Source organism: Blastococcus sp. SYSU DS0828 (assembly GCF_054050975.1).
Window position 1 is genome coordinate 1 of the sequence record NZ_JBJHAK010000028.1, and the last position, 43,453, is coordinate 43,453.

Annotated in this window: 42 protein-coding genes; 13 read left to right on the forward strand and 29 right to left on the reverse strand. The window is 76.5% G+C overall.

Going from position 1 to position 43,453, the window contains the following annotated elements:
- From ACI79Q_RS18135 to ACI79Q_RS18145, 3 genes are all read left to right on the forward strand, one after another.
- A partial coding sequence (locus ACI79Q_RS18135) for an ATP-binding cassette domain-containing protein (protein WP_456615135.1) occupies window positions 1-962 on the forward strand: 962 nt, incomplete at its 5' end.
- A complete protein-coding gene (locus ACI79Q_RS18140) occupies window positions 959-1,729 on the forward strand; it encodes an energy-coupling factor transporter transmembrane component T family protein (RefSeq protein ID WP_456589832.1) in 771 nt (256 codons plus the stop codon). The genes ACI79Q_RS18135 and ACI79Q_RS18140, both read left to right, overlap by 4 nt.
- Window positions 1,730-1,836: 107 nt before the next feature.
- The gene (locus tag ACI79Q_RS18145; RefSeq protein ID WP_456589833.1) at window positions 1,837-2,259 is read left to right on the forward strand and encodes an ATP-binding protein; all 423 of its coding nucleotides are present in this window, start codon (window positions 1,837-1,839) and stop codon (window positions 2,257-2,259) included.
- A gap of 7 nt (window positions 2,260-2,266) precedes the next feature.
- Here ACI79Q_RS18145 and ACI79Q_RS18150 read toward each other — a convergent pair whose 3' ends face one another.
- Window positions 2,267-4,816 carry a SpoIIE family protein phosphatase gene (locus ACI79Q_RS18150; protein WP_456613856.1) on the reverse strand — a complete coding sequence of 850 codons (2,550 nt, stop codon included), beginning with the start codon at window positions 4,814-4,816 and terminating at the stop codon, window positions 2,267-2,269.
- A gap of 2,313 nt (window positions 4,817-7,129) precedes the next feature.
- Between ACI79Q_RS18150 and ACI79Q_RS18155 the strand changes: the two genes are divergently transcribed.
- On the forward strand, window positions 7,130-8,074 hold the full coding sequence (locus ACI79Q_RS18155; RefSeq protein WP_456600515.1) for a nucleoside hydrolase: 945 nt from the start codon (window positions 7,130-7,132) through the stop codon (window positions 8,072-8,074).
- Here the strand turns inward: ACI79Q_RS18155 and ACI79Q_RS18160 are convergent, their stop codons facing one another.
- A complete protein-coding gene (locus ACI79Q_RS18160; protein ID WP_456589836.1) occupies window positions 8,075-8,764 on the reverse strand; it encodes an ANTAR domain-containing protein in 690 nt (229 codons plus the stop codon). It abuts the gene before it with no gap.
- Between the two features lie 126 nt (window positions 8,765-8,890).
- On the opposite strand from ACI79Q_RS18160, the gene ACI79Q_RS18165 reads away from it, so the two are divergent.
- A complete protein-coding gene (locus tag ACI79Q_RS18165) occupies window positions 8,891-9,400 on the forward strand; it encodes an ATP-binding protein (protein WP_456589837.1) in 510 nt (169 codons plus the stop codon).
- Between the two features lie 172 nt (window positions 9,401-9,572).
- On the opposite strand, the gene ACI79Q_RS18170 is transcribed toward ACI79Q_RS18165, so the two are convergent.
- The 8 genes from ACI79Q_RS18170 to ACI79Q_RS18205 form a co-directional block, all read right to left on the reverse strand.
- Window positions 9,573-11,189, reverse strand: a complete 1,617-nt coding sequence (locus tag ACI79Q_RS18170) for a GTPase (RefSeq protein WP_456600516.1) — start codon at window positions 11,187-11,189, stop codon at window positions 9,573-9,575.
- On the reverse strand, window positions 11,186-12,883 hold the full coding sequence (locus ACI79Q_RS18175) for an ABC transporter (RefSeq protein ID WP_456615136.1): 1,698 nt from the start codon (window positions 12,881-12,883) through the stop codon (window positions 11,186-11,188). Before ACI79Q_RS18175 ends, ACI79Q_RS18170 begins: the two co-directional genes overlap by 4 nt.
- Window positions 12,884-12,936: 53 nt before the next feature.
- A complete protein-coding gene (locus ACI79Q_RS18180) occupies window positions 12,937-13,575 on the reverse strand; it encodes a PilZ domain-containing protein (protein WP_456589840.1) in 639 nt (212 codons plus the stop codon).
- Between the two features lie 129 nt (window positions 13,576-13,704).
- Entirely contained in the window at window positions 13,705-14,970 is a 1,266-nt protein-coding gene (locus ACI79Q_RS18185; protein WP_456613534.1) for a diguanylate cyclase, read from the reverse strand.
- Between the two features lie 97 nt (window positions 14,971-15,067).
- Window positions 15,068-15,766, reverse strand: a complete 699-nt coding sequence (locus ACI79Q_RS18190; RefSeq protein ID WP_456589842.1) for an NYN domain-containing protein — start codon at window positions 15,764-15,766, stop codon at window positions 15,068-15,070.
- Window positions 15,767-15,882: 116 nt separating this feature from the next.
- Window positions 15,883-17,997 (reverse strand): putative bifunctional diguanylate cyclase/phosphodiesterase, encoded by a 2,115-nt coding sequence (locus ACI79Q_RS18195; protein WP_456589843.1) that lies wholly within the window; start codon window positions 17,995-17,997, stop codon window positions 15,883-15,885.
- Between the two features lie 122 nt (window positions 17,998-18,119).
- Window positions 18,120-19,022: an acyl-CoA dehydrogenase family protein gene (locus tag ACI79Q_RS18200; protein ID WP_456615137.1), complete on the reverse strand. Its 903-nt coding sequence runs from the start codon at window positions 19,020-19,022 to the stop codon at window positions 18,120-18,122.
- Window positions 19,023-19,241: 219 nt separating this feature from the next.
- On the reverse strand, window positions 19,242-20,525 hold the full coding sequence (locus tag ACI79Q_RS18205; RefSeq protein WP_456589845.1) for a competence/damage-inducible protein A: 1,284 nt from the start codon (window positions 20,523-20,525) through the stop codon (window positions 19,242-19,244).
- A gap of 144 nt (window positions 20,526-20,669) precedes the next feature.
- Between ACI79Q_RS18205 and ACI79Q_RS18210 the strand changes: the two genes are divergently transcribed.
- Window positions 20,670-21,365: a hypothetical protein gene (locus ACI79Q_RS18210; RefSeq protein ID WP_456615138.1), complete on the forward strand. Its 696-nt coding sequence runs from the start codon at window positions 20,670-20,672 to the stop codon at window positions 21,363-21,365.
- A gap of 4 nt (window positions 21,366-21,369) precedes the next feature.
- Here ACI79Q_RS18210 and ACI79Q_RS18215 read toward each other — a convergent pair whose 3' ends face one another.
- Together ACI79Q_RS18215 and ACI79Q_RS18220 are read right to left on the reverse strand one after the other, a co-directional pair.
- Window positions 21,370-22,893, reverse strand: coding sequence for a protein kinase domain-containing protein (locus ACI79Q_RS18215; protein WP_456615139.1), 1,524 nt, complete (start codon window positions 22,891-22,893; stop codon window positions 21,370-21,372).
- Window positions 22,890-24,500 (reverse strand): protein kinase domain-containing protein, encoded by a 1,611-nt coding sequence (locus ACI79Q_RS18220; protein ID WP_456615140.1) that lies wholly within the window; start codon window positions 24,498-24,500, stop codon window positions 22,890-22,892. Before ACI79Q_RS18220 ends, ACI79Q_RS18215 begins: the two co-directional genes overlap by 4 nt.
- Window positions 24,501-24,829: 329 nt before the next feature.
- Here ACI79Q_RS18220 and ACI79Q_RS18225 point away from each other — a divergent pair, with 329 nt between their 5' ends.
- A complete protein-coding gene (locus ACI79Q_RS18225) occupies window positions 24,830-25,606 on the forward strand; it encodes an enoyl-CoA hydratase-related protein (RefSeq protein WP_456589849.1) in 777 nt (258 codons plus the stop codon).
- A gap of 94 nt (window positions 25,607-25,700) precedes the next feature.
- Here ACI79Q_RS18225 and ACI79Q_RS18230 read toward each other — a convergent pair whose 3' ends face one another.
- Window positions 25,701-25,919, reverse strand: coding sequence for a hypothetical protein (locus ACI79Q_RS18230; protein WP_456589850.1), 219 nt, complete (start codon window positions 25,917-25,919; stop codon window positions 25,701-25,703).
- 83 nt (window positions 25,920-26,002) lie between these two features.
- On the opposite strand from ACI79Q_RS18230, the gene ACI79Q_RS18235 reads away from it, so the two are divergent.
- Entirely contained in the window at window positions 26,003-26,656 is a 654-nt protein-coding gene (locus tag ACI79Q_RS18235; protein WP_456589851.1) for an MBL fold metallo-hydrolase, read from the forward strand.
- Window positions 26,657-26,689: 33 nt separating this feature from the next.
- Here the strand turns inward: ACI79Q_RS18235 and ACI79Q_RS18240 are convergent, their stop codons facing one another.
- From ACI79Q_RS18240 to ACI79Q_RS18250, 3 genes are all read right to left on the reverse strand, one after another.
- Entirely contained in the window at window positions 26,690-26,962 is a 273-nt protein-coding gene (locus ACI79Q_RS18240) for a GlsB/YeaQ/YmgE family stress response membrane protein (RefSeq protein ID WP_347058774.1), read from the reverse strand.
- A 144-nt stretch (window positions 26,963-27,106) separates the two neighbouring features.
- Window positions 27,107-27,577, reverse strand: coding sequence for an SRPBCC family protein (locus tag ACI79Q_RS18245; RefSeq protein ID WP_456615141.1), 471 nt, complete (start codon window positions 27,575-27,577; stop codon window positions 27,107-27,109).
- A gap of 1 nt (window position 27,578) precedes the next feature.
- A complete protein-coding gene (locus ACI79Q_RS18250; RefSeq protein WP_456613527.1) occupies window positions 27,579-28,319 on the reverse strand; it encodes a GntR family transcriptional regulator in 741 nt (246 codons plus the stop codon).
- A 151-nt stretch (window positions 28,320-28,470) separates the two neighbouring features.
- Here ACI79Q_RS18250 and ACI79Q_RS18255 point away from each other — a divergent pair, with 151 nt between their 5' ends.
- Complete coding sequence (locus ACI79Q_RS18255; protein WP_456615142.1) at window positions 28,471-29,043, forward strand: TetR/AcrR family transcriptional regulator; 573 nt, start codon at window positions 28,471-28,473, stop codon at window positions 29,041-29,043.
- A gap of 123 nt (window positions 29,044-29,166) precedes the next feature.
- Here the strand turns inward: ACI79Q_RS18255 and ACI79Q_RS18260 are convergent, their stop codons facing one another.
- Together ACI79Q_RS18260 and ACI79Q_RS18265 are read right to left on the reverse strand one after the other, a co-directional pair.
- The gene (locus ACI79Q_RS18260; protein ID WP_456615143.1) at window positions 29,167-30,471 is read right to left on the reverse strand and encodes a metallophosphoesterase; all 1,305 of its coding nucleotides are present in this window, start codon (window positions 30,469-30,471) and stop codon (window positions 29,167-29,169) included.
- A 150-nt stretch (window positions 30,472-30,621) separates the two neighbouring features.
- The gene (locus ACI79Q_RS18265; protein WP_456589856.1) at window positions 30,622-31,248 is read right to left on the reverse strand and encodes a CYTH domain-containing protein; all 627 of its coding nucleotides are present in this window, start codon (window positions 31,246-31,248) and stop codon (window positions 30,622-30,624) included.
- Between the two features lie 63 nt (window positions 31,249-31,311).
- Between ACI79Q_RS18265 and ACI79Q_RS18270 the strand changes: the two genes are divergently transcribed.
- Together ACI79Q_RS18270 and ACI79Q_RS18275 are read left to right on the forward strand one after the other, a co-directional pair.
- Window positions 31,312-32,277, forward strand: a complete 966-nt coding sequence (locus ACI79Q_RS18270) for an endonuclease/exonuclease/phosphatase family protein (protein ID WP_456589857.1) — start codon at window positions 31,312-31,314, stop codon at window positions 32,275-32,277.
- 93 nt (window positions 32,278-32,370) lie between these two features.
- Window positions 32,371-33,144 (forward strand): DUF2382 domain-containing protein, encoded by a 774-nt coding sequence (locus tag ACI79Q_RS18275; protein ID WP_456615144.1) that lies wholly within the window; start codon window positions 32,371-32,373, stop codon window positions 33,142-33,144.
- A 10-nt stretch (window positions 33,145-33,154) separates the two neighbouring features.
- Here the strand turns inward: ACI79Q_RS18275 and ACI79Q_RS18280 are convergent, their stop codons facing one another.
- The 10 genes from ACI79Q_RS18280 to ACI79Q_RS18325 all read right to left on the reverse strand — a co-directional run bounded on the left by ACI79Q_RS18280 (window position 33,155) and on the right by ACI79Q_RS18325 (window position 40,453).
- Window positions 33,155-33,916, reverse strand: a complete 762-nt coding sequence (locus ACI79Q_RS18280; RefSeq protein ID WP_456615145.1) for a nitrilase-related carbon-nitrogen hydrolase — start codon at window positions 33,914-33,916, stop codon at window positions 33,155-33,157.
- Window positions 33,913-35,094: a pyridoxal phosphate-dependent aminotransferase gene (locus ACI79Q_RS18285; RefSeq protein WP_456615146.1), complete on the reverse strand. Its 1,182-nt coding sequence runs from the start codon at window positions 35,092-35,094 to the stop codon at window positions 33,913-33,915. The genes ACI79Q_RS18280 and ACI79Q_RS18285 overlap by 4 nt, the downstream gene beginning before the upstream one ends.
- Window positions 35,095-35,181: 87 nt before the next feature.
- Window positions 35,182-35,397: an RNA-binding S4 domain-containing protein gene (locus tag ACI79Q_RS18290; RefSeq protein WP_456596040.1), complete on the reverse strand. Its 216-nt coding sequence runs from the start codon at window positions 35,395-35,397 to the stop codon at window positions 35,182-35,184.
- A gap of 5 nt (window positions 35,398-35,402) precedes the next feature.
- Complete coding sequence (locus tag ACI79Q_RS18295; RefSeq protein WP_456615147.1) at window positions 35,403-36,125, reverse strand: MOSC domain-containing protein; 723 nt, start codon at window positions 36,123-36,125, stop codon at window positions 35,403-35,405.
- A gap of 1 nt (window position 36,126) precedes the next feature.
- Window positions 36,127-37,044 carry an aldose 1-epimerase family protein gene (locus tag ACI79Q_RS18300; RefSeq protein WP_456615148.1) on the reverse strand — a complete coding sequence of 306 codons (918 nt, stop codon included), beginning with the start codon at window positions 37,042-37,044 and terminating at the stop codon, window positions 36,127-36,129.
- Between the two features lie 100 nt (window positions 37,045-37,144).
- Window positions 37,145-38,188, reverse strand: a complete 1,044-nt coding sequence (locus ACI79Q_RS18305; RefSeq protein WP_456615149.1) for a hypothetical protein — start codon at window positions 38,186-38,188, stop codon at window positions 37,145-37,147.
- A complete protein-coding gene (locus tag ACI79Q_RS18310) occupies window positions 38,185-38,874 on the reverse strand; it encodes an RNA polymerase sigma factor (RefSeq protein WP_456600532.1) in 690 nt (229 codons plus the stop codon). The genes ACI79Q_RS18305 and ACI79Q_RS18310 overlap by 4 nt, the downstream gene beginning before the upstream one ends.
- 111 nt (window positions 38,875-38,985) lie before the next feature.
- Entirely contained in the window at window positions 38,986-39,339 is a 354-nt protein-coding gene (locus ACI79Q_RS18315; protein ID WP_456600533.1) for a hypothetical protein, read from the reverse strand.
- A 59-nt stretch (window positions 39,340-39,398) separates the two neighbouring features.
- Window positions 39,399-39,875 carry a GNAT family N-acetyltransferase gene (locus ACI79Q_RS18320; RefSeq protein WP_456600534.1) on the reverse strand — a complete coding sequence of 159 codons (477 nt, stop codon included), beginning with the start codon at window positions 39,873-39,875 and terminating at the stop codon, window positions 39,399-39,401.
- Window positions 39,875-40,453: a TetR/AcrR family transcriptional regulator gene (locus ACI79Q_RS18325; RefSeq protein ID WP_456600535.1), complete on the reverse strand. Its 579-nt coding sequence runs from the start codon at window positions 40,451-40,453 to the stop codon at window positions 39,875-39,877. The genes ACI79Q_RS18320 and ACI79Q_RS18325 overlap by 1 nt, the downstream gene beginning before the upstream one ends.
- A gap of 95 nt (window positions 40,454-40,548) precedes the next feature.
- On the opposite strand from ACI79Q_RS18325, the gene ACI79Q_RS18330 reads away from it, so the two are divergent.
- Window positions 40,549-41,712, forward strand: a complete 1,164-nt coding sequence (locus tag ACI79Q_RS18330; RefSeq protein WP_456615150.1) for an acyl-CoA dehydrogenase family protein — start codon at window positions 40,549-40,551, stop codon at window positions 41,710-41,712.
- Window positions 41,713-41,821: 109 nt separating this feature from the next.
- Window positions 41,822-42,265, forward strand: coding sequence for a DUF1707 SHOCT-like domain-containing protein (locus ACI79Q_RS18335; RefSeq protein ID WP_456589870.1), 444 nt, complete (start codon window positions 41,822-41,824; stop codon window positions 42,263-42,265).
- Between the two features lie 154 nt (window positions 42,266-42,419).
- Here the strand turns inward: ACI79Q_RS18335 and ACI79Q_RS18340 are convergent, their stop codons facing one another.
- Window positions 42,420-43,283, reverse strand: a complete 864-nt coding sequence (locus ACI79Q_RS18340; RefSeq protein WP_456600537.1) for a F510_1955 family glycosylhydrolase — start codon at window positions 43,281-43,283, stop codon at window positions 42,420-42,422.
- Window positions 43,284-43,453 lie beyond the last annotated feature (170 nt).

Genomic DNA, 43,453 nt, shown 5'->3' on the forward strand with positions numbered 1-43,453 from the left:
GAGCCAACCCCCCCCCCCCGGGTGTGCTGCTCCTGGACGACCCCACCCCCCAGCTCCACCCGGACGGCGCCGCGGTGGTGCCCCGGGGGGTGGACCGCGCGGTGGCCGACCGGGCGGCCACCCTGGTCGTCGTCGACCACGACCTGGAGGCGTGGCTGCCGCTCGTCGACCGGGTCGTGGAGCTGCTGCCGGGCGGCGGGCTGACCGAGCACGCCGCCGGCTGGACGCCGCCGCCGCTGCGGTTCCCGGCGCGCCGGGCCGACCCACCGGCCGGCGAGGCGCTCGTGCGTGCCGAGGCCGTCAGCTACACCCACCGCGGGTCCGACCGCCCGGCGCTCGCGCCGACCGACGCGGTTCTCCTCGCCGGCCGGACGCTCGCCGTGACGGGACCGAACGGCACCGGCAAGTCCACGCTGGCCCTGCTGCTCGCCGGGCTGCGCGCGCCGACCGGCGGGCAGGTCAGGGTCGGGCCGACCCTGCGCGCCGGGCTGCGCCGACCCGACCGGCCGCCGGCGCGGTGGCGGGCGGCCGAGCTGGTCGAGCGGATCGGCACGGTGTTCCAGCAGCCCGAGCACCAGTTCCTGACCGGACGGGTGCGCGACGAGCTCTCCCTGGGACCGTTGCGGGCCGGGGCCGACCGGACGGCGGCCGGCCGGCGCGCCGACGAGCTGCTCGAGCGGCTGGGGCTGGCCCCGCTCGCCGAGGCCAACCCCTTCACCCTCTCCGGTGGCCAGCAGCGACGGCTGTCGGTGGCGACCGCGCTGGCGACCCGGCCGCCGGTGCTGGTGCTGGACGAGCCGACCTTCGGCCAGGACCGCGACACCTGGGCCGAGCTGACCGCGCTGCTGGCCGAGCAGCAGGGCGAGGGCCGTGCACTGTGCCTGGTCACCCACGACACGGCCGTCGTCGGCGCGCTGGCCGACGACGTGCTCCGCCTCGGCGACCCGGTGCCGGCACCGTGAGCGCCCCCCTCACGCTCGGCCCGGCCCGGGCCGTCCCGCTGTCGGCGATCAATCCCGTCGCCCAGCTCTCGGCGATCGTCGTCCTCACCGTCGTCCTGCTCGTCAGCGGTGACTGGGTGACGCCGTCGGTGGTCCTCGCCGCGGAGCTGGCGCTGCTGCCCGCGGCGGGCCTGACCACGCCGCGGTCCGTCCTGCGCCGCACGTGGCCCCTGCTGCTGAGCGCGGCCGGTGTCGCCTGGGTCAACGTCGCGTTCGGCACACTCGACGGCGCGGCGGCGTGGCTGAGCGGGGCCACCTGGGGGCTGCGGGTGATCGCGTTGGCCCTGCCCGGCGTCCTGCTGGTCTCCTCCACCGACCCCGTGCGGCTGGCCGACGCGCTCACCCTGCACTGGCGCGTCCCCACCCGCTTCGCCTACGGGGCGCTCGCCGCCCTGCGGCTGGTGCCGCTGCTGGCCACCGAGTGGCAGACCATCCGCCTCGCCCGCCGCGCCCGGGGCGTCGACGCCGGTGCCAGCCCGGTCGCCCACGTCCGGCTGTTCGCCGGCACCGCCTTCGCACTGCTCGTCGGCGCGATCCGGCGGGGGAGCCGGCTGGCGACGGCGATGGACGCCCGCGGCTTCGACTCCGGGATCCCCCGCAGCAATGCGCGGGGCTCCACGCTGCACCGGCGCGATGCCTGGTTCGTCGCCGCCGCCGTCGCGGTGTGCGTGCTCGCCGTGGCCGCGAGCGTCCGATCCGGATACTGGTCGCCGGTGTTCGTCGGCTGATGGTGTGATCCGCACGACATCAGGTTTGACGCCCGGGGCCACGACCCATAGGTGATGGTTAGGCCAGCACGCGGCAGCAGCGGGCCTCGACGGAGGAGAGCACAGGCGTGACAGGGCAGGCGGCCGGCACGATCTGGCCCTCGGCGTACCCGCCTGCGGCCGAGCCCGTCCTCGTCTGGGACCTGCACGACGTCGCCGAGCTCCCGGGTGTGCGCGCGCAGGTCCGCCACCGGGTGACCGGCCCGGGGATCGGTGACCTGCTCGACCGGCTCGTGCTCGCCCTGGACGAGATGGCGTCGAACGCGCTGCGCCACGGTGGCGGTGAGGTGCGGGCGGCCCTCCGCACCACCGGCGCCGCCTACCTCGTCGAGGTGACCGACCAGGCGCCGCACCGCCCGCCGGCACCGGCCGTCGGCCGCGACCCGAGCCTGGGGGGACTGGGCCTCTACCTGATCGCCGAACTGGCCGCCGCGCACGGCTGGTACGTCGCCGCGGGGCGCAAGCACGTCTGGGCGATGCTGGGCCGCTGAGCGGCCGTCAGCCGTGGGGGTGCAGCCGGACCGCCACGAGCGCGACGTCGTCCTGCAGCGCCTCGGCGGGGCGCAGCCGGTCGAGGACGGCGTCGCACAGCTCCGGCAGCGGCCGGCCCCCGAGGTCGGCCAGCGCCGCGCGCAGCCGGGCGGTGCCCTCGTCGAGCGAGAGGTCGCGCCCCTCGACCAGGCCGTCGGTGTAGAGCAGCACGGTCGTCCCGCGGGGCACCGTCACCACCGTCTCCGTGCGCCGCGTCTCCGGGTCGACCCCGAGCATCAGCTCGGCCCGTTCCCCCGCCAGCTCCTCGATCCGCCCGTCCGGCCGCAGGACCAGCGGCGGCGGGTGGCCGGCGTTGGACCAGCGCAGCCGGGTCATGCCGGCGGCGCGCTCCTCGGCCGTCTGCTCGACGCGCACGACCGCCGCGGTGGCCAGCGTGCCCACGTGCAGGCCGCGGATGGCGGCGTCGAGGTCGGTGAGCACCTCTGCGGGGCCGATGTCGCGGTAGGCGATGCCGCGCAGCATGCCGCGGAGCTGCCCCATCGCCGCGGCCGCCTCGGTGTCGTGCCCGACGACGTCGCCGATGACCAGCACGGTCGCGTCCGAGGGCTGCTGGAAGGCGTCGTACCAGTCGCCACCGACCTCCGCCACCGCCATCGCCGGCTGGTAGCGCGCCACGATCTCGGCGGAATCGGGCTGCGGCGGTGCGGTGAGCAGGCTGCGCTGCAGACCTTCGGCCAGCCGGCGCTGCTGCTCGTAGAGCCGGGCGTTGTCCAGCGCCAGCGCCACCCGGCCGGCGACGTCGCGCACAGTGGCGACGTCCTCCTCGTCCGGCAGCGGGCGGTCGGCGGACCGGTAGGCGCTGAGCGCCCCGAGCGTCCGGCCCCGGGCGGCCAGCGCCATCGTCACCGCCGACTGCGGCGCCAACCGCCAGAAGGCGTCGCTGACGTCGCCCGGTGGCAGGGTCTGCCCCACGGCCACCCCGACGTCGGGGACGACCAGGACCTGCCCGGAGGCGAGCGCCCGCATGATGGGGGCGTCGGGGGGCAGGGCGGCCAGCCGCAGCGCGGCGTAGCGGCGGACGGCGTCCCGGTACTCCGGGTCGCGGTGCCAGCTGGCGACGTCCCGCATCCGGCCTTCCTCGTCGGCGAGGCTCAGGATCGCCCAGTCGCCGAGCTCGGGCACGAGCAGCTCGGCGACCCGCTGCAGCGCCTCCTCCTCCCGCTGCCGGGTGTTCAGCGACGCCGACACGGCCGTGGTGGCGTGCGCGACCAGCGCGAGCCGGGCGGCGCTGCGCCGGGCCTTCTCCTCGGCCGCCCGGCGCTCGGTCACGTCGAGGAAGGACACCGACAGACCGTCGGGCGTGGGCCAGGCGCGCACCTCGAACCACGCGGCCAGCGGCGGCGGGTAGTAGGCCTCGAACAGCTGCTCCTGCCCGGTCGACACCGCCGTCCGGTAGTGCCGTTCGAAGTCGCTGTCCACGGCCGCCGGGAACCGGTCCCAGACGACCTGCCCGATCAGCTCCTCCCGCGAGGCGCCCAGCACCCGCTCGGCCTCGGCGTTGACGTAGGTGAAGCGCCACTCCCGGTCCAGCGAGAAGAACGAGGCCTTCATCGCCTCCAGCAGGCGGGCGAGGCGGACGTCCTCCTGCCGCTGCGGCGTCGTGTCGTAGGCGGCGCCGAGCAGCCGCACCGCGGTCCCCCTGTCGTCGGAGACCGCCCGGCCCCGGCCCCGCACCCAGCGGGTCAGCCCTGTCGGCAGCACGACCCGGAACTCGGCCTCGTAGTCGCCGCGCCCCTCGATGGCCGTCTGCAGGGCCTCGGTCGTCCGCTCCCGGTCGTCGGGGTGCACCCGGGCGACGAAGGAGTCGATCCTCTCGTCGAACCCCGCTCGCTCGTAGCCGAAGAGGGCCAGCATCCGGTCGTCCCAGAGCAGCCGGCCCGTGACGAGGTTCCAGTCGAAGCTGCCGATGCCGGCGGCGTCGATGGCCAGCTCGAAGCGCAGCCGGTGCGCCTCGTACTCCGCCGTGAGCGCCATGAGCTGGAGCTCGGTGCTGACCGAGTCGGCGAGCTGGCGGAGCAGGGTCACGTCCCGCTCGGTCCAGGCCCGTGCCCGGGGCTCGTACGCGCACAGCGCACCGATCGGGTCCCCACCCGTGGCCCGCAGGGGGATGCCGAGGAAGGCGCCGACCTGCCCGGACCGGACGGGGTCGCGGTCGGCCACCCGCTCGTCGCGGGCTGCGTCCGGCACGACGAGGGGGCCGTCGGCCGTCGCGGCGACGGCGCACAGCGAGGAGGCCAGCGGCAGCCGGGCCCCGATGCCGCCGGGTGGCAGGCCGGTGCCGGCCACCGCGGTCTGCACCTCGCCGACGAGGGAGACGTCGACGGACTCGCAGTCCAGCAGCCGGGTGGCCAGGTCGGTGAGCCGCTGCAGGCTGCGGTTGCCGAGGGCCTCGCCGGCCAGCCGGCGCACCGCCTCGGCGCGGTCGGCGATGCCCGTCGCCGAGCGTTCGGCAGCGCCCAGGGGGGCCGGCCCGTCGGGGAGCTCGGCGGCGGTCACGTGGGTTTCCCTCCACAGACGGTCCGCGGGTGGCCGGCGGCACGGCTGCTCCGTTTGCGCGGCGAGAGGTGCAGAGCCTGTCACACCGGTCGGCCGGGCGCGCGGATCGCGTCTGCAAGGGGACCGTGAGGAGGGCGGGAGAGGGCGGGTGGGGGTTCGGTAGCCGGGGCGGGCGCCCGGGCGGTGACCGGACCGGCGAGCGGTCCGGCCGCCGGGGGGGGGGGGGGGGGGGGGGGGGGGGGGTGGGGGGGGGGGGGGGGGGGGGCGGGGGGGGGGGGGGGGGGGGGGGGGGGGGGGGGGGGGGGGGGGGGGGGGGCGGTGGGGGGTTGTGTGGGGGGGGGGGGGGCCGGGCCGGGGCGGGGACCGGCGAGCGGTCCGGCCGCGGGAGGCGGGCGCCCGCCGACGGCGGGAGGAAGCGGACGGGATGCCCGTCCACCGGCACGTGCCACGAGCTCCGCGACGTCGTCCGACGCCTCGTCCCGGAGCACCGCGCCGGGACGTCGGACCGCGGGCCCGGGCGGCGTCGGGACCCTGCCGGTCGGTGGACCGGTGGCCCCTCCGCCGCAGCCGGCCAGGCGCCGCCGGTCGGAGACCCGGGCGGTCGCGAGGGGGATCGCGCCGCCGGGCACCGGCAGGGGCCTGTCGTCCACCCCGCCGGACGGTTCCGGGTCCGCGTTGCCCGCCGTCCGCGATCCGTGCCTCCCTGGAGGGTCCGCGCGCTGCGTGCTGGGCAGCAGCCGGGCGGGGGGACGAGGCCGGATTCGTGGAGCGGCGAGGTCTGCGGGCGCCCGGAGGGCACCGTCGGGGGTGGGCCAGGTGCGGCCGAGGTCGGCCGAGGGGGACGCGCTCGCGGGACCGAGTCGACGATCCGCGACCACCCGGGGAAGAGGGAGGTCGGGGCCGGCGTGCTCGACGGGAGAGCGGTGGACGGCTGCCGCGGCTGGATGCCGTGGTCGCGCTGCAGGATCAGCCGGGCGCGGGAGGCGCCGGGCGGGGGTGCGCCGAGGGTGCCCGCACGGTGAACGGCGAGGGGAAGGTGCCGTTCGCGGGCCCGGTTCGTCGCGGCGGGGGCGGAGACCCGCGGACCGGGCACCCGGCCGGGTCGCCGCGGGCCCCGGCTCCACCGGATCCCTGCGGGGACCGCGGTGCCGGTACCCGGGGGGTGCGGCCCGCCGGGCCGGGGGTGCGGACCGGGAGGAACGGCGGCGTGGACCGCGCCCCGTACCGACCCGAGGACGGCCAGTCCCCCGGTGGACGCCAGCCGGCCGATGGCCGGCTCCGTACCGAGGGTTCCGTGGAACTCGGGTGGGTGGTGGGGCGGGCGGTCGCGTCAGGTGCGGCCGTACCGGTTCGCGACCCCGGCGACGAGGCCGGTCCCGCGGGAAGGAGCGCCGCGGCGGGGGAAGGCGCCACGGGCTGGACGGAGGGGGTGCTGGGCATCTCGCGCAGCACCACGGGGGGATCGAGGTCGCGCAGCACCGGGGACGCGGGGCGGCCCCAGGCGAGGTGCCGGCCCTGCTCGCCGGCGCCCCACAGCGCCATCCGGCGGGTGAACCCGCGCAGCGCCGCACGGCGCCGACCGGGCACCGGGGCGGGAGGTGCGGCGGTGCGCCACGCCAGGTTCTGACCCTGCTCGCCGGCACCCCACAGCGCCATCCGGCGGGTGAACCCGCGCACTCCGCCCAGGGGCTCGCGGACCCGCTCGGGGACCACGGTCACCCGAGGACTGAACACCGGCGGAGCGGGCACGTGCGGGGCACGGGCCGCGGGCGCCGGCTGGACCGACCGCAGCGGGACGGGTCGGGCCGCCGCCCGGTGCGTGGCCGGCCGGGGGCGCGGGCGGGGACGGACCTCGTCCGCCCGGTCCAGGACGTCGATGAGACCCACCAACGCGCTGGCCGGCTCGCGCGGGGAACGGTCGGCGCGCGCCGCTGAGTCCGCCGGCCTGACGGCCTGCCGGCTGCTGCTCATGTCGCCTCCCGAAGTCGTGTCCGCAGCAGGGGAAGGTGCCGCGGACAAGGAGAAACGTAGGGATCGGCGGGCCCGGCAGCCGGTTCCTCCGGCGCCTCGCCGGAACCGCGTGACCCAACCGTTGCCCAACCCCTGCGCACCGGTCGGTGACCCCTCGCCCGGCGCATGCCCTTGTCGATTCGACGGCCCCCCGCGAGCGTGGACGGGCCGATCCGGGCCGTCGGTCACTTCCGGACGACTCCGGCACGCCCGGCGTGTCGGCCCCGGCCGGAGCGCGGTCGGCCCGTGCGGACCGGCCGGACCGCGGCGGGCCCGTGCGGACCGGCTTGCGAGGATGCGGCGGTGACCGAGCGCATCCCCCTGGTGATCGACACCGACCCCGGCATCGACGACGCCCTCGCCATCCTGCTGGCCCTGGCCAGCCCGGAGGTGGACCTGCGGCTGGTCACCACGGTGCACGGCAACGTGGAGCTGGCGCAGGTCACCGAGAACGCCCTGCGGGTGCTGCACCTGGCCGGGCGCTCCGACGTGCCGGTGGCCGCGGGCGCCCGCGCCTCGCTGGTCCACCCGCAGCCGGAGCGGGCCGGCCACGTGCACGGCGTCGCCGGGCTCGGCGGCGCCGAGCTGCCGCCCTCCCCCGCGGTCGTCGACCCCCGCCCCGCGGTCGTCGCCCTGGCCGAGACGCTGCTGGCCGCGAGCACGCCGGTGACGGTGGCCGCGATCGGCCCGCTCACGAACCTCGCGCTGCTGCTGGCCGTGTACCCGGAGGCCGCGGAGCGCATCGGGCGGCTCGTCGTCATGGGCGGTTCCGCCTCCCGCGGGGGCAACGTCACCGCCGCCGCGGAGTTCAACATCTGGTCCGACCCGGAGGCGGCGCAGGCCGTCCTCTGCTCCTCGGTGCCCGCCGTCCTGGTCGGCCTGGACGTCACGCTGCCCACCGTCCTCACCGAGGAGGGGATCGCCCGCTTCGCCGGTGCGGGCCCGGTCGGCCGCAGCGCGGCGGCGATCCTGCAGCAGTACGTGGACCACGCCCGGGACGCGTACGGCACCGCGGGCGTCGTCGTGCACGACGCCCTGGCGCTCACCGAGGCCATCGCCCCGGGCACCCTCGGCACCGTCCGGCGCGACGTCGTCGTCGACACCACGCTGGGCGCCGGCCGGGGACAGACCCTGGTGGACCGCCGGGCGGTCTCGGGGTCCGCGACGGCGGTCGAGGTGGCCGAGACGGTCGACAGCGCCGCCGCCGTCGAGTTCCTGGTCTCCCGGCTGGCGCGGCTGGACGGCTGACTAGCGGCGCGCCTGCGTGCCCGCGACGATGCCGGCGGCGATGTCGCGCAGCTTGCGGTTGTAGCGCTGCGATGCCTGGCGCAGCACCTCGAAGGCCCGATCGGCGTCGATCCCCTGCTGGGCCATCAGCACGCCCTTGGCCTGCTCGATGACCGCGCGCGACTCCATGGCGATCCGCATGTTGCGGGCCTGCTCGGTCATCTGGGCGTGCGCGTCGGCGTTGGCGACCGCGACCGCGATGCTCTCGGCCACGCCGAGGGCGGCGGCCAGCGACCCGGGGTGGGCGAACGCCGCGGGCCGGGTCGAGTACGCGTTCAGGGCGCCGATGCTCGACCCCTGGTAGGGCAGCGGCACCGACAGCGAGCTGCGGACAGGGGTCGCGCGCACGCGGGCCACGTAGGCGGGCCACCGCTCCTCGGTGCGCACGTCGTCGATCCGCAGGACGACGCCGCCACGGCCGGCGTCCAGGCAGGGACCGCTGTCCTCGGCGTACTGCAGCTCGTCGGCCGCCAGCGCCATCTCGCCGCGGTAGCCGGCCGTGAAGGCCTTGTCGCCGCGGACCAGCGTCGTGGAGACGGCGTCGGCGCCGGGGACGGCCCGGGCCGCGATCGTGGTGATCTCGGTGAGCACCTCGGTCAGCTCCCGGCCGCCCAGGGTCACCCGGGCGAGCTCGCGAAGGACGTCGTCCACCGGCACAGTCTGCCCGGCGGGACCCGCACCGGTCGCCCCCCTTCGCGCGTGGCGTCCCCATCGGTCAGGATGGTGCGATCCGGGCCGGGTCCCGGGGTACCCGCGGAGCAGACGCGAGAGGACGAGATGGCCGACGAGCTGGCCCCCGACGCGTGGCCGACCGCGCCCGTCCCCTCCGTCCCCGGTGACGTCTGGCACTGGCAGCTGGAAGCCATGCACGTGGTGTCCCGCGTGCGCACCGATCTGCGCGCGCGGATCGCCCACCCGTCGGTCTCCGCCGCCTCGACCGAGGACGCCCGGGACGGGCTGCTCCTGGTGTTCGAGGAGCTGGCGTCCAACGCGCTGCGGCACGGCGGGGGCGACGTGCGGGCCCTGGTCGTCGCCGGCCCCGCCGGCTGGCTGCTCGACCTCAGCGACGAGGCACCCGACCGCCCGCCCGTGCCGGCCGTCGACCGGGACCCGGCGCTGGGCGGGATGGGCCTGCACCTCGTCGCGCAGCTCTCCACCGCCTACGGCTGGGAGGAGCGGCCGGGCCGCAAGCACGTCTGGGCGCTGCTGCCCTCGGGGCGGGAGGCCGTCGAGGGGCTGCGCGACCGGCTGCCCGAGCAGCGCTCACCCGGCCTCCACCGGGACTGACGGAGGACCCCCTCCTCCTCACCCCTCGCACGCTCGGGGCGAGCCTCCGGAGGGGGCCGTCCCAGCACCTCACCAGGCGCGGTCGGCCCGGTGCACCGTCCCTGCAGCCGTGCCATGCCGCGGCTCTTCGTCCGGCGGTCCGGCTGGACCCGGGAAGCCCCGCCCCAGCGCATCACCGCGCGGCGCGGGTCACCGCCGCGCAGAACCGGGCGGCATCGGCGTGCACCGCGGCCATCGGTGCCAGCAGCTCCTCCTCCGCCACCGCGCGCACGGCCGCGCGCAACCGGCGGTCGGCCGCTCGCCCCCGTCGTCGCGCCCGCATCGCCACGAACGGGCGGCACACCAGGGCGAACAGCAGGCCGGCGAGCAGCCCACCGCCCAGCAGCAGCGTGGGCAGCGGCAGCCCCTCGACCCGGGGCAGCGGGACGACGCCGTCGAGCTGGAGGAACCCGAGCGCGACCAGGGCCAGCAGCCACAGCGCACCCACCAGGGCGGTGGCCAGGAGGAGCCACTGCAGCCCCGCAGCGGCCCGCTGCCAGAGCGGCACCCGGTCGGGCCCCAGATCGGCCCCGCCGACCGCCCGGTCCAGCGCGTCGGCCAGCCGGTCCTCGGAGACCTCGGCGGTGCGCCGCAGCTCCTCGCGCCACGCCGGCGCCAGCCCTTCTCCGACGGCGTCGCGCGCCTCGCGGACGGCGGTCGCCATGCGGGCCCGTTCCACCGCGCCGGCCGGGGGCAGCGACGTGCGGGCCCGCTCGTCCCCCAGGTGCAGCCGCCCCAGCGGATCGGGGCGCAGGGTGCGCGTCCAGCGCAGCAGGGGCCAGCCGGTGCGCCCGGCGCCCTCCCGCCGGGTCGACCGCTCGACGGCGGCGGTCACGGTGGGCACCCCGGCCGCGCGGGCCAGCGCGTCGGTGAGGCCGTCGGTCGGCTCCCGGGCCGGGTCGTCGGCGGCACCGGCCCGCCCCCACCACCGCGACCCACCGGCCGGGGTGGGCGGGCAGTGCGCCGCGAGCTCCGCGGCGCTGCCGCGGACGTCGGCGAGCAGCCGCTCCCCGGCCGCCCGGCGGGCACCCACCCGTCGGGCCAGCTCACCGCGCAGCTCGGCCAGCCCCGCTCCCGTGCGACCGGACACCGCCAGCAGGGGGGTCGCGGCCAGCCCTTCGCGGTCGAGCAGGCCGCGCAGGTCGGCCAGGCAGGCGCGGGCCGCGGCGTCGTCGAGCCGGTCGACCTGGTTGAGCACGACGAGCAGCACGCCCGCGTGGCCCGCCAGCGGCGCCAGGTACCGCTCGTGCACGGCGGCATCGGCGTACTTCTGCGGGTCGAGCACCCAGACGAGGACGTCGACCAGCTCCACCAGCCGGTCGACCTCCAGCCGGTGCTCCAGCCGCACGCTGTCGTGGTCGGGGAGGTCGAGCAGGACCAGCCCGTCGAGCGCCGGCTCGGGCTCGTGGCGGTGCCGCCGCGGCACCTCGAGCCAGTCGAGCAGCCGGTCGGCGCCGTCCTCGGCCGCGCCCCACACGGTGGCGTGCGCGACGCCGGTCGTGGGACGCCGCACCCCCGGGGTGCTCACCTCGCTGCCGGACAGCGCGTTGAACAGGGTGGACTTGCCGCTGCCCGTCGCCCCGGCCAGCGCGACCACGGTGGCGTCCCCGAGCGCCTCGCGCGCCCCGGCCTTGGCCAGCACCGCCCTGGCCCGCGCCACCTCCGGCACCGCCAGCTGCCCGTCGGCCACCTCGACCGCCTCGCGCAGCGCGGCCAGCCGGTCGGCCAGCGCTCCTCCCGCACCCCTCATGCCCGGCGTGCCTCGACGAGGGCACCGGCGGCCAGCCGCAGGTCGTCGGCGGCCTGCGGCGCCGGCGCCGCCGCGTCCAGGAGGCCGTCGAAGCGGTCCTGCTCGTACCGCAGCAGCGCCTCGGCCCGCTCCTCCAGGTCGGCCCGCGCCCGCTCGGCCAGCGACCGCACCGCGGCGTCGCCGAACACCGCCTCCAGCACGCGCTGGCCGACCGCAGTGGTGCCGCCGGCGACCGCCACCTCCCCGCCGAGGAGCCCACCGGTCTGGGCGAAGACCGCCACCATCACCACCGCGCCGGTCCCGCTGACGCCCCAGGAGAGCAGCCGGGCCCGCGAGCGCTTGTCGGCGCCCTCGTCGCGCACCAGGTCCAGCACCGTGCCCTGCCAGTCGCGCACCTGCGCCGCGGCGGCCTCCGGGAAGTCGGGCGACGCGGCGGCGAGCTCCTGCTCCCGGTCGCCCAGCAGCCCTGGTCCGGCCGGGAGCGCACGCCACGCCGTGACCGTCCGCTCCGCGGCCCGGTCCGCCTCGGCCCGCAGCAGGTGCTCGACGCTGCTCTCCAGCGCGCCCTGCAGGCTCTCGGCCGGGGCCGGGCGCCCGGTCAGCGCCGCGGTGACGCGGTCGCGCACCTGGCCGACGCGATTCTGCAGCGTGCGCATCCACTCCCCGGTGCCGACGAACTCCTGCCAGCGGGCGAGCACCTCGCCGCGCAGCAGGCTGCCGCTGCGGACCCCCTGGTCGATCCCGTCGCGCGCCCCGTCGTACGCGGCCGCGGCCGCTCCGTGCAGCGCCCCGGCCGCGGCCAGCTGCTCCTCCACGGCCAGGGCCACGGTGGCGGTGCGCTCCTGCAGGCTGTCCAGCGCCCCGGCGAGGGTCTGCCGGACGACGGCCGCCCGCTGCTCCTGGTCGGCGGCCAGCCCGTGCAGCCAGCTCCGCAGCGGCGCCACCTGCTCCTCGGGCAGCCGGCCGTCCTGCAGCGGCCGCTCCTCGACCACGAACAGCCGGGCGGCGGCGAGGCCGGCGCCCCGCAGCATCGCCGCGAGGTCGTCGGCGACCTCGGTGGCGGCCTCCGGCGGAACCCGGTCCAGCACGACGGCCAGCGCCGTCCCCCGCTGCTCGGCGGTGCGCAGCAGGTCCCACGGCACGGCGTCGGCGTAGCGGGCCGCGGTGGTCACGAAGACCCAGAGGTCGGCGGCGGCCAGCAGCTGGCCGGCGAGGTCGCGGTTGCTCGCCACCACCGAGTCGACGTCGGGAGCGTCGAGCACGGCCAGCCCCGCTGGCACATCGTCACGGGGGACCAGCTGCAGCGTCCCGGGGCCGCCGCTCCCGCCGGTGACCCGCGCCAGCCCCGGCAGCACCCGGTCACCGGAGAAGCTCCCGGCGTCGGCGCGGGCGCAGACGAGCACCGGGGCGCGGGTGGTGGGGCGCAGCACGCCGGCGGTGGTGACCGGAGCGCCGACCAGGCTGTTGACCAGCGTGGACTTGCCGGCGCCGGTGGAGCCGCCGACGACGACGAGCAGCGGGGCGTCCAGGTCGCGCAACCGGGGCAGCAGGTAGTCGTCGATCTGGTCGGTGATGCCCCGGGCGGTCCGGACGGCCTCGTCGCGGCTCGCCGTCGCCAGGGCCAGCGGTGCGGCGGCCACCCGGTCGCGGAGCACCGTGAGGGCCTCGGTCAGACGCGGCGGCGACGGGATCACGCCTGCTGCTCTGCCCCGGGAGGCGGCCGGCTACCCGCCGGTTTCCCCCCGGGTCACTCCGCCATCCGCGCACGCTCCTCGCGCAGCGCCTGGAACACCCGCCGCCGGACCCGGTCCTGCTCCTTCTCGGCGATGTCGACGAACCGGATGCTCATCACCCAGCGCGCCCCCCGGGCCTGGATGCGGATGATCTCGCCGCGCGACACCAGCGGACCGTCCTCGAGGCGGACGGTCAGCCCCATCGTCGTCCCGGCGTCCGGCACCACGCCGAAGCCCTCGAAGTGGACGCGCATGCCGGCCTCGCTGAGGTCCAGCGTCTCGCCCGTGAGGTCCACCCCGCCGAGAGCACCCTCCACCGGCACCGTCACGCGGCCGCGCACCGCCGCCCGCCGCTGGCTGTGCTCGGCGGGCCCGGTCGTCGTGAGCCGCCAGCGCACGACCGCGCCCGTCTGGACGTCCAGCACCTCGGCCGGCAGCATGCGGTGGCCGCTCTCGGTGCGCCAGTAGACCTCGACGACGTCGCCGGGGTTCACGACCGTGCCCTCCACGAACTCGCTCGCCGACGGCCGGACGGAGAGCACGCCGGCGTGGACCACCTCCACCCGGGCGCTGACGGCGACGTTGGTGCCGCCCAGCCGCACCTCGGCCTCGCTCTGCTCCGCCGGGTGGTCGACGCCGGGAACGCTGGTCATGGTCCTCTTTCGATCATCCGGTGCTCGGCCGGCGACCTCCCGGTCGCCCGTCCGCGCGGGAACGGTAACCGCCGTCGGCGGGCGCCGGGCGGCAGGGGAGCGTGACGCGCCGGGATGGACCGGTCCCGCTCAGCGGGCCGGTTGCGGCTCGGTCGCCCCGGGCGGCGCGAGCCCGGCCCCGACGGCGTTCCGGGTGGTCTTGGCCCGGTAGAGCTGCTCGTCCGCCCGGGACATCAGCTCGAGGGGGTAGGCGTCGTCGCCGGCCGCCGTCGCCACCCCGAGGGAGAGGCTGAGCTCCGCGGCGTCGAAGCCGGCGGGCTGCAGCAGCCGGGCCTCGCGCCGGAGCTGCTCGGCCAGCGCGGTCGCGCGCGCCTGGTCCGCCCCCGGCATGAGGACGGCGAGCTCGTCACCACCGAGCCGGGCGACCAGGTCCCCACCGCGCACGCGGGCCGACAGCAGCCCGGCGACCGCGCGCAGCGCGTCGTCCCCTCCGCCGTGCCCGTACCGGTCGTTGACCTCCTTGAAGTGGTCCAGGTCGACCAGCACCACGCTGAGCACGTCTCCCCGCTGGCGGGCGCGGGCGCACAGTTCCGCCAGCTCGGCGTCCCACCGGCGGCGGTTGGCCAGGCCGGTGAGGGGGTCCTCGTGGCTGAGCCGCTCCAGCTGGGCCAGCAGCACCCCGGTCCGCTGCTGCTCACGCTCCAGCCGGACCCGGGTGTGCAGCTCCCGGCTGTCCAGCGCGTAGCGCCGCAGGTGGGCGAGCACCGCGATCAGCGAGGCGCTGGCGAGGTAGACGGTCACCGCGAGCAGGTCTCCGGGCGACAGCCCGTCCTCGACGGTGACCGAGGCGAGCCCGAGGGCGGCCCAGGAGACGGCGACCAGCGCGACGGTCCAGCGCGGGCGGGCCACCAGGACGCAGCCGCTGCCGTAGATCGCGAGGGTGAAGCCGAGCAGGTGGTACCGGGGGTCGTCCGAGCGCGTGACCATCCAGGCGACCTCCGCCTGCACGACCGCCAGGACGAGGAACGTCAGCAGCTCGGGACGCCGGCGGCCCAGCGGGAGCCGCCACAGCGCGAGCAGGGCGAGCAGCATCGGGATCTCGCAGAGCAGCCGGACGGTGAGGAAGGTGCTGGCGCTGCTGCCCTCGGTCACCAGGTCGACCAGCGACCACAGGGGCACGACGACCACGGCCACCCAGCCGACGAGCAGCCCGGCGGTGCGAGCCCGTTCCGCACGCTCCTCGGCCAGTCCGGGGATCGCCCGCGCCAGCTGCGACGCCGACGCCACCCGGCGCCGTCCCGCCCCGCCCTCGGCACCGGCGGCGGACGCCGGCGAGGGCAGCACGTCGCCTCGGCGGAGCATGGCCACCAGGCGCTCGGTCAGGGAGAACGGCACTGTTCTGCGATCGGCACGGCGAGCCGTTTCCTGAACGGCTCGCACCCGGTTCACCCCCGCGGGTGAACCGGGCGGGGGCACCGTGTTCGGACGGCGGTCAGCCGCGGCGCGCGGTGAACCCGGCGACGAAGTCCCGGAGGCTGCGGGTGGGCCGCAGCCAGGCACCGTCCGGCGGGAGCGCGTCCAGGCGGACCCGGTCGAGGGGCTCGACGAACGCCCCCGGCACGTCCTCGATGTCGATGAACTCCAGCAGGTCCGAGCCGATCGCATAACCGGCCACCTCGCTGAAGGCGACGACGACGACCTGCGTCCCCTGGCGGGCGAGGTCCTCCAGCGGCTCGGCGAAGTTCCGGCCGTCACCGGAGAAGACCACCAGCCGCCGCAGCTGGTGGCTGTGCCGGCGGACGGCGATGTGGTCGAGCATGTCCTGGTCGATGTCGTCGTCCGGCTGGGTCTTCGGCCGGGCGAACACCGAGTAGCCGAATCCGCGCAGCGCCTCCACCCAGCGCTGCAGCGATCCCGGCTGCGGGGGGATGTTGGCGAAGACGCACGCCTCGACATCGGAGGAGTCCGGCGCACCCGGATCGCCGGCGCCCTCGACGAACCAGGCCGCGATCGCGTCGAACCGCGGCCGCGAGGCCGCCGTCGGGCGGGCACCGATCACCGTCGACAGGGTCATGTCGATGTTCGGGGCGTCCCAGATCAGCAGGTCCAGGGCGGGACGCGACCGGCCGTCGTCGACGGGGCCGGCCGGCTGCTCGGCGGGCGCGGGCACGGCCTCGGAGGTGTCCAGCACGGGGACAGTCTGCCCGGGCCCGGCGACGGGCGTCGCCGGGGGCGGCGCCTGGAGCGTTCCGGCGGGGGGTGGCGGACCGGCCGGCGCCGTCGCCCGGCGGCCGGGACGGCGGAGGTTCACCCGGGCGCGGGGACGGCGTGGCCGGCGATCGCCAGGGCGCACAGGTCCCCTCCGGCCTGCTGCACCTCGCGGACCCAGCCGGGCAGCCGGTCGGCGGGCATCGGGTGGCCCAGCAGCCAGCCCTGCGCCAGGTCGCAGCCGGCCTCGCGCACCATCCGCAGGTGCTCGGGGGTCTCGATCCCCTCGGCCACGGAGCTGATGCCCAGCGTGCGGGTGAGCCCGACGATGGCCGCGAGCACCGCACCGGTGTCGCCGGCCGCCACCCGCTCGGCGGCGGCGAGCAGCGAGCGGTCGATCTTGAGCGTGCCGATGGGGAGCGCGAACAGCTGGGCCAGGGAGGACCACCCGGTGCCGAAGTCGTCGATCGCCACGCGGACGCCGAAGCCGCGCAGCACCGACAGCTGGTCCTCCGCCCGCGTCGGGTCCTCGGCCACGCTGGTCTCGGTGAGCTCCAGCACCAGCTGGTCGGCCGGGAGGCCGGAGCTCTGCAGGGCCAGTCGCACGTCGCGCACCAGCGTCTCGGCGGAGAAGTGCCGGGCGCTGACGTTCACCGACATGCGCAGGGAGAGCCCCTCGGCGGCCCACTCCGCCGCCTTGCGGGTGGTCTCGCGGAGCAGCCAGCGGGTGATCGGGATGATCTGCCCGGTCTCCTCGGCCACGGACAGGAAGGTGTCCGGCGACAGCAGCCCGCGCTCGGGGTGCTGCCAGCGGACCAGCGCCTCGACGCCCTCGATCTGCCCGGTGTCCAGCCGGACGACGGGCTGGTAGTGCACCACCAGCTGGTCGATGGCGTCACCCCGCAGCCGGGTGGCCACCTCCAGCCGCCACCGGGCCGCCTCCCGCAACGCGGGGGAGAACAGGTGGACCCGGTCCCGCCCCGAGCTCTTGGCGGCGAACATCGCGGCGTCCGCATCGCTGAGCAGGTGGTGCGCGTCGCGGACCTCCTGCCGGGCCACCGCCACGCCGACGCTGGCGCTGAGCGGCACGGAGATCTCCCCGGCGAGGAAGGGCCGGCCGAACGCGGTCTGCAGCCGGAAGGCCAGGGCAGCGGCCTCCGAGGCGTCGCACCCGCGCGCCAGGACCACGAACTGGTCGGCGCCCAGGCGGGCCACGGCGTCGCCCGGGCGGAGCTGCTCGGAGAGCCGGCCGCCCACCTGGCGCAGCAGCTCGTCACCGATCTGGTGGCCCAGGGAGTCGTTGACGGTCTTGAAGGCGTCGAGGTCGATGACGAGCAGTGCGACTCCGGCCTGGTGGTCGGCGGCCAGCGCCTCGCCGGTGAGCTCGAGCAGCCTGGAGCGGTTGGGCAGCCCGGTGAGGTCGTCGTGCTGCGCCTTCCACAGCAGGTCCTGCCGGGCGCGCACCTGGTCGGTGACGTCGTTGTGGGTGATGACGACCCGGCCCTCGCGGTCGACCCGCGTCGCCTGCAGGTGGAACCAGGCGGCACCGCGCCGGGTCTGGCAGGAGTAGTCGTAGGAGAACGTGCGCCCGTCCGACCGCGCGGTGTCGGTCATCAGCGCCCGCAGCCCCTCGGCCAGCCCGGCGTGCTCCCGGGGAGCCAGTCCCCGGGTCATGATCGTCAGGTAGTCCTCGCCCTCCCGGCCCGGCCACGAGACCGCCGGGAGCAGCTCCTCGCTGCTGCGCACCCACGCCCCGTTGGTGGACAGGATCCGCCCGTCCGGCCCGATCAGGACGGTGGGCGAGGGCAGGGCCTCCAGCACCGCGGTGAGGCCGCGGATCTGGGCGTCGCGTTGCTGGTCGGTGCGGCGGCGGACGTCGATGTCGCGGAAGAGGACGGCGGCGCCGGCCGGATCGGGGAACATCCGGACCTCGTACCAGCGCCCCGTCGGCTCGTAGAAGAAGTGGAACTCCCGTGGCCGGCCGTCCGCGAGGAGCTGGCGGTACTGCTCCTCGGCGAGCGAGCCGCGCAGGGCCGGGAAGGCGTCGCGGGCGTCCTGGCCGAGCAGTTCGTCGGCCCGGCGCCCGAGGAGCCGCTCGGCCGCCTCGTTGAGGTAGGCGAAGCATCCCCGCGTGTCCAGGCGGTAGACCGCGTCGGGCACGCCGCTCAACGGGTCGGGCCGGATCCCGAGGGACCGGTCGTCGCCTGGTTGCACGCTGCCCGCTCTCGTCCAGTGGTCGTCCGGTCCGCTTCCGCAGACGCCGGGGACACGGACCGCTCGTGAAGAACACGGGCAGCACGTGAGCCGTCCCCGAGGGTAATAGCCCGGAGCCCGCCTCAGGGAGCCGCGACCTCGGATCGCCGGACGATCTCGGCGACGGCGGTGCCGGCGGGCAGGGTGCCGAGGACCGCGCCGGACTCTCCGCCCAGGCGAGAGGCGCAGAAGGCGTCCGCGACCGGGGCCGGTGCGTGGCGCAGCAGCAGCGAGCCCTGCAGGCAGAGCGCCAGCGACCCGGCGATCCGCCGGGCACGGAAGGGCAGCCCGTCCCGGTCACCCAGCTCGGCCGACAGCCGCTTGACCGCGTCGTCGTACCGGCGGTCCGCTCCCCGGGCCAGCTCCAGCTCCGCGGTGACGGCGGCCAGCGACTCCGAGGAGCGCCCCAGCGCCCGCAGGACGTCGAGGGCGATGACGTTGCCCGAGCCCTCCCAGATGGAGTTCAGCGGCGCCTGCCGGTAGAGGCGGGGCAACCCGGACTCCTCCACGTAGCCGTTGCCGCCCAGCACCTCCATCGCCTCCGCGACCACCCCCGGGGTGCGCTTGCACACCCAGTATTTGGCGACCGCCCCCGCCAGCCGCAGGAAGGCCGCCTCGCCGGCGTCCACCGCGGCGGCCAGCCGGATGGCCAGCGCCTTGGCGGCCTCGCTCTCGAGCGCGAGGTCGGCGAGCACGTTCTGCATCAGCGGCTGGTCGGCCAGCAGCGCGCCGAACGCGTGCCGGTGCCGGGCGTGGTGACCCGCCTGCGTCAGCGCCGCCCGGATCGTGGCCGCCGAGCCGAGCACGCAGTCCAGCCGGGTCATGTTGACCATCTCGATGATCGCCGGGACACCCCGCCCGGGCTCGCCGACCAGCCACCCGGTCGTCCCGTCGAACTCCACCTCGCTGGAGGCGTTGGCGCGGTCGCCCAGCTTGTCCTTGAGCCGCTGCAGCCGGAAGACGTTGGGGGTGCCGTCGGGGAGCACGCGGGGGACGAGGAAGCAGGAGACCCCTCCTCGAGCTGGGCGAGGACGAGGAACAGGTCGCTCATCGGCGCGCTGGTGAACCACTTGTGCCCGGTGAGCCGGTAGCTGCCGTCGGGCTGGGCGACGGCACCGTAATCCGGTCCGGCACGGGATCGTGCTCCCCGTTCCGCCGGCGAGCTGCTCGAGCGTGCAGGCGGCGGGCCGGCGGCGCGTACGGCGTCAGGCCGCCGGGCCGCCCAGCAGCAGCCGGCGGAGCAGGTGCAGCGCCATGGTGACGGAGCGTTCCCGCACGGTCGATCGGCCGCCCGGCAGCGCGAGGGAGCGCGCCTCCACCCCCTCGGGGCCGACGACGCACAGGTGGACCGTCCCGACGGGCTTGGTCTCCGTGCCACCTCCGGGGCCGGCGATGCCGGTGATGCCCACCCCGATGTCGGCGCCGAAGCGCCCGCGGGCTCCGTCGGCGAGGGCACGCGCCACCTGCGGGCTGACCGCGCCGTGCTCGGCCAGCAGCGCGCCGGGAACTCCGAGGAGCGCCTCCTTCGCCCCGTCGGCGTAGGCCGTCACCCCGCCCAGCACGGCGGCGGAGGCGCCGGGCCGCTCGGTGAGGCGGGCGACGAGCAGCCCGCCGGTGCAGGACTCCGCGGTGGCGATCGTCAGGCCCCGCTCGGTGAGCGCGGTGGCCACCAGCTCGTCGAGGGTGGGGCCGGTGGAGAACAGCGTGTCGGCGTAGCGCTCGCCCAGCCGGGCCGCGAACCGGTCGTAGGCCGGCTGCGCCGCGGCGGGGAAGCGGGTGACGATCTCCAGCTCCCCGTCCCGGAGGCACGTGGTGATCTCCAGGCCGCCGAGCTCGGGTTCGAGCTCGCGCAGCGTGGCGGCCAGCTGGGCCTCGAGCGTGCCCCACAGCCGCAGGGTCTCCTGCCGCAGCTCCGCGGCGCCCGCCAGCGCCGCCCGGGTCGGAGCCGCGGCGACGGCCGCGGGCCACATGCCCCGAAGCTCGCCCGGGGGTCCGGGCAGCACGACCACCGGCGGCCCGGTCCGGCCCGGCGCGGGCGGGACGACCAGGCCCGGCGCGGTTCCCACCGGCTCCAGCACGGTGGCCCCTTCGGGGACCAGGGCCTGCTTGCGCACCCCCGCCGCGGTGGACGCCGGGTCGGCGCGCCAGCCCCGGCGGGCCATCAGCCGCTCGACGATCCGGCCGATCCGCTGCTCCAGCGCGGCGTCCACCGCCGAGGCGCGGCCCTGGAAGCCACCCACCACCTGGGCGGTCAGGTCGTCGGCGGTGGGCCCCAGCCCGCCGGTGGTGATGAGCAGGTCGGCGCCGGTGCCGGCCAGGAAGGACAGCGCGGCCACGAGGTCCTCGGAGCGGTCGCCGACCACGACGACGTGCCCGACGTCGACGCCGAGCCGGCGCAGCTGCTCGGCCAGCCAGGGACCGTTGCGATCGGCCACCCGTCCGGTGAGCACCTCGGTCCCCGTGACGACGATCCCAGCGCGCGTGACCACGGATCGACCCTAGGCGCGGCGGACCGCTCCGGCAGGTGCGGCCCGTTCCCCCGGGTGGCGCGCGGACGGGCCGGCCGGGCGGCGCTAGCGTGCGGGACGACCGCACCGACCGGTGGTCCCGCCGGAGCCGACCTGGAGGCACCCGTGAGCACGCCGTCCGAACCGCAGTCCCCCACCGCGGGCACCGGTCCCGCCCAGTCGTCGACCCAGGAGATCCCGGTGGTCACGCCGGCGTCCGGCACGCCGACGACGGTGCAGCAGCTCCCGCCCCCCTCGGCTCCCGTCCACCCGCCCGCGGCGCCGAGCGGACCGCCCACCACGCCGACCGCCGCGTCGGCCGGGGAGGCCCAGCCCACCGGCCCGGTCGACTTCGTCCCCGGTCTGCCCGGCGTCGGCGCCCCGCCTCCCCCGGCGGCCGGCGCCGCCACCGAGCTCCCCCGTGCCCCCCGTGACCGGACGGCGCTCGTCGGCGCCGGGCTGGTGGCGCTGTCCCTGGTGCTGCTCCAGCTCGCCCTGTTCCTGCGCTTCGGCACGGAGCCGGCCTGGTCCGCCATCCCGCTGTGGTCGGCCTTCGCCACGGTCTGCGTCGTGCTGGGGCTGGCCGCGTTCGCGGGTCTGCTGCCCGTCGGCCGGCGGCTGGACCACCGGACCGGGTGGCGGGTGGCGGCCGGCGGTCTCGGCGGCCTGGCGGTCTTCTGGGTGCTGGTGGTGCTGCCCGACGCGGGCACCGACCGGGGTTTCCTGCACACGGCCGCGCTCGGCGCTCTCGGCGGGGCGCTGTGGCTGGCCGCGGGCCAGGAGCACCGGCCGACCGAGGACGCGGCGCCGGCCCGCGGCTGATCCGCTAGCCGCGGCCCCGGCCGTTGCCGCCCGCATTGCCGTTCCCGTTCGCGCTGCCGTTCCCGCCCGCGTTGCCGTTCCCGCCCGCGTTGCCGTCCCCGCCCGCGTTGCCGTTGCCGTTCGCGTTGCCGTTCCCGCCCGCATTGCCGTTCCCGCCCGCGCTGCCGTTCCCGCCGGCCTCGGCGGGCGCGCCGTCGGCCCCGGCCCCGACCGGCACCGGGGCGGGGACCACGGGGCCCGGGTCGGCCGGTGCCGGGGCGGGCTGTGGCTCGGGGCCCGGCTCGGGTTCCGGTGGCGCGACCGCGTAGGTGACCGTGACGACGGTGCCCGGGGCGACCGCACCCACCGGCGCGAGGGCCAGCACGTGGTCAGGGGGGACGGCGGCGCTCTCCCGGCCGACGAGGTGGACGCCCAGGCCCGCGGCGGCCAGTTCCCCCTCCACCTCGACGACCGGCCGGCCGACGAAGTCGGCGGCGGCGAGCAGGACCGGCTCCGCGGCGTCGCTGGTACCCGTACCGGGATCCGCCGGGGCGTCACCCCACACCTGCAGGGCGGCGATGGCCAGGCCGGCGCCGAGCACCAGCGCGGTCAGAGGCGCGAGGAGGCGCCGCAGCGGCCGCGGTGCGACCGCCCGCGCGGCCAGGGGCCGCGTGCCGGACGGCGGCGCGACCGGCGGCAGCGGCCGGCCGGCCCGCACGTCGTCGACGGCGTCCCGGAACGCGGCCCCGTCGGGGAACCGCTCGGCCGGGTCCTTCAGCAGCGCACGGTCGATGAGCGTGCGCACCGCGTCGGGCACGTCGGCGGGCAACGGGGGCGGCGGCTCCCGGAGCTGGCGCAGCGCGATCTGCACCGGGTTGTCGCCGTCGAAGGCGCGGTGCCCGGCCAGGCACTCGTACCCGATCATGCCCAGCGCGTAGACGTCGCTGGGCGGGCCGGCCTGGCTGCCACCGGCCTGCTCCGGGGAGAGGTAGTGGGCGGTGCCGACCACCTGCCCGGTCTGGGTGAGCGGTGCGCTGGCCGCGGACCAGGCGATGCCGAAGTCGGTGATCCGCACGATCCCGTCGGCACCGACCAGCACGTTGCCCGGTTTGACGTCCCGGTGCACCAGGCCTGCCGCGTGCGCCGCGGCCAGGCCGGCCGCCGCCTGGCGCAGCACGTCGAGCGTGCGGTCGACCGCGAGCCGTCCCTCCCGCGCGAGCACCGCGGCCAGCGACTCGCCCTCGACCAGTTCCATGACGAGGAAGGCCAGCGCCTCGCCGTCGGTGTCGGTGGACTCCCCGTAGTCGAACAGGGCCGCGACGTTGCGGTGGGTCAGCAGGGCGCTGTGCCGGGCCTCCGCGCGAAACCGGGCCAGGAACGTGGGGTCGCCGGTGTACTCGCTGCGCAGCACCTTCACCGCCACGGGCCGGTCGAGGACGACGTCCCGCCCGCGCCAGACCTGACCCATGCCGCCGGTCGCGAGCAGCGAGAGCAGCTCGTAGCGGCCACCGAGGAGGCGCGGGGACAGCGGCCGCTGCCGCGGGGTCACGGTTCCGGGGACGGGCTCGTCGAGGGGGGAGTGGGGGACCCGCTCGTCTGGCTGGGCGACGACGTCGTGGGCGTCGTCGTCGTCGGCGTCGGCGTCGGCGTCGTCGTCGGCGTGGTGCTCGTCTCCTCCGGCTGCCCGGTGGTCGTGGTGGGCGACGCCGGGAGCGGCGGCGGCGTCGTCGTCACCGTCGGCGCCGAGGTGCTGGCCGGAGGTGTCGTCGGCTCCGTGCGCGACGTGCTCGGCGGGACGACGCGGTCGACGGCGGCGCCGGTCACCACCGGCTCGCGCGGCCGCTCGCCCTGCTCCGGGGCGGTGGCGTACCGCACGACCACCTGGTCGCCGGCACGGAGCGGGCGGCCGGCGGGCTCCACGCCGGTCACCCGGCCCGCGCGGACGTCGTCGCGCGTCTCGGCTCGGACGGTGACCGTCAGCCCGAGGTCGGCCAGCCGCTCGGCGACCTCGCCCACCGGCCGGCCCAGGTAGTCCTCCAGGGCCAGCACGATGCTGCCGGCGATGCGCTCCTCGGCCGCCGCGGCCGTGCTCGGCGCGCTGCCCTGGGTCAGGGTCTGCAGCAGGGTGGCGGTGATCCCCGCGCCGGCCAGCAGGCCGATGAGCGGCAGCAGCACGACCGCCAGCCGGCCGCGCCGCCGCGCCACCGGCGGGCGGGTGGCCCGCGGGCCGGTGGTCGACGCCCCGGCGCGGCGAGCCGGCGCCGCCCGGCGACGTCGCGGCACCACGCCGACCTCGACCGTGCCCGGGTCCGGTTGCCGACCGGCGCGGACCTCGGCGACGGCCGCGGCGAAGCTGGCGCCGTCGGGGAAGCGCGCCTCGGGATCCTTGACCAGCGCCCGGCCGATCAGCGTCCGGACGCCGGGGGGCAGCGCCCCGGACAGGGGCTCCGGCTCCTGCTGCACCTGCTTGAGGGCGATCGTGACGGCGTTGTCGCCGTCGAAGGCCGGGTGCCCGGTCAGGCACTCGTAACCGATCAGGCCGAGGGCGTAGACGTCGCTGGCCGGGGTCGCGTGCCGGCCCTCGGCCTGCTCGGGGGAGAGGTACTGCGGCGTGCCGATGACCTGCCCGGTGCGGGTCAGCGCGACGCTGCGCGCGGACCAGGCGATGCCGAAGTCGGTGATCTTCACCGCCCCGTCCGGGCGGACGAGGATGTTGCCGGGCTTGACGTCACGGTGCACGAGGCCACGACGGTGCGCCTCCGCCAGCGCCGCCGCGGTCTGCCCGAGCAGTGACAGCGTCGTCTCGGCGTCCAGCGCGCCCTCCCGGCGCAGCAACGCCGAGAGCGGTTCTCCCTCCACCAGCTCCATCACCAGGTAGGCGAGGGTCTCCCCCGATCCGTCCTGGGCGGTCTCCTCGCCGTAGTCGAAGACGGCGGCGATGTTGGGGTGGTTCAGCGCGGCGGCGTGCTGGGCCTCCGCGCGGAACCGGGCGACGAAGGTGGGGTCGCCGGTGTACTCGCTGCGCAGGACCTTCACGGCGACCGGGCGGTGCAGGGCGACGTCGAGCCCCCGCCAGACCTGGCCCATCCCACCGGTGGCGATCAGCTGCTGCAGTTCGTAGCGGTCACCCAGGCACCGGCGTCCTGGTTCCACCACGGGGGTCACTCCTCGTCCGTCCGGCCCGTGCGCACGGGCCGTGGCGTCGCCGCACGGGGCCGGCGCGCCGCCCGCCTGTCCGCTCCACGACCCGCCTGGCGCGTCGCGGAACGCGCATCATCGTCCACCACCCGACCCGCGGCGCCGCATCCGCCCCTCCCGCACCACCCGTCGCGTCGGCGCGCCGGTTGCATGGCGTGCACGAGGCACCACGCATCCCCCGGCGCCGGGTCCGGGCCGGGGGACTGCCTCCCGCTGCCCGCGGCCTGGCAAGGTGACCGGCGACAGGGCCGCGCCGCGGCCGACCGCGAACCGGAAGGCGGGCGACGATGTCCGACACCGTGACCCGTGAGGACGCCGACGGCGTCGCCACCCTCACCCTGCTCCGTCCGGGGCTGACCCACGCCTCCCGCCGCGACCTCCTGGCCGCTGTGCAGGACGTCGCGGCGGACGACTCGGTGCGCGCCGTGCTGCTCACCGGCACGGGACGGGCGTTCTGCGTCGGGCAGGACCTCGGGGAGCACCTCGCGGAGATGCAGGGGGGCGCCGAGGCGCCGCTGTCGGTGGTGGAGCGGGAGTACAACCCGCTGGTGCTGGCGCTGGCCGGCCTGCGCGTGCCCGTCGTCGTCGGGATCAACGGCGCCTGCGCCGGGGCGGGCCTGGGCCTGGCCCTCGCCGGCGACCTCCGGGTGGCCGCTGCCGGCGCCAAGTTCACCACCGCGTTCACGGGGATCGGGCTGTCCAGCGACTCGGCGCTGGCGGCGCGGCTGGTGCACAGCGTGGGCGGCTCCCGCGCCGCGGAGCTGCTGCTGCTGCCGGAGCCGTTCCTGGCCGAGAGCGCCGCGGAGTGGGGGCTGGTGCACCGCGTCGTCGCACCGGAGCAGGTGCTGCCGGAGGCCCAGCAGCTGGCGGCCCGGCTGGCCGCCGGCCCGACCGCGGCCTACCGCGCGGTGAAGACGGTGCTGGCCACCGCCGCCACCGATTCGCTGGAGGAGACGCTGGCCCTGGAGGGGCGGCTGCAGAACGAGGTGGGGCAGTCTGCCGACCACCGCGAGGCCGTCGAGGCGTTCCTGGCCAAGCGGGCGCCGCGGTTCACCGGCCGCTGAGGCGGCCGACCCGCGGGAGGAGTGCACCTGCCGCCGGGCGGGCGGGCCGGGCCGGCGGCAGGGCGTCAGGGGGCCGCCGTTCCCGGCGACGGGGTCACCGGGCGAGCGTGGCGCAGGCGGGGCAGACGTCGGAGGCCCGCAGCGGCCACTGCTGCTCGGGGGTGACCCGGGCCAGCGAGCCGCAGACGGTGAGCTCGCAGGCGCTGTCGACCTCGGCCGGCGGCCGGTGCAGCTCCACGGCGTGCCACAGCGCGGCGGTGGGACCGTGCGCGCGGCTGCGGGCGGCGGCGAACGCGGTGGTCGTCAGCATCATGCTGAGGAGGTCGGCAGGTGCGCGGGCGCGGGCGACGGGTGCGGAGCGGCTCCTCACCCCGAAGGGTGAGCCGCAGGAGCCGGGTGCAGGATCAGGTCATGGAGCTCACCAAGCACGGGCATGCCTGCGTGGTCCTCTCCGACGGCGACCGGCGGCTGGTCATCGACCCGGGTGCCTTCACCGACCCGGTCGCCCTCGACGGTGCGACGGCGGTGCTGGTCACCCACGAGCACCCCGACCACTTCGTCGCCGACAGGCTGCGGGCGGCCTTGGACGCCACCCCGTCGCTCGAGGTGTGGACCAACCGGGCGGTGGCGGCCGCGCTCGAGGGCGCCGGCGACCGCGTGCACGTGGTCGGGGCCGGCGACGCGGTCACGGTCGCCGGGTTCGAGGTGCAGGTGCACGGCGAGCTGCACGCCGAGATCCACCCGGACCTGCCCCGGGTGGCCAATGTCGGATTCCTCGTCGACGGGCAGGTCTTCCACCCCGGCGATGCCTTCACCGTGCCGGGCACGCCCGTCCCCACGCTGCTCCTGCCGCTGCACGCGCCCTGGTCGCGCACGGCCGAGGTGATCGACTACCTGCGGGAGGTGCGGGCCGACCAGGCCTACGCCGTGCACGACGGGCTGCTCAACGACACCGGGATCGGTGTGGTGAGCGGGCTGCTCGGGGAGCGGGGTCCGGGGACCCCCACGCCGGTCGCCCGGCTGACCCCCGGGGAGACGGTCGAGGTCTGAACCCGACCGCCTCCGCCGGGGACGGCGGTCAGGTCAGCGCACGGCGCGGTCGTTGCGCCCGGTGAGCGTGGACGCCGCCACCACCAGCACCGCCGCCAGGACGATGGAGATGATCCACCGCAGCCAGTCGATGCCGGCGGTGTCCTCGACGCCCAGCAGACCGCTCACCCAGTAGCCGAGGAGCACACCGCCGACGCCGCACAGCAGCGTGAGCCAGATGGGCGTGTTGTCCCGGGTGCTGGGGGCGACGAACTTCCCCAGCAGGCCGATGATGAGCCCGGCGATGATCAGACCGATGATTTCCACAGCAAGCTCCTCAGTTCGCTCGACCGGCGAGCACGGTTCTCCCGGCACGGTGCCGAGCGTGCCGCCGGTGCACGACAAGGCCCTGTACCCCGGTTGATCACGACGATGCGTGATTCCCCCGAACGAGCGGCACGGCTTCCCCGGTCAGGAGCCCGCGGCCGCCTGAGCCACGTGCGCGGGCACCTTGGCCAGCTCGGCGTCGACCGTCCGCTGCACCAGCCGGCGCACGGCGGTGCGGGTCAGCCGGCGGACCAGCCGGCTGCCCCCGGTGGGCTCGTGACCGATCGTGATCGAGACACGCGTGCCGCCGGCGGCGGTGTCGGAGAGCTCGATCTCCGTCGTCCACGTCTCCGGGGTGAGCTCCAGGCGCGTGGTCACCCGCCGGAGCGGCTCCCACGCGACGATCTCCCCGCGTGGCGCGCCCGATCGCGGAGCGCCGCCGTCGAGCTGCCCGGGCGAGCAGACGAACGTCGTGCCGACCCCGGGGGACCCGGTGCCGGCGAGCACGTAGGAGACGTCGCAGACGGCGCAGTAGGGCTCCAGCACCGCCAGCGCGCGCCAGACCTCCGCGCGGGGCTGCGGCACCTCCCGGGTGCCCGTCGCGGTCGTCGGCACGTCAGCGGCCGCCCACGGAGACCTCGAACTCGACCTGGCTGACGTCGGGTCGCAGTCGGGAGAAGCTGTGCACCTGCGGGCGCCCCTCGCCGTCCCGCACGGTGGTCCGGACCACCAGCAGCGGGGAGCCGGCGACCACGCCGAGCGCCTCGGCCTCGTCGGGGGCGGCGGTGCCGACGTCCACGACGATGCGGGCGTGGGCGAGGTCGGCCGCGTACTCCCGGCGCAGGTAGTCGTAGAGGGAGCCCTCGCTGAAGTCGGCGTCCACCGCGCCGGGGTACGCGGCGGCCGGCAGGAAGCTGTGCGCGACGTGGTTGGGCGTGCCGTCGACGCTGCGCAGCCGCACCAGCTCCACCACCTCCGACCCCGGCTCCAGCTTCAGCTCGGTCGCCACGGGGGCGGGCACCGGCACGACCCGCTGGACGAGCACCGTCGTGCCGACCTGCGCGCCCTGCTCGGTCATGACCGAGTTGAAGCCCGCGATGCGGTGCACGAAGCTCTCGCGGTACTCGTGCCGGATGGCCGGGCGGGTCACGTAGGTGCCCCGGCCCTGCTCCCGCACGAGGTGGCCGTCGGCCACGAGCCCGTCGACCGCGCGCCGCAGCGTGATGCGGCTGACGCCGTACTCGGCGCAGAGGACCGGCTCGGGGGGCAGCACCGTGAGCTCGGGCAGCGCGGCGACCCGGCGGCGCAGGTGCTCGCGGACCGACAGGTACTTGGGACCTGCTACGGGGCTGACCACGGGACAAAGGTACTGCCCGAGGAGACGTCTGGTCGTCATGTCGTATGAGACGTCACATCGATCGTGTCGTGGCGTGCGTCACGTGGCCCACCGGGATGTCGCCCGGTACGGCGGCTGGCAGCCACCCGGATGACCGGTCGATGATCACCGTGTGACGGACTCACCCGACTGGCGCAGGCGCAGGTGGGGGGCCACCCACCTGCGCATCTACGAGGTGGCGCTGCGGCTGTTCGAGGACGAGGGCTACGACCAGGTGCCGATCGCCCGCATCGCGTCCGCCGCCGGCGTGTCGGTGCCCACCTTCTACGCGCACTACCCGAGCAAGGAGCACCTGATCATGGCCCTCCTCGCGCCGCACCAGGTGGCCGAGCTCATCGCCGCCCAGCCGGCCGACCAGCCGCTGGGCGTGCGGATCCGACAGGCGGCGGTGAACTCGCTGACCAGCTTCGACGACGGGGAGCGGGCCCAGCTGCTCGCGCGCTGGCGGATCATCGCCGGCAGCCCCGCGCTGCGGTACCGGGCCGGGGAGTTCGACCGGATGACGGCCACGATGGTCGCCGAGGCCAGCGCCGGCGATCAGCCCGTCCGGTCGTCGGACCTGGTGATCGCCAGTGCCCACCTCGCCGCGTTCACCACCGGGATGCTCGTGTGGGCCGACAGCGACGGGGAGCGCGAACTCGGGGGGTGCCTGACCGAGGCCTTCGACGCCCTCTCCAGGGCCTGACCCCGTTCGGCATGGGTCGAGCCGCTGCACCGGACGTCCCGCCGCGTCACGGCGCGGCTGGACACCCGACGGCGCGGCTCGACATGCCCGCCGCACCCACCGAACCGGGGGCTCGGCGCCGGCTCAGCGACCCGGCGCCCGCAGCTCCACGACCGTGACCTCCGGCCGGGCGCCGATGCGCATCGGCGGGCCCCAGTAGCCCGCCCCCGAGGAGACGTACAGCTGGGTGTCGCCGTGCCGGGACCAGCCCTCCACGGAGGGCTGGTCGAGCCGCACGGCGTAGTCGAACGGCCAGAGCTGCCCGCCGTGGGTGTGCCCGGACAGCTGCAGGTCGACGCCGGCCGCGGCCGCCTGCTCCACCATCACCGGCTGGTGCGCGAGCAGGACCACCGGGGTGGCGTCGTCGCGCCCGTCCAGCGCGGCGTCCAGGTCGGCGCCGTGACCGGGCAGGCCCGAGGCCGCCGCGGTCCGGTCGTCGATCCCGGCGAGGTCGAAGGACGCGGCGCCGCGGCGGATCGCCACCCGCTCGTTGCGCAGCACGTCCACGCCCAGGGTCGGCAGGTGCCGCATCCAGGCCCGGGTGTCGACGAAGTACTCGTGGTTCCCGGTGACGAAGTAGACGCCCTGCTCGCTGACCAGGTCCGCCAGCGGGGCCACGTCCTCCCGCAGCTCGTCGACGTCGCCGTCGACCAGGTCGCCGACGATGGCCACCACGTCCGGCCGCTGCTCGTTGACCAGCTCCACGACCCGTTCGAACCGCCGTCCGCCGTAGGTGGCCGACAGGTGGCCGTCGGAGAAGGTGACGATCCGCAGCCCGTCCAGCGCCGGGTCCAGCCCCCGCAGGGTGACCGGCACCCGCCGCACCACCGGCGCGGAGTTGGCGAACCAGGCGCCCGTGCCGGCGGTGCCCAGGGCGACCGCTCCGGCGGTCACCGCGAGGCCGCGGGCCAGGAAGAGCCGCCGCCCCATGCCGTCGGCAGGGGCGTCGGCAGGGGCGTCGGCCGGAGCATCGGCGGGGGCGTCGGCGAGGAGGTCGCCGTCCGCCCGGACGGCGCCGCGGCCAGGTGGCGTCCCCCTGTCGGACGGAGCCGCTGCGTCGTCCCTCCGCGGAGCGCTCCACGCCCCACTCGGGACGACCTGGCGCACAACTCCCCCGCTACGCCTGCTGATCAGCGCGTTCCCGACCAGCCGCACCGGTTCGAGGACGAGCAGCGCGAGCACGGCGTAGAGGGCGATGCCGAGCCAGCTGTAGCCGATCCAGCTCAGCGGGGTGCCGGCGTCCAGCGGCAGCACGCCGCGCGACAGCAGCGCCGCCACCGGCGACACCGCCAGGAGGACGGTGAGCAGGGTGAGCCAGCGGCGCAGGCGGCCGGGCTCGGTGGTGCTCCGGACCAGCCGGAGCCACAGGTAGGCGTGCAGCAACCCCACGGCCAGCAGGACGACCGTCCCGAAGCCCAGCAGACCGATGAGGGACAGGGCGGACCTCCGGCGGGATCGGGGAGCACGGCGGGACCGGGTCGATGCACGCCGGTGCAGAGGATGGACGACGGAGGACGCCGGGGTGTTCCCGGAGCGGGATCAGCCGGTGCCGTCGAGCCGGGAGGAGAGCGCGGAGGCCAGCTTCGACGCCCGCGGGGAAGGGCGGGCGCCGGCGGCGACGAGCACGTCGCCCACGGCGGCCAGGATCGGCTCGGAGCCGTCGACGAGCTCGACCTCCAGCTCGCGCCAGCTGCGCACCTCGGGGACGTCGCCGGGAGCGGTCGCGGCCACCGTCGCGGTCACCGTGTCGTCGGCGAGCTCGGCCAGCACCCGGCCGGCCGCGTCCCGCAGCGCGGTGACCACCCGCCGGGTGCGCATCGTCACCACCGGCCCGGGCACCTCCCCGGCCAGGAGCCCGGCGACCACCTCCAGGAGCTCGGCCGGTGCCACGTCGGTGCCGTGCGCCAGCGGCGCGTGCAGCTCCCGGCGGGCCCCGTCCGCCGGGAGCTTGAGGTGCCAGCCCTCGTCCGGCCCCCCGGTGCGGCGGCGCAGGGTGACCCGGGCGCGCACGAGCCGGAGGTCCGGGGTGTCGTGGTAGACCGCCGCCAGCTGGTGGACCACCGGGGCGTCCACGACCGCGACGCCGGGGACCGCGTCCAGGGACGGCGGCACGAACGCCTCGTCCACGTCGAACTTCCGCTCGATCTCGAGCTGCTCGGCGACCACGGCCCGACCGTAGGGCACCGACCGGGGCGGCGGCCCACCGGCGCCCTGGCTAGCGTGACCGCCATGGCCCGGACCGATACCGATCCCCGGTGGGCCGTCGCGGCCGCCACGCCGTGGGCGGTGTGGGCGGTGCTGCGCCGCGCCGGCGCCGAGCGGGGCTTCCCGCTGGTGCCCGCGCTGGCGTTCACCCCGTACGCCGCCGCCGCCGCCGTCGTCCCCCTGGTCGCGGCCGTGCGGGCCCGGTCACGGGCGGGCACCCTGCTCGCCGCGGCGGCGGGCGCCACGCTCGGCGCCGCCGTGCGCTCGCACCGGGGCAGGCCGCCCGCCGGCGACCCGCCGACGGGGCGACGGGTGCGCATCGCCACGGTGAGCCTGCGCCGGGGGCTGGTCCCCGCCGAGCCGGTCGTCGAGCTGGTCCGCCGGCACGGGGTCGACGTCCTGGCGGTGCAGGAGCTCACCCCGGAGGCCGAGGGGCGCTTGACCGCCGCCGGGCTGGCGGAGCTGCTGCCGCACGCCCACGTCATCCCCGCCCGGCCGGGCAGCGTCGCGGCGGCCTCCGGTGGCGTCTGGAGCCGGTTGCCGGTCGACGGCCGCGGAGCCGTGCCGGGCGGCTTCGAGCAGCCGACGGTCCGGCTGCCGATCGGCGCGGGGCCCGCGCTCGAGATCACCGCGGTGCACGCCGTGCCCCCGGCGACGTCACCGGCCGCCGTCCGCGCCTGGACCGCCGACCTCGCCGCCCTGCCGGCTCCCGATCCGGCGGTGCTGCGGGTGCTCGCCGGCGACTTCAACGCCACGCTCGACCACGCGGCGCTGCGCGCGGTCCTGCGGCTGGGGTACCTGGATGCCGCCCGCGCCGTCGGCGTGGGGCACACCTGGACCTGGCGGCCGCTGCGGGTCCCGGTCCCCCGGCTGGCCCTCGACCACGTGCTCGTCGATCCGCGACTCGCCGTCGCCGGCTGCGGCTTCGTCCCGGTGCGGGGCAGCGATCACCGGTCCGTGGTGGTCGACCTGGTGGTGCCGGGCGGCTGAGGCGCGGCAGCCGATGTTCACCGACCCCGCCCGGTGGGCAGCCTTGTACGGCGGGACGCGCGACCGGGCGCGCCGCATGGAGGGAGCCGACCCATGTTGAGCGAGCACCAGGTCGCGGAAGCGATCGGCAGCACCGCCTACGGCGACGGTGGCGACAAACTGGGCACCGTCGAACACTTCTTCGTCGACGACCGGACCGGTGAGCCGACCTGGGTGGCGGTGACCACCGGCCTGTTCGGCACCCGGCACTCGATCGTGCCCGCCCGCGAGGCCTCCTGGGAGGACGGCCGACTGCGGCTGCCGGTCACCGCGGAGGCGGTGACGAGCGCCCCGGCCGTCGGCGGGAACCACCTCGACCCGGGCGAGGAGGCCGAGCTGCGGCGCCACTACGGCATCGACGAGGCGCGGGGCGCGGGAAACGGCGGTGGGCGCCACCGGGAACCCGACGACGCCGCGACCCCGACCGACGGCGCCATGACGCGGAGCGAGGAACGGCTGCGGGTCGACACCGAGCGGGTCGCCGACCGGCGGGTCCGTCTGGTCAAGTACGTCGTCACCGAGGAGGTGCAGGTGACGGTGCCCATCCGGCGCGAGGAGATCCGCCTGGAGGAGATCCCGCTGGACGGCACCGCGGCGGCCGGGGACGCCGCCCACTCCGGTGAGTCGCTGGTGCCCGAGGACACCGCCGCGACGGGCCTGCCGGACGAGATCGTGCTGCACGCCGAGCGGCCGGTGTTCGGTGTCGAGGTGGTGCCCGTGGAGCGGGTACGGCTGCGCACGGAGGTGGTGGAGGGCCGGGAGACGGTCAGCGAGCAGGTGCTGCGCGAGCAGATCACCGTCGACCAGGACGGCACGCCCCGGAGCTGACGCCGGCCTCTCAGCCGCGCCGGTCGGGGAGGAACCGCAGCCGGTCGCGGGTGGCCGCCACCTCGGCGGCGTCGACGTCGGCGAGCACGAGGGTCTCGGTCCCGGCGGCGGTGGCCAGCAGCTCGCCCATGGGGCTCACGATCCGGCTGTCCCCCGTGTGCTCGGTGCCGTCCCCGGCGGTGCCCACCCGGTTGCACCCCACGACGTAGGCCTGGTTCTCGATCGCCCGGGCCTGCAGCAGCGTCTGCCAGTGCAGGCGCCGGGCGGCCGGCCAGTTGGCCACCACCACGTAGAGGTCGGTCTCCAGGGCGGCGCGCCAGAAGACGTCGGCGAAGCGCAGGTCGTAGCAGATGAACGGGGTGATCCTGAGCCCCCCGATGGTCACCGTGAGCGGCCCGTCGCCGGCGCGGAACCGCTCGTGCTCGCCGCCGTGGGTGAAGGGGTGCAGCTTGCGGTAGCGGTGCGTCCCGCCGTCCGGCCCGGCCAGGACGAAGGAGTTGTAGGGCAGCTGCTCCCCCGGGGCGATCTCCGGGCAGCTGCCGCCCACCCACACGCCGTGCTCGGCGGCCTGCGCGGCGAGGAACGCCGCCGACGGCCCGTCCTCGGGCTCCCCGATGCCCGGCGTCATCGAGAACCCGGTGGAGAAGGTCTCGGTGAGCAGCACCAGCTCGGCGCCGGCGGCGGCCGCCCGGGCCACCTGCGGGGCGAGCCGGGCGAAGTTCGCCTCCCGGTCCTCCCAGACGATGTCGTGCTGCACCGCTGCGACCCTCATGCCAGCCTCCTCAACCGCTCGACCGCCTCGCCGAGCACGTCATCCCTCTTGCAGAACGCGAACCGCACCAGGTGCCGCCCGAGGGCGGCGTGCTCGGGCGTGTAGAAGACCACGGTCGGGACGGCGACCACGCCGGCCCGCTCCGGCAGCGCCCGGCAGAAGGCGAGCCCGTCGCCGTCGGGCTGCACCCCGCGGACGTCGACGGTGGCGAAGTAGGTCGCCTGCGGGCTGATCACCGGCAGCCCGGCCTCGCGCAGCCCCGCCACCAGGACGTCGCGGCGGTACTGCAGGTCGCGGGCGATACCGGTGAAGTACGCCTCCGGCAGCCGCAGCCCCGCGGCGACCGCGGGCTGGAACGGCCCGCCGTTGACGTAGGTGAGGAACTGCTTGGCGGTGCGGACTGCGGCCACCAGCGGAGCCGGACCGCAGACCCAGCCGACCTTCCAGCCGGTCACGTTGAACGTCTTGCCGCCGCTGGAGACGACGAGCGTCCGCTCGCGCATGCCGGGCAGCGTGGCGAGGGAGACGTGCTCCGCGCCGTCGAACACCAGGTGCTCGTAGACCTCGTCGGTGACCACCGTGAGGTCGTGCGTGGTGGCGAGCTCGGCCAGCACGGCCAGCTCGTCGCGGGTGAGCACCGTGCCGGTCGGGTTGTGCGGGGAGTTGACCAGCAGCAGCCGGGTGCGCGGCGTGATCGCGGCGCGCAGCTCCGCCTCGTCGAACACCCAGGGGCCCGAGCCGTCCGCGGGCGGGTGCAGCGGGACGGGGCGCACCACGCCGCCGGCCATGGCGACCGAGGCGCTGTAGCTGTCGTAGATGGGCTCGAAGAGGACCACCTCGTCGCCGGGCTCCAGCAGGGCGAGCATCGCCGCCGCCAGCGCCTCGGTCGCGCCGGCGGTGACCAGCACCTCGGTGTCGGGATCGTAGGTGCCACCCGAGAACCGCTGCCGGTGCTCGGCGACGGCGGAGCGCAGCTCGGGGATGCCCGGGCCGGGCGGGTACTGGTCGGCGCCGGTGCCGATGGCGGCGCGGGCGGCGTCGAGCACCTCCGCCGGGCCGGGGTAGTCGGGAAAGCCCTGACCCAGGTTGATCGACCCGGTGGCGACGGCGAGCGCGCTCATCTCGGCGAAGATCGTCGTCCCGAAACCGCGCAGCCGGGACGCCAGCGGTGCGGTCATGCGGCTCCTTTCCCGGGTCGGTTCCACGCGGCCCCCTGCAGGGTCCCGCGGCGAGCCTGCGAGTCGCGGGGGTCAGGGGGTCCTTCTTCAGGCGATGCGGACGTCCTCGTGGCCCTCGATCGCCACCACGTCGCCGGAGCGGAGCTGCCGGCCGCGCCGGTCCTCCGGCTCACCGTTCACCGTCACCGCGCCGGAGAGCAGCACGTCCTTGACCTGGGCGCCGGTGGGGACGGCGTCGACCAGCTTGAGCAGCTGGCCGAGCCGGATGCTGTCCTCGCCGGGACGCAGATCGACGGTGCGCACGGTCGTCAGTCTGCCGTCCGGCGCAGCTCGTCGCCGACCCGGACCTGCCCGGGTGCGAGGACGGCGGCCCGCACGGCGAGCAGCCCCTCCCGCTCGCGGTGCACCGTCTTGAGCACCGAGGTGTCGCGCGGGATGCCGCCGGGCTGCGGGCGGGTGGTCATCACGCACCGCGGGATGCCGGTGCCGAACCGCAGCCGCGCGCTGCCCAGGTCCGCCTCCGTGCCGCGCAGCGCGTCCTCGCCGGCGCCGTCCAGCACGACGTTGGCCCGGAAGCGGCGGCGGTCCCAGGTGCCCAGCGTGCCGGTGGAGACCAGGGAGAGCCGGATGCGGGGGCTGTCGTGGAACGGGCCGGGGGCGCCCTCCCACTGCCGCCACTCGTTCGGATCGGGCTCGTCGTCGCCCACGGCCGACTCGTAGGTGGGGACGGTGTCGTCGTCCCCGGCCGCCCGCAGCTCCACCCGGCGGCCGAGCCAGTCCGAGAGCACGGCCTCGTCCGTGGTGACCGTTCCGTCGGGGAGCACCACCTCGACCCCGCCGTCCGGGCGCACGCGGGCCGCGCCGAACAGCAGCTCGGGCACCCGGCGGGCGGTGAGGCCGAAGCCGGTGTCGCGGTCGAACAGCGCCCACCGCCGGTCGCCGCTGATGCCGAGCGGGCCGAGCTCCGCCTCGGCCAGCCGCTCGCCCTGCAGCGACTTCACCGGGTAGCGCCAGAGCTCCGCGACGCGCATCTCAGCCCGCCGGCGTCCAGGCGAGGGACCAGGTGCCGGCCCACTCCGCGCTCGGCTCGAGCACGTGCAGGTCGACGTCGTCGGCGAGCGCGTTGGGCGGGCAGGTCATCGGCTCGACGGCGAGGCTGCGCCGCCACTGGCCCTCGGGCAGGGTGTCGCCGCTGTAGACCTGCAGCCACGGCCAGGCGGCGTCGGCCGAGAGCATCAGCTCCCCCGCGGCGCCGCGCAGCCGCACGCGCCACCACCCCTGGTCGTCCCGGTCGAGGTCGGTGAGCGGGACGTCGAGCGCCCGGTCGCCGATCCGGCCGACGGCGCCGTCGAACGGCCGCCGCTCCCCCGTCGGCAGGCCGCCGTCCAGCGCCAGCTCGGTGCGGGCCGGGAGCTCCACCTCCGCGTCGCCGATGCCGCCGTCCTGGGTGGCCCCGACGGAGAGGTAGGGGTGGAAACCGGCGCCGAACGGCGCCGGCCGGTCGCCGGTGTTGCGGACGCGGAGCGTGCAGGTGAGCCGGTCGGCGTCGAGCGTGTGGTCCACCGCGACGGCGAGGCGGAACGGATAGCCGGGGTGCGGCTCCACCGTCGTCCCGACCGTGACGGACCGGTCCGCTTCCGCCAGCACCGTCCACGGCTGCCAGGCGACCAGGCCGTGGATGGCGTGCGGCTCGTCGGGCGAACGGACGTCGAGCTGGAGCTCCTCGCCGCGCCAGCTCCACCGGCCGTGCCGGAGCCGGTTCGGCCAGGGCACGAGGGTCGCGCCGCGCCAGCCGGGCAGCACCCGACCGGCCGGGTAGCCGTCGAGGACCTCCCAATCCCCGACCGCGAGCCGGCGGAGGGTCCCGCCGCGGAGGTCCAGGGCGAGGCGGGCGTCGCCGGCGGTGAGCTCCACCTCGGTGCGGTCGCTGGTGGGCCAGGTGTCGGGCATGCGCTCAGCTCACCACATCGCCGCCCCGCTGCCCCGGCGAGATCTGCACACTCGCCCCCATCGGGCCGTCGACGGGGGCCGGTGTGCAGATCTCGTGGGCTCAGGGGTGGTAGGTCACCTGCTCGGCGAACTGCAGGACCTGCTCCTGGGTGAACGCGTCGGGCACCTGGAGGGTGAAGGTCGTCCCGTCCTCGAACTGCGCCTGCAGGAACCAGCCCCGGTCCCTGGGCCCGTTGTCGACCCGGACCAGAGCTGCCGGCCGGCCCTGCACCACCACCTCCAGCTGCGGCCCCACCGGACCCATGAGGTTCGCGCGCACCTCGGCGAGCGGCGACACGTCCTCCGGCAGCGGCACGTGCACCGTGATCGTCTGCTGCTCGTAGGCGTCGTTCACCAGGGTGAGGACCCGCCCCATCTTGTAGAACTGCACCGACCAGCCCAGCGGTGCGAGCTCGGCGGCGAGCGTGGCCCGCTGCGGCCGATCGACCAGCGACTCGGCGACCGCGAGCAGGTCGGCGGTCGCGCTGTACCGGCCCTCACCGGTCATCGTCACCCACTGGTCGTCCCTGCGTTCCCAGAGGAGCTCGGCGAAGCGCTCCCGCCCACAGACCGTCAGGCCGTCGTCGCAGTACACGTCCCGGGTCCCGTGGACCAGGTCGGCGGACACACCGTCGACGCTGATTTGCGAGCGCTCCGTGACGTCGACGTGCTCGAAGGAGTCCTCCCACCCGTCGGGCTCGTCCCCGTGCACCCCCACGGTGAACCGGTCGGCCCCGTCCGCGGAGTCGTACTCGGCGAAGCCGGCGGACTCCCCGTCCCCGGTGAAGCCGGGCCGCATCCCCACGGGCTCGGGCTCCAGCGACAGCGGGAAGGTCGGCATCCGGAAGTCCACCAGGGTCACGCTCTCTGCCGGGGTCCCCGGCCCGTCGGGCGCGGCGATGACGACGGCGGCGGCCCAGGCCGCCGCCACCGTGACGGCGGCCAGCCCGATGCGCAGGGTGGCCTTACGGCTCGGCCGGCGCGCCCGTCGGGGGGCCGGCCCCTCGATCTCGGCGAGCAGCGCGGCGCGGGCGGCCGAGCGGGCGGCGGGGGAGAGCGGCGGCGCCGCGGGGCCCGCCTCGCGCAGGAGCGTCACGTCGTTCATCGGTCCTCCTCCTCGGAGGTCGGGTCGAGCGGGAGGACGCCGCCGAGCGCGGCGCGGGTCTGGCGGCGAGCGCGGTGCAGCCGGGACCGCACCGTGCCGACGGGGACGTCGAGGACGGCGGCGATCTCCTCGTAGCCGAGCTGGCCCCAGGCGAGCAGCAGCAGGGCGTCGCGGTCGCGCGGCTTCAGGCCGGCGAGCGCCGCGGCGAGCGGGCCGCGCAGCGCCTCGGCGTCGAGCCGGCCGGCGGCGTCCCCTGGGTCGTCGCCGGGCCGCTCGGGCTCGGCGGCCGCGCGGGCCAGCGCCTTGTAGCGGCGCTGCTCGGTGCGCACGTGCCCGTGGACGACGTTCGTCGCGATGCCCAGCAGCCACGGCCGGACCTCGACGTGGTCGGCCCGGTAGGCCGCCCGGCGCCGGAAGGCGATGAGGAACGTCTCGCTGAGCAGGTCATCGGCCAGCTCCCCCACCCGGCGGCCCAGGTAGCGGTGCACCGTGGCAGCGTGCCGGTCGAACAGCGGGGCGAACTCCGCCGGGTCGTCGACCGACCGGGCGATCAGCTCCGCGTCGCTGGGGAGCGAGTCGGGCAGGGCGCGCAGCCGCGGGGGTTCGGCGGGTGGACCGGCGGACCGGTGCAGCGCCGTCGGGGTCACGGCCGGTGGTGATCCGGCCGCGATCGGTGAAGTGGTCACATCCCTTGATGTCCGGAGCGGCGGATCCGGTTCACGGCTTCCTCCTGGGAGACCGCGGTCGCCTCCCCGCCGCCGGGAACGCCGGCGATCCCGCGGGAACGTCGCCGACGCTCAGCCCTGGCAGTTCTCGTCGCCATAGGCGCTGACGGTGTCCGCCGCGGCGAGGAACTCCGTCAGCTCCTCCTCGCCCAGCTGCCCCTCCGCGACCGCGCTGTCCAGGTCGCCAGCGGCAGGGAAGTTCTCGGCCATGTACCGGGCGGCCTCCTGCACCTCGTCCACCTCGTCGGGAACGCTGTCGGCCAGGTCCTCGAGCACCTCCCGGGCCTCCTCCCCGTCCTCCGGCTCGATCTCGGCGGTCGCCAGGTACTGGTCGCAGAAGTCCTCGACGCTGGAGCCACCGCAGGCGGTGAGGCCGAGCGGAGCGGTCGCCACGGCGGCGAGCAGGACGAGCTCCCGGATGCGCATGGCTCCACCCTCACACAGCGCGGCCGCGAGGAAGGGGACCGGCCGGTATCCGAACGGCCTCAGGTCGCGTCGAGCTCCTTCGCGAAGAACAGCGAGTCCACCGCGTCCGGGTCGCCCACGTAGTCCCCGAACGCGCCGATCGGCCGGTACCCGGCGCCCGAGTAGAGGCCGATCGCCTCCGGCTGTAGTGGGCCGGTCTCCAGCCGCAGGCTGGTCCACCCCCGGGCGCGTGCGGCGTCCTCCAGCCCGGCGAGCACCGCCTTCGACACCCCGCGGCCCCGTGCCGCCGGCACCACGTACATGCGCTTCACCTCGGCCACGCCGTCGCCGAGCGCCCGGAGCGCCCCGCAACCCAGCGGAGTCGCGTCGTCGTCGCGGGCGAGCAGCACCACGGCGACGTCGGCCGCGGAGGGGTGGGTGCCCGGCTCCTCCTTGCCGCCGTAGCGGGCGCGGACCTCCGTCTGCTGGTCGGTGGTCAGCCGTCGCACGTCGGCGTCGTCCCACGCCGCTTCCTCCACCCGCACGGCGGAGATCATCACAAGGTGATGCCGTGCAGCAGCAGGGCGGCCAGCTCCCGGTAGGCCGTCGCGTCGTCCAGGCCGGTCGCGCGCCCGGTGTCGCCGCGGCCGATGCGCAGCATCAGCGTGGTCACCGTGTCGGCAACCAGCGCCGGGTGCACCTCGCGGAACCGGCCCTGGGCGACGCCCTCGGCGATCAGCTCGCGCACCCGCCCGGCCGCCAGGGCGGTGTTGCGCTCGTAGATCTCCCGCCCCGGGGGAAAGGCGTCCAGGTCCCGGTGGAAGGCCGGCCCCGCGGGGGCGAGGGCGGCGGCGACCGCGGTCAGGTAGGCGGTCACCCGCCGGGCGGGGTCGGCCTCGGTGACGGTGCGCGCCTCGACCGCCGCCGTCGCCTTGCGGAAGAAGTGCCGGATCACCCGGAGCGCCAGCTGCTCCTTGCTCCCGGCCAGCGCGTAGAGCGTGCTCTTCGAGCAGCGCAGCCGGACGGCGAGGTCTTCGAGCGTGAACCCGGCGAAGCCCTCGGCGAGGAACACCTCCTCGAGCTGGTCGAGCAGCTCGGCCTGGCGACGGGTCAGCCGCCCCTCAGCGGTCTCCATGCCACCTCCTCCCGGCGGGCCAGCATGGACCTGGTCGCAGAACAGTACTGCGGTACGGTCAGCAGTACTGTTCCCCGACCTTCCGGAGGAGATCCGTGGCCGTCGAGCGCGAGCTGCCCACGCCCGAGGCCGAGGACCTGCTGGCCCTCACCCGGGAGATCGCCGACGCGGAGCTCGTGCCGAAGGCGGCGGCCTACGAGCGGGAGGAGCGCTTCCCCCGCGAGGTCTTCCGGCTGCTGGGTGACGCCGGCCTGATGGGCCTGCCGTTCCCCGAGGAGGTAGGGGGCGGCGGACAGCCCTACGCCGTCTACCTGCAGGTGCTCGAGGAGCTGGCGGCCCGCTGGGCGAGCGTCGCCCTCGGCATCAGCGTGCACACGCTCGCCTGCTCCCCCATCGCGAACTTCGGCACCGAGGCGCAGCGCCGGGACCTGCTGCCCGAGATGGTCGGCGGCGGGCTGCTGGGCGCCTACTCGCTGTCGGAGGCGCATGCCGGCTCCGACGTCGCCGCGATGCGCGCCACGGCCACCGCCACCGACGACGGCTGGGTCGCCCGCGGCGAGAAGGCGTGGGTCACCCACGGCGGGCACGCCGACTTCTACTCGACGTTCCTGCGCACGCCCGCGGACGGACCCCGGGGCGTCTCCTGCTTCCACCTGACGCCCGACCTGCCCGGGTTCAGCGCCGCGAAGCCCGAGGAGAAGATGGGCCTGACCGGCTCCACCACCGCGGCGATCCGCCTGGACGACGTGCCGATCCCCGCCGACCGGCTGGTCGGCGAGCCCGGGCGGGGCATGGCGATCGCCCTCGGGGCGCTGGACTCCGGGCGGCTGGGCATCAGCGCCGTCGCCGTGGGGCTGGCGCAGTCGGCCCTCGACGTCGCCGTCGCCTACGCGGTCGAGCGAGAGGCGTTCGGCCGCCCGATCGCCGAGCACCAGGGCGTGGCCTTCCTGCTGGCCGACATGGCGGCGGCCGTGGAGTCGGCCCGCGCCACCTACCTGGTCGCCGCCCGCCGCAAGGACGCCGGCAAGCCGTTCTCCCGGCAGGCCAGCATCGCCAAGCTGGTCGCCACCGACGCGGCGATGAAGGTGACCACCGACGCCGTCCAGGTGCTGGGCGGAGCCGGCTACACCCGTGACCACCCGGCCGAGCGGTACATGCGCGAGGCGAAGGTCATGCAGATCTTCGAGGGCACCAACCAGATCCAGCGCATGGTCATCGGCCGCCACCTCACCGCCCAGGCGGCCCCGCCGGCGGGCTGACCCGCGCCTCCACGCAGCTGACGGGTTCCACGTGGAACCGGTGACAGCTGTCAGTGGTCCACGCCCGCCCCGCCGGACCAGACTGGTGTCCCCGAGCGAGGAGAGCACCGTGCCCGAGCCCTACCTGCGCGCCGCCGACTCCGACCGCGCCGCCGTCGCCACCGCGCTCGGGCACGCCATGTCGGAGGGCCGGCTCACCGTCGCCGAGTACGACGAGCGCCTCGCCCGCGCCTACGCCGCCCGCACCTTCGGTGAGCTGGCCGAGCTCACCGCCGACCTGCCGGCCGCACCCGCCCGGCCCGCGCCGGCGCCGGTTCCCGCGGGCACGAGCCCCTGCACGCCCGGCGCCACGCGCCACGGGTTCTCACACGGCCGGCAGGCCTGGGGATCGTGGTCGAGCACGGCGCTGCTCGTGCTGGCGATCTGGGCGGTGACCTCGATCGCCGCAGGCGAGTTCCTGTACTTCTGGCCGTTCTGGGTGATCGTCCCCTGGGGTGCCTTCCTGCTGATGGGCCACCTGGGGGAGCGGGGACGCCGCCGGCTCCCCGGCTGACGGGGGCTCGTCACACCCCGCGGTACAGCTCCGTGAAGGTCGTCCCGCCGTCGGTGGAGGCGAGGACCGCGCCCGGCACGGCGGACCCGGCCCGTTCCGGAGTTCGAGGGATCGGCGTTGCGCGACTGACCGACCGGCTGACCCGCGCCGGGGCTCAGGCCGACAACAGCGTGGTGAACGTGGCGCCGCCGTCGGTGGATTCCAGCAGGCCGTGGTCGGCCACGACGAGGACGCGCACGTCGCCGTCGACGGTGGTCGCGGCCACCGCTTCCGGCGTCGCGTCCAGATGCCCGCGGTGGGTCCAGCTGGCCGCGGCGTCGGTACTGGTCCACACCGCGCCGTCTGGTGTGATGCCGACCGCGGCCGTGCCGTCACCGAGCCAGGTGACCACCTGTAGCAGCGGAGCCCCGTCTACCGGCGCCCACGTCGCTCCGGCGTCGGTGGAGCGCAGCAGCCCGGCACCGGTGGTGGCCAGCACCTGGCCGTCGGGGGCGGCGGTGAGCGTGTGCGGCTCGGCCGGGATGGCCAGCTGCTCCCAGGTGGTGCCGTCGGTGGTGCGCAGCAGCGTTCCGTCGAAGCCCAGCGCACCGCCTCCGGGCAGGGCGGTGAGGGCGTGGAAGTCCGACTCGCCGGTGCGCGACAGCGGCGTCCAGGTCTCACCCCCGTCGGTGCTCTCGATGAGCCCGACCGGGTTGGGCAGGTCGGTGCGCAGCCCAGGGTGGCCCGAGGCCAGGTAGTGGTCGGGGCCGGCGACGGTGAACCCCATCAGGTCGATGACCGGGCCGACGGCTGCCGGCCGGCCGTCGTCACCGACGGTGACCAGCCCTTCGTGGGTGGCCAGCAGCAGTGCACCGTCGCCCGGGTCGACGGCGACGGCGTGCACGTGCGCGGCCGGCAGCGTGCCGGTGATGTCGCCGGGCGCGGGTGCGGCGGGTGTGCCGGTGGGGGCGCAGCCGGTGAGCAGGGTGAGCAGAGCGGCGCCGGCGAGGGCGGTACGGGCGGTGCGGCGCGTGGGCATGGTGGAACTCCATGGGTGGTGCAGAGGCGGATCGGGCGGGTGAGGTGGGGGGGGGGGGGGGGGGGGGGGGGGGGGGGGGGGGGGGGGGGGGGGGGGGGGGGGGGGGGGGGGGGGGGGGGGGGGGGGGGGGGGGGGGGGGGGGGGGGGGGGGGGGGGGGGGGGGGGGGGGG

Excerpts from the sequence above, each read along its gene's own strand:
- ACI79Q_RS18180 (WP_456589840.1), bottom strand. The coding sequence starts at position 13,575 with ATGACCAGCGTTCCCGGCGTCGACCACCCGGCGGAGCAGAGCGAGGCC.
- ACI79Q_RS18325 (WP_456600535.1), bottom strand. The coding sequence starts at position 40,453 with ATGGAGACCGCTGAGGGGCGGCTGACCCGTCGCCAGGCCGAGCTGCTC.
- ACI79Q_RS18270 (WP_456589857.1), top strand. The coding sequence starts at position 31,312 with ATGGCCCGGACCGATACCGATCCCCGGTGGGCCGTCGCGGCCGCCACG.
- ACI79Q_RS18230 (WP_456589850.1), bottom strand. The coding sequence starts at position 25,919 with ATGATGCTGACGACCACCGCGTTCGCCGCCGCCCGCAGCCGCGCGCAC.
- ACI79Q_RS18285 (WP_456615146.1), bottom strand. The coding sequence starts at position 35,094 with ATGACCGCACCGCTGGCGTCCCGGCTGCGCGGTTTCGGGACGACGATC.
- ACI79Q_RS18170 (WP_456600516.1), bottom strand. The coding sequence starts at position 11,189 with ATGAGGGGTGCGGGAGGAGCGCTGGCCGACCGGCTGGCCGCGCTGCGC.
- ACI79Q_RS18165 (WP_456589837.1), top strand. The coding sequence starts at position 8,891 with ATGGCCGACGAGCTGGCCCCCGACGCGTGGCCGACCGCGCCCGTCCCC.
- ACI79Q_RS18320 (WP_456600534.1), bottom strand. The coding sequence starts at position 39,875 with ATGATCTCCGCCGTGCGGGTGGAGGAAGCGGCGTGGGACGACGCCGAC.
- ACI79Q_RS18275 (WP_456615144.1), top strand. The coding sequence starts at position 32,371 with ATGTTGAGCGAGCACCAGGTCGCGGAAGCGATCGGCAGCACCGCCTAC.
- ACI79Q_RS18340 (WP_456600537.1), bottom strand. The coding sequence starts at position 43,283 with ATGCCCACGCGCCGCACCGCCCGTACCGCCCTCGCCGGCGCCGCTCTG.
- ACI79Q_RS18225 (WP_456589849.1), top strand. The coding sequence starts at position 24,830 with ATGTCCGACACCGTGACCCGTGAGGACGCCGACGGCGTCGCCACCCTC.
- ACI79Q_RS18295 (WP_456615147.1), bottom strand. The coding sequence starts at position 36,125 with ATGCGCGTCGCGGAGCTCTGGCGCTACCCGGTGAAGTCGCTGCAGGGC.
- ACI79Q_RS18300 (WP_456615148.1), bottom strand. The coding sequence starts at position 37,044 with ATGCCCGACACCTGGCCCACCAGCGACCGCACCGAGGTGGAGCTCACC.
- ACI79Q_RS18305 (WP_456615149.1), bottom strand. The coding sequence starts at position 38,188 with ATGAACGACGTGACGCTCCTGCGCGAGGCGGGCCCCGCGGCGCCGCCG.
- ACI79Q_RS18315 (WP_456600533.1), bottom strand. The coding sequence starts at position 39,339 with ATGCGCATCCGGGAGCTCGTCCTGCTCGCCGCCGTGGCGACCGCTCCG.
- ACI79Q_RS18280 (WP_456615145.1), bottom strand. The coding sequence starts at position 33,916 with ATGAGGGTCGCAGCGGTGCAGCACGACATCGTCTGGGAGGACCGGGAG.